This window comes from Sinomonas sp. RB5 (genome assembly GCF_054063535.1).
Genome location: NZ_JBSSGJ010000001.1, coordinates 503,427 through 554,947 on the forward strand (window position 1 = coordinate 503,427; position 51,521 = coordinate 554,947).

Here is a 51,521-nt window from a genome sequence, read left to right on the forward strand (position 1 = left end):
ACGTGATGGACTCAACATGGATATGCGATGGCTCACCGACGTGGACTGGAAGGACCTCCTCGTCCCGCACACCGCGCTGCTGGAGATCTTCCTCCGGGGCAGCCTGGTCTACCTCTGCCTCTACGTGCTCCTGCGGCTGGTGCTACGACGCCAGAGGGGCGGCGTGGGGGTCACCGACCTGCTGGTGATCGTCCTCATCGCGGACGCAGCGCAGAACGCGATGGCCGGACAGTACACCTCGCTCCCGGACGGGCTGCTCCTCGTGGCGGTCATCATCGGCTGGGCCGCGGTCCTGGACTGGCTCGGATACCGGTTCCCCCTGGTGCAGAAGTTCCTTTCCCCGCCCCCGCTGGTGCTCTACAGCAAGGGGAAGCTGAACCGCCGCGCCATGCGCTCCGAGAACATCACCGTGGACGAAATCATGCAGGAGGTCCGCCTCCAGGGCATGACGAGCCTGGAGGAAGTGGAGCTGGTCGCGCTCGAGGGCGACGGTCAGATGAGCATCATCCTCAAGGACCAGCGTGCGCGCCGCCAGGGCAAGGACCTGGCGTGAACCGGGAGAACAGGGTCGGGGAGGAACGCAGATGGACGTGAAGGCAGCGATTGAAATCGCGGGCCAATGGGTGGACGTTGCAGGGGTGGCGACGGTGGTCCTCGGAGCCCTCGTGTCCATTCCCTTGGCCATTCGCCGGCAACGGGATGACCGCCTTACCTTCTACCGCTCCTATCGGCAGCTGCTGGGTCGCTCGATCCTCCTGGGCCTCGAGCTCCTGGTCGCGGCGGATATCATCCGGACGGTCGCGGTCACTCCCACTCTGCAGAGCGTCGCCGTCCTGGCCGTGATCGTGGTGATCCGGACCTTCCTCAGCTTCTCCCTGGAACTGGAGATCACGGGCCGCTGGCCGTGGCAGAAGGAGCAGACGCCCGCGTCGAGCGACACCCGTACGGTGGGGGCCTGACCTATCGCTGCAGTGGGACCGCCTAGTGCTGGGTCAACCCCTTGGCCCGGAAGTTGGCCGCCGTCACCGAGCGCAGGATCTCGGAGAGGGTGCTGATCTGGTGCAGCGCGCGGTCCTGCAGCTGCTGGAGCCTGGTCGCGTCGACAGGCAGCCCCTCGTCGATGAGGAGGAGGAGCGCCTTCCACAGGAGGCACTTTCCGGTCGCGGCGGTGAGGAGCGACTCGAGCTGGAGCTGCCCGGCCCGTCCCGAGGCCGCATGGGTGGGATTGAGCGGGTCGATCTTCGCGGCCTGCTCCGCCGCCCAGCCCGCCGCCTTCCGGTGGGCCGGAGGCTCCAGCCCGAGGGCCTGCACCATCCGGCCGAGCTCCTCCGCGTCCTCGCTGACCTCCTTCGCCAGCCTGTCCAGGGCAGACGCGTAGAAAGTGCCCTCCCACGCCTTCGCGGCATCCTCGAAGAGCCGTGTGCCCGAGGTGCCGGCGATGAGATGGCTGTGCAGGTATTTGGCGAGCACGTCGTCGTCGACCTGCCGCAGGTGGGGAGAGTCGGTCATGGGTCCTCCTGGCGCGATGGGCTGGCGTCCCACCCTTACCCGCCCCAGAAGGGCCCAAGCAGGGCCGGCTTCGTGGTCAGCCGCTCCAGATGTCTCCCGCCAGGAGCCTGTCAGCCTCGGCCTGGGCCTCGGCGTCGCCGAGCCCGGCCTGTCTCAGTTCGCGCAGCAGGCGCGTCCGCTGGTCGTGCGGTGCAGGAGTGAAGCCGGCCGGGCGCGCTGGGAAGTCGTGCTCGTGCTCGGGCCAACGGGCGGCGTTGCTGATGTGGAGGGCGGTGCTGGGCTGTCTGTTGCGGGGAAGCATGGCGGTCTTCCTTGGTCCGGGGGTGGCGCTGCCCGCGGTTCTCTGCTCGTTTGCGCGAGGGCGGCCCCGGCTGCTCGAGGCCATTGCGCTCATTCCATTCTCCCTCCAAAGCCCATCTTTGGAATGGGAATTTCCGAAGATCATCAGGGGGACGTTCGGCCCTGAGCCGCTCGATGGTTTGGGGAGACGCTGGACCCCAAGTACCCGGGGGCTGAGACAGAGTCGATGGTCGAAATGGACGGGGGCCGTATGCGCCCGGAACTGGGTCTGCCGGATGACCTCCGGCTGAAGGTCTTCATCGTCGAGGACCACGCCCTCACACGCGAGACCCTCGGAGACGTGCTCGAGGACCAGGGCTTCGAGGTCGTGGGGCGCTGCCCGGCTGCGGCGGCGACCGTGCGGGCCGTCGCCGCCGCGGCCCCGGACGTGTGCCTGCTCTCCTTGGGCCTCGTCGGAGAGAGCATGATCGAGGTTTGCCGGGCGATCACGGAGGCGGCGCCCATGATCGCGTGCGTCATGCTCTCGCTCCGGGACCGCCCCGGTGAGATCACCGCCTCCTTCAGGGCCGGAGCCTGCGGCTACGTCCTGGCCAGCCTCGCCGGGGACCGCCTGGCGTGGGCGCTGCGGGACGCCGTCCGGTGGCGGCGCAGCAGGAGGACGTCCAATCTGTCCTGAGCTGCGCCGCCACCTTTGCTCAGCCGGCGGCGTTCACCCTTCCGGTGGAGGCGCTCCAGGTCAGGCTGCCGCTCTCGAAGTCCTCCGCGCGCCCCACCGGGACGGAGTACTCGTCGGAGGTCGGGTAGCCGAGCCAGCTCCGCTCCCAGCCCATCGAGGCCCACGTCGCCCGGATCGCGCCGAGCACCGAGTGCGCTCCGGTCCATGGGGTCCAGTAGATCGAGGCTCCCTTGGAGAAGTGGTTGTAGCGGCCCGAGCCGTCCGGGGTGCCCTTCTCGTCGGTGATCGGGTAGCCCAGCGGGCCGTGCTCCCAGCCCGATGCTGCCCATTCGGCCCGGATCGCCCCGCGGATCGAGTGCGCCCCCGTGGTCGGCGACCAGAAGATCGAGGCGCCGCCGGAGCCGTTGAAGTGGTTGTACCTGCCGACGCCGTCGGGGGTCTTGCTCTCGTCCGTGGTCGGGTAGCCCAAGGGGCCGCGCTCCCAGCCCTTCTCTGCCCACTTGGCCCGGATCGCGCCCTGGATCGAGTGCGCGCCGGTCTTCGGCGACCAGTAGATGGAGGCGCCGCCGGAACCGTTGAAGTGGTTGTACCGGCCCACCCCGTCCGGGGTGCCCAGCTCATCGGTGGTCGGGTAGCCCAAGGGGCCCTTCTCCCACCCGCTCGCAGCCCACCGCGCCCGGATCGCACCGTGGACCTCATGGGCCCCGAGCGCCGAGGTCCAGTAGATCGACCCGCCGCTGGAACCGGAGAAGTGGTTGTACGCCCCGATGCCGTCCGGCGTCTTGGTCTCGTCCGTGGTCGGGAAGCCGAGGAAGCCCCTCGGGCCGCCCGCCGCGGCGTAGCGGGTGTAGATGGCCCCGTGCACCTCGTGCGCGCCGGTGGTCGGGGACCAGCAGATGATGCCGGAGGTGTAGTCCTGGCACGTGCCGGTGCCCACGCTGTACTCGGCGGTGAGGGCCTGGCCGAGCGGTGAGGCCCACCGGCCGGCGCCGATCTTCGCCGCGTAGGCGGCGACGGGATCGTCGATGCCGCTGCCGGTGAGCATGACCTCCTGGGCGCCGGAGCCGTCGTCGGCCGTGATGAGGTAGTAGGTGTCCGCGGTCCCGGCCTGCCCGAAGGCGGTGGGCGTGAAGGTCACGCTCTGGAAGACCGAGTCGCCCGGAGGAATGGTCAGGCCCTCGGAGACGGGGGTCGTGGTGGTGAACACGCCCTGCGGGGCCTTCGCCTTGGTGATCGTCATCGGGATGTTGCCGGTGTTCTGGATCTGGAACGAGCGCGTGGACGAGGTCCCGACAGCCACATCGCCGAAGTCGAGGGACGCGGGCACCTGCAGGTGGGACGCCCCCGAGATGGAGGTCGCCGCGATGGGCACGGTCACCCCGCCGAGGTTGCTCGTGACGGTGATGGAATCCGTGATCGACGCGGCCACGGTCGGCTTGAAGGCGATCGAGACCGGGACCGAGGCGAGCGGCTGGATCGTGGACCCGATCGCGGGCACCGTGGTCGGATCCGTGACGAGGCTCGCATCGGCGGGCAGGGTCACTCCGGTGACCGACACCGCCGTCGTGCCCGTGTTGACGATGTTGACGGTCTGCTGGCTGAGCGTGCCGGTCGGCACGTTGCTGAAGGCGAGCGACGTCGGCGTGGCGCCGAGGCCGTCCTTGGTACCGATCCCGTGGACCCCCAGCAGGACGGTCTCGCCGTCGGAGGTCTTCACGGTCAGGGTGCCGTCCGATTCGCCGGTGGCCGTGGGGGCGAACGTCACGGGGACGCCGAGGCTCGCGCCGGAGGCCAGGGCCTTCGGGAGGGCCACGGACCCGATCCCGAACGGGGCGCTCGTGGTGACCGAGCTGATCGTCACCGCGCGGGTTGCCGTGATGGTCACGGTCGTCGTGGAGCTCGCGCCGACCGCGACCTGGCCCAGGTCGCCGCTGGTCGACCCGACCGCCGCCTTGGTCGGGATGCCGAAGCCCAGCACGTGACCGTCCCGGGTGCCCACGTACACCTTCCCGGAGTTGGTGGCGGGCGAGGTGAACTTCGAGGCCGTGCCGATCGGGGCGCTGAAGACCTGCGCGAGCTTGCCCGTGCTGTCCGGGATGGCCCGGTACGCGCGCAGCTGGGCGTTGGTCCCGGTGTTGTTGTCCGTGTAGATGACCCAGACCAGGGCGGAGGAGCCGTCCGTGCCCGAGGACGTGACCACCGGCGAGCCGGACGTGTAGCCGAACGTGCCGGTGGAGGTGCCCACCGAGGCGAGCTTGACCCCGCCCGAGCTGTTGGGGACCAGCTTCGACGCCCGCAGGTAGCCCTTGTTCTCGACCTGGTAGACGTACCCGCCCTGCGTGGTGCCGAGGAACGCCGAGCGCCCCCACACCCCGTTGTAGGGCCCGGCCGTGTCCACGACCGCGTCGGTGCCGTTGACCCCTTGGGCCATGCCGCCCAGCGCGTCCCGGTCGAGCAGGTAGATGTGCCCGTCCTTGCCGGTCTGCACCATCAGGTGCGGGTGCGTGGAGGTGCCGTAGCCGTCCGGGATCGCGATCGGCGCCCCGGAGCCCAGGTCCGCATCATCCTGGTTCATCTTCACGTTCGCGGCGGGGCTGAAGAAGTCCTTCGCCGTCAGGTTGCCGTCCGTGCCGACCTGCAGCCGCACCACGGACTCCGCGAGGGTCGACGGCGGGGACGTCCCTGGGGACTTCTGTGGGGCGATCCCGTTGCCGGTCGAGAACAGGATCCGCCCCGGCCCGTCGGAGACCAGCCCGCCGCCGGACTGCCAGATGCCGCCCTCGGCATTGCTGATCCCCGTCTCGGTGGCCCACATCGTGGTCTGCTTGCCCGCCGTCGAGACCCCGACCACGTAGCCCACGAACGGGCTGTGGTCGCAGTGGCTCGCGAAGCCGGCGTACACCACCCCGCCCATGAGCAGCAGGCCTGGCCGCTGCATGGCCGTGAAGGCGTTGAAGGGCCGGGTCGGATCGTTGGTCGGGGCGCCGTCGATCATCACCGGGAAGCCGGCCCGCTCGGCGCCGGTGGTGACGTCGATCGAGTGCATGTACCAGTGGGGCAGCTGCGCGTTCCCGGCGTCGTTCGTCTTCGCGGTGAGGAACACGCTGTTCGTGGCCGCGTCGTAGACAGGGGTCGAGGTGATGCCGATGTTGGGCACCAGGTCCCCGCAGCCGATGGCGGCGGCGGGCCAGGCGGGGCCCACGGAGCGGGTCCACTTGACCGCGCCGGTCGTGGCGTCGAGGCCGTAGACGGCGTTGTTCTCCGTGGCCGCGACGACCGTCTGGCCGACCACGAGCGGCTGCGCGTACACCTGCCCGTCCACCGCGGCGGAGAACAGCTTGCCGAAGTTGGGGGAGGCCACCCCGGCGGGCGAGAGGGCGCTCTCATCGCTGTCCCACCCGGTGCGGAGGGTGTCGTGCGCAATGGTCCCGACGTCGGCCGAGGCTGCGGGGCCGGTCAGCAGTGCCGCACCGGCGAGGGCCCCGGCCAGGAGCGCTGCGAGTGCCCGCGGCGGCCTCCGGAGCACGTGGCGCAGGGCGCCGCGCATGCTGGGTCTTCCACTGGGCTCCATGAGCGGGTTCCCCCCCTACCCTGCCGCCGCTGGCCGGGTGCCGGCAGCGTGGTAGAAGGAGCGTAAAAATTGGGGCCCATGGGGCGCCCGAGTAATCCGTACCCGTCTTTTCAGGCTGCACTCAGGCTATTCCACGGGGATTCCCAGAAGGTGTACGTACCCCCGCCGGCGGCCGCCACTGGCCCAGTACCCACCCTTGCGGAGGTCCGTAAGCTGTGGCCATGGAAGGGGCACAGCCCTCCGGGGCGAGGCAGATCCTGACGCTGACGGTCAACCCGGCCCTGGACATCAGCACCGCGACGGCGAAGGTGGAGAGCAGCCACAAGCTCCGGTGCGGTGCCAGCCGGGTGGACCCGGGCGGGGGCGGCGTGAACGTGGCCCGGGTGATCCAGCGGCTCGGAGGGCGCAGCGTGGCCCTGTTCACCGCGGGCGGCCCCACCGGGGAGGCCTACCGCCGTCTCGTCGAGGCCGAGCGCGTCCCCAGCCTCGTGGTGCCCATCCGGGGCAGCACGCGCCAGAACTTCACCGTGGACGAGACCTCGACCGGCCGGCAGTACCGGTTCGTGCTGGAGGGCCCTGAACTCAGCGAGGCCGAGTGGGTCAGCTGCCTCGATCTCGTGGCGCACACGGTCCCACGGGGCGGGTACGTGGTGGCCAGCGGGAGCCTGCCGCCGGGGGTGCCGGACGACTTCTATGCCCGGGTGGCCCACCTCGCGCGGGAGAACGGTGCGCGCTGCCTCGTCGACGCCTCCGGCTCCGCCCTCGGCAGGGCCCTCAGTGAGGGCGTGTTCCTGGTCAAGCCCAGCCTGCGCGAGCTCGCGGAGCACGCGGGCGGGGCCCTCGAGAGCGAACAGGACCAGATGGACGCGGCCGCCGCGCTGGTCTCCGGAGGGTCAGCCGAGTACGTCGCCCTCACCCTGGGCGCGCGGGGCGCCGCCCTGGCGTCGAGCTCCGGCGTCCTGCGCCTGCGGGTCCCCAGCGTGCCGGTGGTCAGCACCGTCGGCGCCGGGGACAGCTTCATGGCAGCATTCGTCCTGCGGATGGCGCAGGGACGCCCCGCCGGGGAGGCCTTCAGGGCCGCCGTGGCTGCCGGGAGCGCGGCCGTGATGACCCCGGCCACCGAGCTGTGCCACCGCGCAGACGTGGAACGCCTCGAGGCCGAGCTGCGCTCGGCGTGACCGGCCGGGGCACCCCAGGAACCCGAGGCCGGGTTCCCGGGGTGTCGGGCGGAGGCTACTCCTCCAGGCCGGGCCTGAGGGCCCGCCGGACGAAGAACGCCGCCAGCGCCACCAGCACCAGGACGGCCGCGCCAATGCCCAGCCACAGCGCCATCGCGCCGCCGGAGGAGCCGGAGGCAGAAGAGCCCGACGCGGGGGCGGCCTGCGCAGGGGCCGACTGCGCGGCCCCCGTGCTCTGGGCCCCCGCGCTTTGGGCCCCCGAGGCCGCAGCCGCAGCGCCGCCAGCGGCCTTGGCCGTGAACGTGAAGGTGCCCTCGATGGGGTGGGAGTCCGCCGAGACCACGCGCCACACCACGGTGTACTTCCCGGCGGGGGCGCCGGACTTGAGGGGCTGGGTGACGCTGGTGTCCACGATCTTCGCCGGCCCGTCCGCCTGGTTGGTCCCGGTGGGGTCCTTGACGAGGATCTCGGTGCCCACCCCGATGGGCGTGTGGTCGAACGTCAGGACCACCGACGCCGGCAGGGTCGCCACAGTGGACCCGTCGGCCGGGTTGGTCGACTCGATGACGTCGTGCGCCTGGGCCGCTGGGGCCGGGAGGAGGGCGGCCGCGGCGACGAGGACGCTCGCGGCGGTGCGCAGGAGGCGGGCACGTGCAGTGGTGCGCATGGCTCGTCCCCCTTACTTCGCGGCCCGGCGGCGGCCGGCCAGGACGAGCCCGAGGGCGGCGGCACCGAGGACGGCGCCGAGCACGCCGAGCCCGAGGCCCCAGGCTGCGGTGGCGTCCGTGGTCTGGGAGGCCGGGGCAGCGGTCTGCGGTGATGCCGATGGGCTCGGGGCGGCGTCGTCGGCCGCGGTGGTGGTGAACGACGGCGCGGGGTGCTCCGGCTCCTCCTTGCCCGCCTCCGCCTTCTGGTCCCAGGTGACGACCTTTCCGTCGGTGTACGTCTGGGTCGCGGGCAGGACCACGGTGGTGCCGGCGGCGGGGAGCCGGCCGACGGAGAGGGAGAAGGCCTGGTACTCGTTGGGGCCGATCTCGTGGGCGGCGTCGGCCGTCCAGACCACCTCGGTGGGGGCCTTCGTGACGGTTGCGCCGGCCACGGTGACCGGCTTGGGCAGGGTGGTGGTGACCACCTGGGCGCTCCAGCCCTCGACCGGCCTGACCGAGACCGAGGTGAACGGGGTGTCAGTGGGGAGCTTGACCTCGACCTTCGTGGTCTTGGCGGTCGCGGACTCGTTGGGGATGTTGAAGGTGAGGTGCGAGAACCCGCCGGCGCCGGTGTCGTCCGGGCTGACGGAGACGTGGGCGTTGGCGGCCGCGGCGCCGGTGCCGATCAGTGCGGCGGTCGCTGCGGTGGTGGCCGCGGCCGTGAGGGCGCGGCGGAAGGAGCTCTTCATGGGTGTTCTAGGCCTTCGTCTTGGCCCGCCCGGGCGCGCTCGCGCCGGGGCGGAGGCGGGCAGGCATGGGCTGCCCGCCGGGTGTGCGGGTGTCCGGAGGCCGCCTCAGCAGGCGGCGGCGGACGCCGGTGGGCCGCGGAGGGCCGGAAGCCGCAGGCCGCGCCAGATCTTCGAAAGCGCCTTCGGGACGTAGGCCGGAAGAGCGGCGGCGGGCGCCCCCCCGCGGACCAGGAGCAGGCGTACGAGGGGACTCAGCCACGCCAGCAGCGCCCACAGGGCTGCCTCGCCCCTGGCGATCAGGAGGCCGACAGCGAGGGTCGCGAGCGCGTGCGCGGCGAGCATTTCCGGGCCGTACCCGTGGACGTGGCCGACCGGGCCGCCCGGCGAGGCCGCGCCGAGGACGTGGACGTGCCCGGCGGCAGGGGAGAGCTGCAGGGAGGCCGCGGACTCCGAGAGGCCGTCGAAGGCCGAGTGCAGGACCAACTGCCCGGTGCTCAGGAGCCCGAGCACCGTGGCGGGGGTGAGGCGCTTGCCCGAGAGCCACGCCGTGGGCAGCAGCGTCAGGGCCAGCAGCCCGAGCAGGATCAGCGGGTCCGGGAGGGCTCCGCCGGCCGCCGTGTGGGCGGCGACGGCGAGCAGGACGGTGGCGGCGGTGACCACGGCGGCGCGGGAGAGCCGGAATGCTGCGCGCACGCTCCCACCCGCCTTTCCTCGGCTCGCGCTAGGGACCCCTCAACTCTACGAGACGGCGCATTCCGCGGAAGAATCCGGACGCCCGGACGCCGCCGGACGCCGCCGAGGCCCGACCCCGGGACGATTGCCCCTACTTCGCAGCTCCCGTTGGCGGTCCACTTGAATCAGGAGGCAAGGAAGGGAGCAGGCAGATGGGGCGCAGCGGAACGGACGGCGTGCCGATTCGGGTCTACCTCCTCAGCGGCCGCGAATCGGCCCGGCATACGCGCAGGCGTCTGCTCGAGGCGCAGGGGATGGCCGTTGTGGGAGAGGCCGGCTCTGCGGACGAGGCCTGTGCCCAGATCCTCGCGCTGCGGCCGGACGTGGCGGTGCTGGATTCCCGCCTCGGCGACGGAACAGGCGGCGAGGTCTGCCTGCAGGTGCGCTCGGCGGACCCGGCGATCACCTGCGTGATCGTGGCCGGGGACCGGGACGCGAGGGCCCGCCGGGAGGCCGTCCTCGCCGGGGCGTGCGGCTGCCTGCCGGAGCAGATCTCCGGCGGGGACCTCGGCGCGGCGATCGGCCGCGCCGCCGCGGGGGAGCTCCTCTTCGATCCCGAGGACGAGGAGTGGGCCCTCGAGGGCGCGATCGAGGAGGCCGTCATGCGCCGGGGCATCGACCTGAGCCCCCAGGAATCCCGGGTGCTCGAGCTGCTGCACCGCGGGCTGACGAACCGGCAGATCGCCCACGAGATGGCGGTGGCCCAGAAGACCGCCCAGACCTGCGTCTCCTCGGCCCTGGCGAAGCTCGGCCGGGCACACCGGACCGAACCGCCCCAGCATGTGCCCCGGCCGGCCCACAGGGCAGGGCTCCGCCGGACCCTCACCGCCTCGTAGGGGGACCCAGAGGCGAGCCAGCGCGGAGGGTGCCTCGTCGGGCTTCCAGCGGACAAAAGGCCGTCCCCATGCCGCCGCCGGAGCGGTCTACCACTCCTTAGACAGACCTGTCGCACGGTTCCCCGCCTGGCGCCACCGGGGCACTTTCCTCGTGCTGTGGGAGGACGTGGCGCGGTTGTACATTGGGCGGATCGAACTCCGGCGCAGCTACCGCAAGTACAGCGCGCGCCTGGGCCGAGACTGACACGGACACGGCACAGTGCTGGCGCCAGGGTGGCAGGAGTCCACGGGGCCGTCCCTTCCTGCCCGCTTTGCGGCGCGCACGGCGGCGTTTCACACCGCGACACGCCGGCGGCGCGCTCCAGATGACGGCCAAAGTGGGCAGGAGCGGACGCACCCCGAGATCGCACGGGCAACAGGAGCGGACGGGCAGCCCCGCGGATCCCCTGTTGCGCGGGTGAATCCCCGCCGGTGAGCGCAGCGTGCCCCCGGGTGCGCGCGGTAGTCTGACCTCCGGCCCCGGCCAGCCCCGCGTCCCCGCCCCCCAAGGAGATCTCCGCATGGCGAACGGCAGCCCCGCCGCCCAGGAGCGCGCGCCCCTGCTGCGCCCCTGGCACTTCGTCCTCGCCTTCGGCGTGGTGAGCCTGCTGGCCGACATGGTCTACGAGGGCGCCCGCAGCATCATCGGCCCCTACCTGGGCACGCTCGGCGCCAGTGCCACCGTGGTGGGCCTGGTGGCCGGGGCGGGGGAGTTCATCGGCTACGGCCTGCGCGTGCTCTCCGGCCTGGCGGTGCGCCGCACCCAGCACTACTGGGCCTGGACCATCACCGGCTACGCCCTCACCGTCCTCAGCGTCCCGCTCATCGGGGCCACGGGCCTGATCGCCCCGGCGCTGCTGCTCTACGGCACCGAGCGTCTCGGCAAGGCGGTCCGCTCCCCGGCCAAGGACACCCTCCTCTCCCACGCCTCGACGAGAACCGGCCGCGGCAGCGCGTTCGGCGTCCACCAGGCGCTGGACCAGACGGGCGCCATGCTCGGGCCCCTGCTCCTGGCCGCCGTCCTGGCCTGGAACGAGGGCGACTACCGGCTCGCCTTCGGCGTGCTCGCCGTCCCCGGGGTGCTCGTCCTGGCGATGCTCGCCTGGCTGCGTACCCGCGTGCCGGACCCGGCCGTCTACGAGCACGACGGCGGTGCTCCCGCCCCCGCCCGCGGCCCGGACGCCAAGGGCATGGCCCGGGCGCACCTGCCGGCGAGGTTCTGGCAGTACACGGCCGCGGTGGCGGTCCTCTCCTGCGGCGTGGCGCCGTTCCCGCTCATGGCCTTCCACGCCCAGACCACGGGTCTCCTGAGCGATGCCCTCGTCCCGGTGGTCTTCGCCGTGGCGATGGCCGTGGACGGGCTCAGCGGGCTCGTGGTGGGGCGGCTCTACGACCGCCGCGGCCCGCTCGTGCTCCTCGCCGTCCCCGCCGCGGCCGCCGTCGCCGCGATCTCCTTCGGCGCCAGCGCCCCGCTGGTCTGGACGGGCGCCGCGGTGTGGGGGATCGTCAACGGCGTGCTGGACTCCACCGTCAAGGCCGTGGTCACCGAGCTCGTCCCCTCGCACTCCCGCGCCGTGGCCTTCGGCTGGCTCGCCCTCGTCCGCGGCCTCGGCCTGCTCGCCGCCGGCGGCATCCTCGGCGCCGCCTACGCGGCCAGCCCGGTCGCCGCGGTGACCGTGATCCTGGTCGCCAACGCCTTGGCCTTCGTGGGCCTGGCCCTCGTGCTGCGCCGGCTCCGGCGCGCCTGAGGGCCCACTTCGGCCGGCCCGGCGTCAGGGCTGCTCAGGCCTCGGGCCCCGTCTCGTGGTGGTTGGACTCGCGCCGGGACCAGTCCTCGGGGATCGCGGCCTCGAGCGCGTCGTCGACCGTGATGACGCCGAGGATGCGCCGGTCCTCGGCCAGTACCGGCATGGCCAGGAGGTTGAAGTCGGCCATGCGGGTGGTGACGTCGATGACGTCGTCCCCCGGTGAAGCGCAGACCACGTCCCGGTCGGCGACCTCTGACAGCGGGCGGGCGGCGTCGGCCTGGACGGCGTGGACGAGGCTGAGCGCGCCCTCGAGCGTCCCATCCGGGGCGAGGGTGTAGATCACGCTCAGGGCCTGGGGCTGGAGGAGCACCGCGCCGCGGACGGCCGTGAGGGCGTCGGCGATAGTGGAGGTGGCGGGCAGGGCGAGGAAGTCGGTGCCCATCAGGCCGCCGGCTGTGAGGTCGTGGTAGCCCAGGAGCCGGTGGACGCGGGAGTGCTGGGGTTCGGGCAGCAGGCCCAGGACGGGCGCGCGCCGCTCCTGGGGGAGGTCCATGACGGCGTCCGCGGCGTCGTCGGCCTGCATACGCCCCAGGACCTCGGCGACCTCCGCATCGGTGCGGCCCTTGAAGAGCTCCGACTGGCGGTCCTCGTCGAGCTCCTCGAAGACGTCTGCCTCGAGCTCGGGGTCCTCGTGGACCTGCGCGAGGAGCTCGTCCTGCTCGCTGCCCGTGGCCTCTTCGATGATGTCCGCGATCTGCGCCGGCTTCAGCTCCGGGATGCGGCCTGTGGCAGCCCGGACGCGGGCAGACTCGGCATGGCCGATCAGCGGTTCGAAGTCCATCCAGTCCCGCGGCGCGTGGGCAGCATGGCGGGGGCCCAGGCTGAGCCACCGCCGGCGGTGGACGTCCAGGCCGGTGGCGGCCCAGCCGTCCAGGACGGGGGCGAGCTGGACGTCGTAGGCCTTGACGAACGCCGCACGCGAGACGTCGATGAGCCGGTGGCCCAGCACGTCCTCCGAGAGGAGCACCTCGCCCTCCCGGCGGCGGAACTCGCGCACGCCGACCGTGCTGACCCCGAGCTCGATCCTCTCGGGCGCGAGGGCGGCGAGGTCGTGGGCCGAGACGAACACGCGGGTGTTCCCGACGGCGACGACGAGTCCCGTGACGAGGGGGTAGTCGTCGTGGCGGAGGCGGACGATGAGGTCGGCCAGGGTGCCCATGCGGTGCCCGTCGGAGTCGGCGACGGGCTGGCGCAGGAGGGCTGAGAGGGACAGGGCGGCGGTCGGTGCTGCGGTGGTCATCGAGTGCCTTTCGGTGCACAGGGGTCCGTCTGGAGGCGACTGTATGCCACCGGGGACGGGTCGGGGGAGGAGCGCCGGCTCACGCGCCGGCGAGGGCGAGCTGGACGACGCGGACGACCACGAGGATCATCGCCACGAGCAGGTACAGGCGCAGCACGCTCAGGCCGGCGCGGCGGGCCGCCGAGAGCTGCGGCCGCTCGAGCAGGGCCAGCGGCGGCATCCGCCACGTGGCCCGCTGGGACCGGTCCACGGGGGCGGCCGGGGGCGTCTTCCCGCTCGCCGCGGCGCGGAGGCGCACGACGGCGACCCCTGCTGCCGCGAGCAGGGCAAGGAGTGCCCCGCAGCCGAGGATCTCCAGGATCGTGGTCCCGTCGATGTCTGGGAACAGGACGGCGGCCGTGAGGACCACGGAGAGGATCACGAGGACGGCGATGACCGCCGACGTGAAGAGGTTCATGGCCCGCCCGTTGACCCACGGGCCCATGACCTGCCGGTCGTTGCACAGCAGGAGCAGGAACACGGTGGCCGAGGGCAGCAGGACCCCGGCGAGCACCTGCACGCCCACGGTCAACAGGCCCAGGGGACTTCCCGGGATGATGACGATCACGGCGGAGAGGACGATGATCCCGGCGAACGCAGCATAGAAGCCCTTGGCCTCGCTGGGCTTGCGGTGCAGGGAGTGCTTCAGGCCGAGGACGTCGCCGAGCGCGTAGGAGGTGGAGAGGCCCACGGCGGCGGCGCCGATGATCGAGGCGTCGATGAGCGCGAGCGCGAACAGGATCCCGGCGAGGTGGCCCACGTACTTGCCCAGGCCCTCCGCGACGCCACCGGCGTCGGTGAAGTGGCCGAACTCGGGATGGTGCGCGAAGGTGAACGCCGTGAAGGAGATGATGGCCGCGGCCCCCAGGACCACGATCACGATCCCGAGCCAGAGGTCCACCCGCTCGTACTTCATGTACCGGGGCGTGATCCGCTTGTCGATCACGTAGGACTGCTGGAAGAACAGCTGCCACGGGGCGATCGTGGTGCCCACGATCGCGATGATGAGCAGCGTGACGTCGGCGATGTCGGAGCCGGCCGGGATGCCGGGCACCACGAAGTCGTGGGCCATCTGCCCGTAGTCGGGGCTGCTCATCAGGAACACCGGGACCAGCAGCGCCGAGCCGATGACCAAAGCCATGCAGACCCGTTCGAAGCGCTGGAAGGACCCCGTGCTGGCAGCGCCAATGACGAACAGCGCGGCGACGGCCACCCCCGCCACCTTCGGCACGCCGAGGTAGTCGAGGCCGATCGAGATGCCGATGAACTCGGTGACGATGGTGAGGGCATTGAGGATGAACAGGTCGATCGCGCTGAACGCGCCCCAGAACTTCCCGAAGCGCTCGAGGATGAGCCGGGCGTGGCCCACACCGGTGACCACGCCGAGGCGGAGCACCATCTCCTGGTTCACGTACAGGACGGGGACCAGGAGCAGGAGCGTCCAGAGCAGGGACGTGCCGTAGTTCTGGCCGGCCTGGGTGTAGGTGCCGAACGCACCGGCGTCGTTGTCGCCGACCATCACGATCAGGCCGGGGCCGACGATCGCGAGGAGCGTCTTCAGCCGCCGCTTCCAGCTCGACTGGGCCGAGGAGTCGCCCAGCCGGATGGTGCCGAAGGCGCCCTGGATGTCGCCGACGTGGGCGGAGTCGAGGACCGCCGAGTCCTGGGGCGCGGGGAGGCCCGGCGTGGGGACCTTGGGCGTGGGGGCGTGGGGGATGGGGGTCTTGGGCATGGGAGGACCTGCTTCCTCCCGGCGGTGGCCGGGGATCGTGAAGCGGGCGCGCCCGGACACTCCGGGCCGGGCTGGGATCAGCGCGGCCGCGACGTGGGCGCGCGGCATTGGCGGAGGGGCTGAGCGCGGCTCAGCAGGTATGCGGGGAGGGACTACTGTCACCGCTGGACACGGTCGGCCACCTCCTCCGGACGCAGGTCGCGTGCCTTCAGGCGGCCAGCCAGAGAGGCCGGGCCCTTCCTCGTAAGACCTTTGGCACTTCGCGTCGTGACCCCGGGGAGGACCCGGAGAGCCAATCGGGGTTGCCCCTTAGCCCGGGGCAGCCTGTCCTGACCTGTGGCGTCTCTCGACGTTGGGGGTCGCTGGCTTGTGTCCGCGAAGGAGCCTCAGCTAACGAACGGCACCTTGCGCCCCGATGATACATGCCGAACCTTGGGGCGGCGTCCGGGCCAGCGCAGCCTCCCGGCGTGGGGGAGCGCTCAGCCGCGGCCGTGCTTCCGAAGGACCTTGACCTCGTCGTCTTCCTCTTGCTGCGACTGCGGACGCCCGGGCGTGTCGGGGCGGTGGAGGTCGATGAGTGCCCGCGCGAGGGCCCGCGCGCGGAGAGCGGCGCGCTGGTCTCCTTCGATGGAGGCGACCATGGCGCCCTTGGTGAGGATGTGGAAGGACCAGGCGAAGCCCACCGGGTCCTCGAGCCCGGCACCCTCGGCGAGGGCGGCGAGGCGTCCGCGGATGTTCGCGAGGTGCGCCATGGCGGCCTGACCGAGGGGATGCTCCGGGCCGAACTCGATCACGACGTGGAGGAAGGTGTTGACCTCGGCGGCGCCGCGGCTGAACCAGTCGTCGAGCACGTTGAAGGCCGCGAGAAGGGCGTCCTCAGGCGCGTGGGCATGGGTGATCGCATCCTCGATGGCATCGTGACGCACCTGGTACCAGCGGTCCATGTACGCCAGGACGAGGGCGTCCTTCGAGGGGAAGCACCGGTAGAACGTCGCCTTGGCGACCCCGGAGTGGGCGATGATCTCGTCGATCCCCACTGCGCGGACGCCGCCTCTGGCGAAGAGCCCATAGGCGGTCTCGAGGATCCGCTCCTTGGCCGGCTTCCGCACGGCACCTCTGCCCGCCTGCCCCGCATCTCCACCCATCATGGGCCCATCCTAGCCCTCTGGACAGACAGGTCTGTCTCGGTGCATACTCCTCGTGACGGAACAGACAGGTCTGTCTCGTTGAAGACTTCGAGGTAGCCAGCATCAATGCCGGGCACGGCCGCTGGGCGGTGCAGAGGAGGGTAGGTCGCTGTGAACGAGTCAGCTGTGATCGAGTCCAAGGGATCCCTGAGGCTCCTCGCCGGGGACCTGGCGGAGGACGCCGCCCAGGCGGGACGTGCGTCCGAGGGCGCTGCCGGCGAGGGTGCGGGGTCCGGTGTGGCGGGGGCGTTGGTGGTGGAGCATCTGGGTTTGGCGGATGCGCTGGCGCGGCGGCACCGGGTGCCCGGGCATGACTTCGAGGACATCCGGCAGGTGGCGCGGATGGGGCTGGTGATGGCGGCGCAGCGGTACCGGGAGGGTGCCGGGCACGGGTTCGTGCAGTTCGCGGTGCCCACGATTGCCGGGACGATCAAGCGCTATCTGCGGGACCAGTCCTGGGTGGTGCGCCCGCCGCGGTCGCTGCAGGAGCTGCGGCTGGGGGTCAAGGAGGCCCGTGGCCGGCTGGTGCAGGAGCTGGGCCGGGAGCCGTCCCTGGCGGAGCTGGGGGAGGCGACCGGGGCCAGCCCGGAGCAGGTCGCGGAGGCCCGCTCGGTGGATGCGGCGATGAGCCCGGCGGCGATCGAGCCGCTGGATTCCTCGGGCGAGGGCGAGGGGGAGCGCACGGCGCACCTGGTCCCGGTGGTCGAGGCGGGGTTCGAGCAGGTGGAGCTGCGCCAGATGGTCGCGTGCGCGCTGGAGGGTGCGAGCGAGCAGGACCGGCTGCTGGTGAAGCTGCGGTTCGTGGACGAGATGAGCCAGTCCGAGATCGCCGCGGAGCTGGGGGTGTCCCAGATGCAGGTCTCGCGCCTGCTGCGCCGGCTCCTGGACCGCATGCGCCGCAAGATGGCCGCCTGACCCCACCAACAGCAACCCACACCGAACGGACCCACATCCACAGACCACGACCGGAGACGCTGGACCCCACACAGCGGGGCAGCACACTGAATGGATGCGCCGTCGCCGGGGTATGAGGAGTAGGCAGTGGAGGTCAGAAATGCGACAGCTTGATAGGGACACCAAGTCCGGGGCCGGCCGGGTGCAGAGCGGCGGCCAGAGGGTTGTCGCCCATGACGGCAGCCGGGAAGTGCATGGCTACGCGGTCGGCGCAACGGACGGATACATCGAGGCTGTCTGGGCAGTCGTCGCCTCCGGGCGGCAGCGCAGGAGGGCATTCCCCGCTGGAGACGTGTTCATACCGTCCCACGCGCAGCAGTGGGCCGGGGTGCCGATCAGTGACGATGGGCTCCGCCTCGCGGCCCGCGCCGCCAAGGCCCATGCTGCCCAGGCACAGGCAGGGCGCCCGGAGCGGCGCGCCTCGGGCCATTCGCACTGGGCAACCCACTCCGACCACGCGGCGTAAGTCCTTTGGGCGGGACGAGTACGTCGCCGGAGGCACCAGAGGTCGCGAAGGTCTCCCGACCAGGCCTTCTGCGCCGGGTCGCTGACATCGCCGTGGCCTCGGACCCGGGGCTCGGGAGGCTCCAGCTCGGCCTGGCCGGGGCCGGCAACGTCGCGGTGTGCATGGTCGTCGGCTACGGGCTCGCCCTGCTGCTCCACGCGGGTGCCCAGGGGACCGTCGTGTTCATGCTGCTCAGCAGCGTGGTGGCGATGATCGGCACTAACGCACTCGTCGACCACCGCATCCGGGCCAACGCGATCACGGCCGCGTACTTCCCGCTGGCCATGGGCGCGGGCATCACGGCCGGCACGCTGCTCGCACCGAGCCAGCCGGCCTCGCTCGTCGGCTTCGTCGTCGTGATGTTCCTGGCCGTGTGGATGCGCCGGTTCGGGCTGGGCTACTTCTTCTACGGCTTCATGCTGTGGAACGGCTACTTCTTCGCGTCCTTCCTCAAGACCTCGCTGCCGGCACTCCCCGCGATGCTCGTGGCCATCATCGTCGCGACGGCGTTGGTACTGCTGCTGAGCTGCACCGTCTTCCGCCGGCATCCGCGCCGCACCCTCGCCGCCGTCTTCCGAAGCATGAGCGCCCGCCAGCGCGGCCTCGCACGGGCCTGTATCGCGCTGCTCGAGGCTGATCCGGGCAGCCCGGGGGCAGACCGCGCCTCGTTGGCGATCTTCCGCGCGCGAGCGAGGGCCACAGAGGCGGCGCTGATGAGCGACGGCTGGGCCGCTCACGCTCCGGCGCTCCCCGAGGGATGGACGGCGTCCACGCTGCGTGCGCGGCTGCTCGAACTGCAGCTCGGTCTCGACCGCCTCACTCTTGGAACCAGACAGCTCGCCGCGACCGACGCCGCCCCGGCGATCCGGGCCGCTGCCGTGGAGGCCTTGGGCGCGCTCGCCACCCCGAATCCCGCCCGCGCCCGTGAAGCCGCAGCGGCCCTCCCCGAGCTGGCCTCCGCCGCGCCCCTCAGCGTGCAGGCAGCGGCCGCCGACCTGCACCGCGGCATCAGCATTGTCACGTCGGTGCCGAACCGGCCGGTGCTGAGCCGCACCGTGCAGGAGAACGAGCCGGAGTTCGTGCCAGCGGCCGGGCTCGTCCTCGGGCAGCTGCCCGGAATCCCGAGCGTCGCGTCCGAGGTCGATCCCCGCGGCGCAGCCTGGAACCCGCTCACCCGGCTGCAGTTCGCCACCAGGCAGGCAGTGCAGGTCGCGGTCGCCGGAAGCCTCGCAATCCTCGTCGGAAGCCTCATCAGCGGGCAGCGCTACTACTGGGCGGTCATCGCCGCGTTCGTGTCCTTCGCGGGAACCGGCACCCGATTCGACACCACCCGCAAGTCGCTGCTGCGCGTGGCGGGAACCTTGGGCGGTCTCGTCGCCGGCGTCGTCGTCGCCCGCCTCACCAACGGGAACCTCTTCGCCGCACTCGCCGTGATCGTGGCGAGCATCTTCTGCGGCAACTACCTCATGCGCATCTCCTACGCATACATGATCTTCTTCCTCACGATCATGCTCAGCGAGCTGTACGCCCTCCTCGGCCAGTTCTCTGACGAGCTCCTGCTGCTGCGCCTCGACGAGACTGCCGCGGGGGCGGCGGTCGGCATCGCCGTCGCCCTCCTCGTGACGCCGGTCAGCACCCGCGACACCATCAAGGTGGTCCAGGGCTCTGTCCTCGCGACAGTCGCCGACCTGCTCGGCACGCTGCACGATCGCGCCCTCGACCCGGCCTCCGTCAGCGCCGATGCCGTCGACGAGCGAGTCATCGCCGCCGACAATCAGCTGCGCCGGCTCGTCCTGGTCGGCGAGCCGCTCACCCGGTACCAGATCTGGGAGAACCGGCCCCGAGCCATCCGGCGCCGCCTCACCCTCGTTGCGAACATCGTCGCGACGGCGCGTTCCCTCAGCGACGCCGCTTCCAAGCTGCGCCAGCCCGATGGCGAGCTCGCCGCCGAAATCGGGAAGGTGGCCGACCTCGCGCGGACGGCGGCCGGCGCCACTGGGGACGGCGCAGCACCCGCAGCCGTGCCAGTGCTCGCGGGAGAGCCGCTCGACCCCAGCGCCCGTGCCATCACCCAGAACCTGCCCACTCAGGCGCACGCCGCGCTCGACCGCCTGCAGGCCCTGCTCAGGGAGATCGCCTAGGACACTGCGTCCAGGTGCTCGGCGATGGCCCGCGCCCACCTCATAGGGTGGCACCGCGCCACCGGCCGTCGCTGGGGGGCTTCGGGCAGTGCATCCGTCAAGATTCCGTCAAGGTTTGCCCGGGCCGCGTCAGCGTCCCGCAAAGATCGGCCAGCCGGTGCCGCGCGGGGTGCTCTCATTCAAAGAGGGCCCCCTCGAGGGCCCGGGAAGGACACAGCGATGAGCGCGACCCAGGGCGGCATGCCCCTCATCGTGATTGACGACGACGGCGAGTTCCACCTCTTCCGGACTGAAGCCGAGCTGCTCCGTTCCGACGAGCGGCCCGGGAGCAGCCGGTGCATCATCGACCGCTCCGGCCAGTACTGCCATCTTCTCGCGGGCCCGGACGGCCTGCTCGCTGTGAGCCGGCCCCTCGGCCCCGCGGACCACTACTCGCTCCGGCAGCAGTTTCTCCGCCGGCAGCACGACCATCCCGAGGCCCACCGGCTCCTGCGGCGCTACCCCTCCACCCGCGAGGACGTCCTCGCCAGCATCTTCGAGGAGCTCGAACTCGAAGCCCCCTCGGACACGCAGGGCTGGACCGTCCAGGCCGGCGCGGTCGCCAGGCCCTGTGCGGGGCTCCATGCGGTCGACGAGCAGATGGCCCGCCGCACCGGAGCGGTGGTCGTGTCCGACCCGTACGGCCACCGCTACGTGCCCCACGCGCCGATGAACCGTGCCCTCGCCCGGCGCCTTGGGGGCCGGCCGCTCTACATCGAGATCGGAACGCAGTTGGCCGGGCCAGACGTCTGCGCCTGGCCCGGTCAATGATGGTGCGTTTACCGGCTGTCTACCGGCATAGCCACACCGCCCCCGAGGACCTTATCGTCCTGTATCGGTAAATCGTGGTTCCGTTCCGTGTGTGGCCGACCGGGCCGAGGCTCGTTCCGCCGTGATACCTCCCCGCGATGTCGTTGTAGCTGTCGACCGTCGTGCGGTCATAGGCGCAGCCGCGAGTAAGGCTCCCTCGAGCGGAGTTCCAACCGTTGTTGTAGACCCAGCCCTCGCCCCGGTAGGACCAACCCCACCACTCGCGCTTCTCGATCTTCAGATAGTTCGCGCATCCGTAGGTGCCACGGCAGTTGCGGCTGAGGTAAGCCCACCCCTGGGCGGTGGTCGGACTGATCCTATACGGCGCGTAGACCGAGTAAGTGAGTGCCGCGGCCTCCGCCGGGGCGGCGTTGAGCGCTCCTCCGGTGGCGATCAGGGCAACCAGGCCAAAGGTTGCACCGATTCCCTTCAGGAGCCTGGAAAACCGAGAGGTTCGAGTTCTCGGCCGTTCGTGCGGCTCCGCCGAGGCAGGGTTCGCCCGCGTGTCCTGGGCGGATTGATCGAGAATGTTTGCCATGACAACTCCTTAGTTGTTGTGGGCCAATGGTGCGTGGTCGATTCCTTATCGAGCTTTCAAGGAGTGCAGGGATCCGCTCTGCGAATCCACAGCTGGCGAAAGATGGAAATGAAATGGACACCCTTTTATGAGGAAGGATCAAGGGGTCGGCGCCAGTGGCCGCGAAAGCACTTTTTAATCTGTAAAGCGTGGCGCCTCGGTTTAGGCGCTTCAGACCCTTGCTTCCCCATACGTTGAGCCCGATGCGCGAGAGGAGCAGGAGAGGAGTGAGCAGGCCCTCGAATATTACCCAGTCGTCTGGATTTGCGGGGCCTCTGAATACCGTTCGGGGTCGGGTCTGCTGAAGCAGTGCGGGCGCCGGGATCCAAGGCTAGATTCTTGCCCATGGATCCTCAGATGCGGAAGCCGTGGGTTCCGTACCGTAGTCGTGCTGTTCCGAATTGGAGCGCTGTGATGAGGGCGTCATCGTGATCGGCCTCCTGGCCTGGGTCGCGGATTCCGGCATGGTGCAGGGCCTGATCATGGGCCTGACCTTCGCGTACCTGACCACCGTCCTGGTCCTGAACGCCGTGGCCAGGACCGAGACGGAGACCGTCAACGGCTGGAGCGCGATCCGCAGAGCCGGCCATCCCGGCAACGGACTGCTGGTTCGTGCGGCCCTGCAGAAGGCGCTCCCGGTGGTCAACGTGTTCGAAGAGGCCGCCTACTGGACGGCGACCACGGATGACCGGGGGAACCGTCTCAGTGGCGAGCATGCGTACCGCCTTCACTTCCCGGCAGGCCAGCTTCCACCGACTGACGCCTTCTGGTCGCTGACGGCGACCGACACGGTCGGCTATATGGTCAACGCCCCCACGGGACGGCCAAGCGTGAACGACCACTCCGGTCTCCTGGCGAACGCCGATGGCTCAGTCGACATTCTGCTCCAGCCGCATGAGCCATCCGGCGCGGCGCAGAACTGGGTAGCGACGCCCTCTGGTCGATTCAAGCTCATGCTCCGCGCCTACCTCCCCGGAACCGCCATCGTGGACGGCCGCTACGAGGTCCCGCCGGTCCTTCGGGTGGAGTCATGAATCGCCTGATCCTGAAATACGCCACGCCGGTGACGATCGCCATCCTCGCGATCTTCGCCTGGGTGACCTACCGGCGGATCGCGGCCGGCGGTCTTAGCTCCATTGTTCTGCTGGCTGCGACGGCTGTGGCCATCTGGGTGATCGGCACGTTCGTCTTCATCTACTTCTGGCCGCGGATCACGGTGGGCGGCTTCAAACGGACTCTTGTCCGGCGCGGGCTGGGCGGGGGGCCGATCCCGGTGAACACCCTTTATGCCGTGCCGGAGAGCCCGTCCCAGTCCGCTCTGTCCGGCAGCGTCATCGCGACCGGCACCGACAGCGTCCTCTACTGTGGCGGCTGGTTGGATGTCAGCGCCGGACCACAGGTGCTGCACGTGCCCGAGATGGAACAGCGCTATTACAGCGTGCAGTTCACCGACCCGACCAGCGGCGCCAACTTCGCCTACGTAGGGAAACGGACCACCGGAACGGCCGCCCGCGACTTCCTCCTCTGCGAACCCGCATGGCACGGCGATACGCCACCGGGCATGACCCGGATCGACGTGCCCCACAGTGCAGCCCTGATGATCGGCCGGGTCTTCGTCGCCAACGACGATGACCGTCACACGGCATACGAACTCGCGAAGCTGATCCAGCTCAAGCCAGCAGGGAGGCCAGGTGTCCACACCGCTCGATGAGGGCCCGTTCTTCCACGGCACGGTCGCTGACCTGAAGGTGGGTGACCTGCTCACGGCCGGCTACCGATCGAACTACCGTCCCGAGGTCGTGATGAACCACGTCTACTTCACAGCGCTCGCTGACGGAGCCGGGCTCGCAGCCGAGATCGCCGCGGAGCTCGCAGGGGGAGTTGCGATCCCACGGGTGTATGCCGTCGAGCCCACCGGAGCGTTCGAGGACGATCCGAACGTGACCGACAAGAAGTTCCCGGGCAACCCCACCCGGTCGTACCGGAGCAGCGATCCGCTGCGCATTGTCGGCGAGATTGCCGATTGGGCGCGGCTGACACCGGAGCAGCTGCAGGCGTGGCGAGAACGGCTATCGGTGCTCCGCACCGGCGAGCGGGGCGACATCATCAACTGAGGCTCGCGGGCCTGATGTGCGCCGTCACAGGGACAGATGGCCAGCCGTGGTCCGAGTTCCAGGCGCGGATGCCTAGCAGCTGATGTCCGCGAGGACGTTGCTCAGTGCGGCCTGGACGGTGCTCGCGTCTTGGTTGAGAGCACTGAGTGCCTGGGCCAACATGTCGTCGTCGGAAATGCCTTTCACAGCCGTGTCGAGACGGGTCTCAGCGGCCTTGAGCGCGTCGAGGTGGGCTTGGGTGGCATCGCCCGGAGCTGCGTTCAGGGCGGTGAGGGCCTTGACCATCTGGTCACGCGCGGTGCGGACATCCGCCACCGCCGCACCGGCTTGGAGGTCGTCCTTGAAGCTGGCGAGGGCGTCACCGAAGGCGTTGGCAGCGGTGCAGGCGGCGGTTGACGACGGGCTGGCCGTGGTGGTCGCCGACGGGCTCGAGGTGCCTACCGACGGGCTGGGCGTGGTGGTTGCCGACGGGCTCGGGGTGCCTACCGACGGGCTGGGCGTGGTGGTTGCCGGCGGGCCGGGCGTGCTGCTGCACCCTGCCAGCAGCAGCAGCAGCAGCAGCATCAGCGCCGCGCCGAGCGCGGCCAACCGGGCGCCGAGTCGATGGTTCCGCGACATAGGAGGCCCTTTCAGGTCTGGTGGCCTGGATCTGCAGAGGAAGGGATCAACCAGATCCGGAGGCTCCCGCGCCGCCCTGATGTCAGCGCGGCCGTTCGGGCAGTCTCACTGGCAATGGTGAGGCCGCGTGCACGGCGCTGAAAGGAGCCAAAGGGCCTGAACCCGCTGGCCGGGGTGTGACTCAAGTGGTCATTAGGGCAGCCGATATGCAGGAACAAAGCAGTGCCCCGGACCATGGGGGGTGGCCGGGGCACTGCGTCGTTCAGTCTAGGTCCGTTCCCTGAGTGTCAGCTCCGAGGAGCTGTCAGGCCGTCAGCAGTGGACGTCGGGGTAGTTCGCGAAACCCCAGCTCGTGGTGTCGGAAGAGTTGGGCCCGAAACTTGCGCCGAGGCTGATGCACTGCCCGCCCGCCGGTTGCGTCCTCGTGTAGTCCGGCCCGGCGTAGTAGGAGTAGTACCCGGCCGATACATCGTCCGGGGAATATGAAGGGTAGAGCCCGATGTCGTTGTAGCGATACATCTGGACGCCGTAGGTGGGGCCGTAGGCGTAGGCGATGGAGCAGTTCTTGCTCAGCGAGGAGTTCCAGTACACGTCGATGGAGCCGGTCTTCGTACCGGGCTTTCCGTACCGGTAGTCCTTGCTGAAGCTCGGCACCACGATGTCGTGCGAGCCGATGTAGGTGTAACCGCTGCCGCAGGGGCCTGCCGCGGAGGCAGGCCCCACGGCCATCAGGGATGTGCCCCCTGCGAGAGCGACTGCCGCGAGCAGCGTGAGGCTTCTGAGTTTCAGTCGGGGGCGCGTGAGCTTCATGACTTCTCCAGTGGGCGAGCTGGCTGGTGGCAGGCGAGCCGCTGCCGGGCATCGCCACTGTAAGCACAGCGAGTGGAGTAACCACATGGGGAGCCCTCCCCATCCGGAGGCAGGAGGCGGCCGGACGGTTCCCCGTTTCAGGCCCGGGGGCGGGCCCGAAGATCAGCCGCTGACGGCGGACCCGCGCTCGGCGCGCCCGGCGTCGTGCCCGGCCGGCGCCTCGGCCGATGCATCGTCCTGGCCACGGAGGTGGTGCGGCGTGGCGAAGAAGAGCGCGCACACCGCGGCGACCAGCACCACGGACGCGGGCAGGATGAGCGTCTGGCTCATCGCGTGGGTGAAGGCGTCGTGGAGGAACGGGGGCAGGACCGTGGAGTTCGACTTGCCCAGCTGGCCGCCCGCGCCCTTGCTCCCCGGCGGGAGGGCGGCCTGGATCTCGGCGCTGATGCGGCCGGTCATGAGCGCCGCGAGGGCTGCCGAGCCGATCACGGCCCCGACCTGCCGGGTCGTGTTGAACACCCCCGAGCCCGCGCCCGCGGCCCGCAGCGGCAGGTTCCGGTTCGCGGTGGTCGCGGTGGGGCCCCACATGAACGCGCTGCCGAGTCCCATCACGAAGGAGGGGATGAGCAGCAGGGGCCACGCGATGGTGGGCGAGATCATCACCGAGTAGAGCCACATCCCGGCCCCCACGAGGACGACGCCGGGCACCACGAGGTAGCGGGGGTGCACCCTGTCGGTGAGGCGGCCGGCGACCGGGGCGAGCACCATGGTCAGGACTGCCGAGGGCGTTCCCATCAGCGCCGACTCGAGCGGGGTCATCCCGCGCACGGCCTGGAAGAAGTAGACCACCGGGATGAACATCGCGGTGATGGAGAATCCCACGGCGGAGATCGCGGCGTTCGCGAGGGAGAAGTTCCTGTCCTTGAACAGCCCCAGCGGAAGCAGCGGCTCCTTCTTGTTCAGCGCCTGCCAGATGACGAACAGCACGAGGAAGGCAACGCCGGCGACCACGGAGGCCCACACCCAGCCGTTCCAGTCGTAGGTGTTGGACTCCTGCAGGCCGAAGACGAGGAAGAACATGCCGGCGGCCGAGAGCAGCACCCCGAGCCAGTCGAACGTGTGGCTGTGCGTCTCGAGCCGGGGCACCAGGGCCGCCGCCATCACGAAGGCCACCACCCCGACCGGGACGTTGATGAAGAAGATCCACTCCCACCCGAGGGTGTCCACGAGCAGCCCTCCCAGGACCGGGCCCACGAGCGTGGCGAAGCCCGCCGTCGCGCCCCACAGGGCCATGGCGCCCCCGCGCTTCTCCGGCGCGAAGGTACGGGTGATGACCGCCATGGTCTGCGGGGTCATGAGCGCCGCTCCGAGGCCCTGCACCGCGCGGGCGATGATCAGGTTCGCGATGCCGCTGCCCGGCAGGAGGTCGGACAGGCCGCACCACAGCGAGGCCAGCGTGAAGACCACGAGGCCGATCAGGTAGATGTTCTTCGGCCCGAACCGGTCGCCGAGCCGCCCCGTGACCAGCAGCGGGACCGCGTAGGTGAGCAGGTAGGCGCTGGTGACCCAGATGACGTTGTCCGTTGTCGTGGAGAGCCCGGCCTGGATCGAGGGGTTCGCGACCGAGACGATCGTGGTGTCGATCAGGATCATGAAGAAGCCGATGACCAGCGCCCACAGGGCCGGCCAGGGCCGGATCTCCTGGGGGTGGGTCTCGCGAGCAGGTGTCATTCTGGGCGTCCTTCCGCACGGGCCGTTGCCGATCCCTTCGGTCCCATCATCCCAAGGGAGGCGCATTACGCGAACCCGCACTGCGGCCCCTCCGGAAGCTCGGACGGCGTTCGGGGCGCCTAACCCTCGGCGCCCTCCCGCAGGGCGGCCCGGATGCGCGCGTTGCGGCGCAGCCCCAGCGCCGAGGCCGAGGTGAGGAGCAGCCCCAGGCCGAGGAGGAGGAGGGGCGCCGGGAGTCCTGAGGTGTCGGCGGAGGGTCCCGCCGCGCCGCCGGCCGGCTGGAGGGCCGCCGCGGCGGACGCCGAGGGCCCGGGGGAGCCGCTCAGGCTCGGGGTGGTCCGTGGCGCGGACGACGACGGTGCTGCCGCCGGCGGCGTCGCAGCGGAACCGCCGGGCTCGGGCAGGGCGGTCCCGGGGGCGGCCGGCGCCGAGGGGCCCGGCGCGGAGGGCGCCGGTGCCGGCCCCGCCGGGGCCGCGGGCTGAGGCGCAGCCGGCGCGGGAGCCACGGTGGGCGCGGCGCCCCCGGCGGGGGCGGGGCTCGGCGCCGGGGTTCCGCCGGACCCCGGCTGGGGTGCCGTGGAGGGGCTCGGTGCGGGAGACTGCTGGCTCGGCGGACAGACGAGGGTCAGCAGGCCCGGGCACCCGGCAGGCACAGCCAGCGGCCTGGCCAGCGAGCTCGGCGCGGGCAGCGCCCCGGCGGCCGGCGCCGTCAGGACAGCGGCGAGGACAGCCGCCATGGCTGCCGCCACCACCGCCGGACCTCGGCCCCGCAGATGTGAAGTGCCCACGGACAGCAGATCCTACCCAACGGTCCGCTAGCGCCTGAGCAGCCCCGGCAGCTGGTCCCGTACGACGAGGGCCATGAGCGCCCCGCCGGCCTCGTTCGCGTGCACGCCGTCGCTCGAGAGGCCCGGCAGCCAGGTGCCGTCCGGGGCGGTCACGGAGGTGGTGACGTCCAGCCACGGCACCGCGTGCACGGCCGCCCAGGAACGCAGGATCGCGTTCAGCTGCACGGTCGAGGCCGGGTGCGCCGCCGAGGGCGGCACCGAGACGAGGATGGGCCGCACGTGCCGGGCCAGCACGTCCCGGACCAAGAGCTCGACCCCGCCCGCGGCCGCGGCGGGCGGGGAGCCGTCGCGCAGGATGTCGTTGGTTCCGGCCTGGACCAGCACCACTCCGCCCCGGGCGGTGGCCTCGCCGACCCAGGCGCGCAGCTCCACGGACGTGCGCCCGGGGTGGGAGGAGAGGACACCGGGGGAGGTCCCGGGCACGAGGGAGTCGCCCACGGAGAGCCGGTACCACGAGTAGGGGAAGCCCGAGTGGGAGTCGCCCAGGACGCTCACCACGGTCGGCGCCGCGGGGACGGAGGAGGCGGGGACTGTCGCCGTCGAGGACCCGGGGGAGGGGACAGCGCTCGGCGAGGAGCCGGCGTCGTGCGTCCCCAGCGCCGAGCAGGAGGCGAGCAGCAGCAGAACGGGGATGAAAGTGAGGGACCGCGCGAGGGCGGACCTCATTCGGGGCCTTCCACGCCCTCGTCGTCGATGTGGATCTGGCGGCCCTGGGAGTCGTAGAGGGGCTTGGCCGGGGGCTTGCGGCCGGTCTCGCTCTCCCAGACGCCGAGCTGGCGGGTGAGGGCCGCGGCGAGCTCGAACACCTGCTCCGGGGGGATGCGGATGCGGCTCACCACGCGGCCGGGGATCACCTCGGCGTGGTCGCCGTCCTCGGTCTCGCCCACCTGCGGGGGCTGGGTGAGGGCCACGAAGTCCAGCACGAACACGTTGGGCGTGTGCCAGAGGTTGGCGAAGTCGGCGAAGCGGCCCTCGATGTTCTCCTCGGGCAGGGAGATCTGGAAGACCTTGGGCATCTCGGGCATCTCGGGCTCTGGCTCGGTCATGCACTCCATCATTGCGCGGCGAACGGGGCCCGCGAAGCGTTCGCGGACCCCGTTCGTTGCTGGCGTACCCCTGCGCCAGGGGCGCGCCGGGCGTCAGATGCTAGCTGTTCCAGTGGTAGTGGCCGCTGGCGTCGCGGCCCTTGCTGCCGCAGGTGTAGGTGCGGCCGTTGGAGGCCACGCCCTTCATCCAGAGCTGGCTGGGCGAGCAGAACCCGCCCGGGATGACGCGCCCGTTGACCACCACGGCGGTGCCGCCGCGGGGCGACCAGGTGATGTAGCCGTTCTGGAAGTTCTGCGCGCGGCCGCCGGCGTAGTTGTACTCGTCCGTGGTCGGGTAGCCGAGGTAGCCCAGCTCCCAGCCCTTGGCGGCGTAGGCGCTGCGGATGGCGCCCGCGTTCGGGTGCGCCCCGGTCCGCGAGGACCAGTAGATGGCGCCGCGGGCGTAGTCGCGGTGCGCGCCCGTGCTGGTGCGGACCTCGGGACCGCGCGCCGCACCGAGGAGGCGGGAGCCGCCCACGGCCTGGTACTTGGCGTCGATCGCGCTGTACCCGCCGGCCGAGGCCGTCTGCGGCGCGAGGCCGGTGGTGGTGAGTGCGAGGAGCAGGCCCAGCACGAGTGCTGCGATGCCGCCCTTGCCGAGGAGCCGTCTCCCCGTGGTCTGCCGAAGCGACGATGCTTCCATGGAGCCCCCAATGTTCGTCGAAAGGTGCGAAGTGGAGGCCCGGTCGGCCGGCCGGGTGCAGGGCCGGCGGACCGGGCTAACGTGGATTGTACATGTCCAACGGAGGGGTCCCGCGCGCCTGGGCGGGGCTGTCTCACCCTGCGGACGACGGCGCGTGGCGGCGCCGCGCTGCGGCCCTGCCGGCGGCGGTGACGAGGGTGTCGCGGAGCCAGGGGTGGCGCAGCTGGTTGGAGATCCGGTTCATGAGCCGTGAGCCGGCCACGGCGCGCTGGGACGGGCGGCGCCGCGCGGCGTCGTACCGCGCGAGGCCTTCGGCGACGCTCGGGGCGGCCACGAGGGCGTCGGCGAGGGCGAGCCCGTCCATCAGGGACTCCCCGCCGCCGCGGCCCAGGTGCGGGGCCATGGCATGGGCGGCGTCGCCCACGAGCACGAGGTTCCCGGCCACGTAGCTCCTCAGGGGGGCGAGGTCCTCGATGCGGCGCCGGTCCACCGCCTCGCGGGTGAGAGTGGCGAGCACCTCGTGGACCCGCGGGGTCCAGTCCCGGTAGAGCGCGCCGAGGACCTCGAGCGGATCGTCCCCGCGGGTGCCGGCGAGGTCGGCGCGGACGCCGGCGTACCAGTTGCTGCCGCCGCCCGGGAAGGGGGCGCGGCCGAAGATCAGCCCGGCGCCCCACGCCTCGAACCCCTCCCGGGTCTCGAGCGGGGCCACGCCGCGGAACGCCACCACGTGGGCGTCCCGGAGCCGGGCGGCGGGGAAGGCGCGGGCGCGCAGGGCCGAGTGGACGCCGTCGGCCGCCACCACCACGTCCGCGTCCGGCAGCGCGGCGGGGGAGGAGGCGGGGGAGGCCCACCGGACGGTGCCCTCGGGCAGCCCGGCGAGGAGGGTCTCGAGCAGGTCCATCCGCCCCACGCCGCGGGTGGTCCCCGGGAGGACCAGGCGGACCAGCACGCGCCCGTCGGGGCGGAGCAGCTCGCCCGAGCTGAGGCTGACGGTCTCGAGGGCGGACGCGACGCCGAGGCGCTCGAGCGCGGCCCACGCGGCCGGCCACAGGCCCAGAAGCGTGCCGGCGGTGGAGAGCTGCGGGTGGCGCTCGCGGACCTCCACGTCCCACCCGCCCGCGGTGAGCGACCGGGCCGCGGCGAGCCCCGCGATCCCGGCCCCGACGATCACGGCGGTGCCCCTCATGCCCCAAGGCTCCTACGGATGCTCTGCGCTGTCATGCGGTATCCGCTGGCGGTGGTCCTTCACAGGGCCTTAAGGCCCCATTCAGGCCCGGATTTCCGCGGAATCCGGGGCCCTCGAGCGGCGCCGCGTCATTTGACTTGCAATTGTTTTGGTTTCGTGCCGAGGACTGTCAGAGTGGTGCTGCACAGAGCGTCTGCCGGGGCTCTCCGTTGCCGCGGCAGAGGAAGAGGGGGGGCTGTGGAATGGGTTGGAAGAGCAAGTATCGGCGCCGGCAGTGGCTGCTGAGGAACGAGCGCCGGATCAACACGGCGCAGACCGTCCTGCTGGGGGTCGCCGTGGTGGCCGTGGTGCTGTTCATACTCCTGAACCTGCACCGGTAGCGCCGGGGCAGCGGGAGTCGTGCAGGCCACACAGCCGCACCCGGCGTGCCGCCGCGGGGGCGTGCCGCGGCGCCTTTAGCCTTGAATCCAGACGCTACGGACGGGCAAGGAGCAATGGGGGAGATGACGGCCAGGCATGTCATTGCCGCGGGGATCAGGCGCGGCGGCGGGGAGGGCCTGATGGCCTCGGTCGCGGAGGGCCTCTCGGCACTCGGCGAGGACGTCCTCGTGGTCGGTCCGCCGGAGCGCAGCCCCCTCGTGGCCCGCGCCTCCGCGCTCGGCCTGCCCGTCCACACGCTGGCCTCCGCCCACCCTGCCCAGTACGCGCTCGACCTGCTCCGGTGGCGCCGCGCTAACCCGGACGGCGTGCTGTGGTGCGAGGGGACGCTGGCCGCCCTCGCGACGGCGGGGATGCAGCGGCGGATCCTCGCTTTCGACACTGCGGCCCCGGGCCCCCTGAAGAGCGTCCGGAGGGCGGCGGCGCGCGCCCGCGCGCTCGCCACCATCGTCCCCTCCGCGGCCGACGCCGGGCGGCTGAGGGACGCACGCGTGCTCGCCCCCTCGGTCCCCGCCCTCGAGCTCGTCCGCCACGGGCGCGGCGCCGGCCCGCTGCGGATCGGCTTCATGGGGCCGGTCTCGGAGCGGGACGGGGTGCTGGTCCTCGCGGACACGCTCAGGGAGCTGAGGCGCTGGGCCCCCGAAGGGTACCGGCTCCGCATCACGGGGCCCACGCGCTACGCCGACGCCCGCGAGCGGGTGGTGGTGGAGGGCCGGCTCAGGTCCCTGGGCGCGATGGTCCAGAGCGTGCACAACATGCCGGCGGACGAGTTCCTCGGGTCCGTGGACCTGCTGGTCTGCCCGGCCGTCCAGCCCCGGGGCTTCTGCTTCCCGGCGGTGACCGCGATGGCCTCGGGCGTGCCCGTGGTGGTGAGCGACGCCGGGTCGCTGCCGGAGGTGGTGGGCCCGGACCACCCGTGGGTGGCGCGGGCGGGCGATCCCGGCCACCTCGCAGAGGTGATCACGCAGGCCGCCGCGGCGCTGCCGGCGTACGACGCCGTGGCTGCCGCCCGCCACCGCTGGGAGGCCGCCTATTCGCCCGAGGCGGGACGGAGGGCGCTCGGCGCGGTGCTCGGGAACCTCGGCCTCGGGCCCACGGGCAGCGGCGCCTCCGAGCCGACGGCGGCCGCAGGAGCCTAGTAAGCGCCGGTCTTGCCGAGCACGGCGCGGGCCGTGCGGAGCAGGATCACGAGGTCCTGGGCCAGGGACCAGTTCTCCACGTAGGAGAGGTCCAGTCGGATGGCTTCTTCCCAGCTCAGGTCGCTGCGGCCGGAGACCTGCCAGAGGCCCGTCACGCCGGGCTTGACGAGCAGGCGGCGGTGGGCGAAGTCGTCGTAACCGGCCACCTCGGCAGGCAGCGGCGGCCGCGGGCCCACGAGGCTCATCTCGCCGCGGAGCACATTGATGAGCTGCGGGAGCTCGTCGATGGAGAACCTGCGCAGGATGCGGCCAAGATGGGTGACCCGCGGATCATGCTTCATCTTGAACAGCAGACCGGCGCCCTCGTTGAGGCTGCGGAGCGCGGAGAGCCGGGCCTCGGCGTCCACCACCATGGAGCGGAACTTGAGCATCTTGAAGGAGACGCCGGCGCGGCCAATCCGGGTCTGACGGAAGAGCGCCGGTCCGGGGCTGTCCAGCTTCACGGCGGCGGCGACCGCCAGCATGGGCAGGCCGAGGACCGCGAGGAGGGCGACCGAGGCGACGATGTCCAGGGTGCGCTTGAGCGCGGCCTTGCCGCCCTCGAGCTTGGGGGTAGTGACGTGGATGAGGGGCAGGCCGCCCACCGGCTGCATGTGGATGCGCGGGCCGGCCACGTCCGTGAGCGCCGGCGCCAGGATCATGCCCACGTTGCGGGCGGCAAGCTCCCAGCCCAGTTTGCGGAGCTCCTCGGGTGCGAGTGCGGATCCAGAGATCGCCACGGTGTCCACGCCGGATTCCGCGACGGCGCTGAGGATGTCGGAGACGTCGTCCTGGTAGCCCAGCACGGGGATCTCGTGGCCCACACCCGTGAGCACCACCCCCGGGAACCCGGGCAGGTAGGCTGCTGCGGCCCGGTAGCCCGCTCCGGGGCTGCTGGCGAGCTGCCTGGCGAGGTGGCGCGCGCTGCTGGGGGCGCCGAGGACGAGGACACGGCGGAGGTTCCGGCCGCCGCTGCGCGACTGGACCAGGACGCTCCGGAGTACCCAGCGGGCGATCAGCAGGGAGACGATGCCGAGGGGGAGCGCCACAGCGACGTAGCCGCGGGCGGTGTCCAAGCCGAAGACGTAGGAGAGGATCGCGATCGCGCCGAAGAGCCACAGCGAGGAGGTGAGCACTCGCTTGTACTCCTCGGGGCCGTGGCCCAGGATCGTGTCCTCCCGCGTCCCTCCTGCAGCGAGGACCACCCACCAGGCCGCGATCACCACCACGGTCACCAGAGCGTAGGGCGCGTGCCAGGTGTGGCTGACCTGAATCGAGGTGTCGTCGGAGCCGAAGCGGAGCATCTGCGCACCGACAGAGGCCCACACGATGCAGGCGAGATCGGCCCAGCCCAGCAGATTGAGGTGCTTCTGGGAGCGCGGAACGGCGGCGGAGGTGGCGCGGGCTGCCGTCTCTCGGGCGGTCATTCCGCGAAGGCCTCGGCCAGATCACTCACCGGCACAAAGCGCTTGCCCAGGGCTGCGAAGTCCCAGCCGGCGTGCTCCCACTCGGCCGGGTCCAGGACGTTGCGGCCGTCGATGATCTTGCGACCCTCGGTGAGGGGGACGATGTCGGCGGGCTTGAGCTGGCGGAACTCGTTCCACTCGGTGAGGAGCAGCACGAGGTCCGCATCGGTCACTGCCGCGTCGAGGGAGTCGACGTAGCCCAGCCGCGGGAATCGCTTGGCGGCGTTGGCGTTGCCCTCGGGGTCATAGACGGCCACGTCGGCGCCGCTGTTGAAGAGGCGCACCGCGATGTCGAGGGCCGGGGAGTCGCGCACGTCGTCGCTGTCGGGCTTGAAGGCGACGCCGAGCACGGCGACCTTCTTCCCCAGCAGCGGGCCGAGCATGGTCTCGGCGAGGTGGACGACCCGGTCGCGGCGGCGCAGGTTGATCAGGTCCACCTCGGACAGGAACCGCATGGTGCGGTCGAGCCCGAGTTCGCTGGCCCTGGCCTGGAGTGCCCGGATGTCTTTGGGCAGGCAGCCGCCGCCGAAGCCCACGCCGGCGTTGAGGAAGCGCCGGCCGATCCGTGCGTCGTAGCCGATCGCGTCGGCGAGGGTGCGGATGTCGCCGCCCACGCTCTCGGTGATCTCGGCGAAGGCGTTGATGAAGGAGATCTTGGTGGCCAGGAAGGCGTTCGCGGCGACCTTGACGAGTTCGGCCGTCTCGAAGTCGGTGACGATGAGCGGGGTATCCGCGGCGAGCGCGTCGGCGTAGACGGCGCGGAGAAGATCCTCGTCCTCGGCGTTGTCCACCCCGAAGACGAGCCGGTCGGGTGAGAGCGTGTCTCGCACAGCGAACCCCTCCCGCAGGAACTCGGGGTTCCACGCGAGGCCGATTCGCAGGGCCCCGTCGGCGTGCCGGTCGATCAGCTCGCGCAGGCGGCGCGCCGTCCCCACCGGGACCGTAGACTTCCCGACGATCAGCGCATCCTTCGTGATGCTCTCGGCGAGAGACCGCACCGCCGCTTCGACGAACGTGAGGTCCGCGGCGTGCTCGCCGGCGCGCTGCGGGGTGCCGACCCCGATGAAGTGGACGTCGGCCCAGGCGCCCGCCTCCTCGAGGGAGGTGGTGAAGCGCAGCTGCCCGGTGGCCACGTGCTTGCGCAGGAGCGCGGGGAGCGCTGGCTCGTGGAACGGCAGCACGCCGTTCGCGAGGGCCTCGATCTTCGCCGGATCGATGTCCACGCCGAGCACCTCGAAGCCGAGCTCGGCCATGCAGGCGGCGTGCGTGGCTCCGAGGTAGCCGGTCCCGATGACGCTGATCCTCATGTTCCCCCCCCCTGAATCAGATCTGCGGTGCGTAGCCGCCCATTACTTGCGGAAGTCGTCCTGGTGCTCGCGGAACCACTCCACCGTGCTCCGGATGCCCTCGTCGAGGCCGATGCTGGCCTTCCAGCCCAGGGCGGTGAGCTTGCTGACATCCATGAGCTTGCGGGGCGTTCCGTCAGGCTTCGTGGCGTCCCACTCGATGGCGCCCTGGTAGCCGACGGCGTCGGCGACGGTGTGGGCGAGCTCCTTGATGGTGACGTCGGTTCCCACCCCCACGTTGACCTGCTCCGGGCCGTCATAGTTCTCGAGGAGGTAGAGGCACGCCTCTGCCATGTCGTCGACGTGCAGGAACTCCCGCAGGGGTGATCCCGTGCCCCAGTTGGTGACGCTCTCGGCGCCGCTGAGCCGCGCCTCCTCGTACCGGCGGATCAGTGCGGGCAGCACGTGCGAGCCCGTGGGCGAGAAGTTGTCGCCCGGGCCGTAGAGGTTGGTGGGCATGGCGGAGATCCACGGAAGGCCGTACTGGCGGCGAACGGCCTGGACCTGGAGGATGCCGGCGATCTTGGCGATCGCGTAGGCGTCGTTCGTTGGCTCCAGGTGCCCGGTGAGGAGGTACTCCTCCTTCAGAGGCTGCGGCGCGAGCTTCGGGTAGATGCAGGACGAGCCGAGGAAGAGCAGGCGCTCCACGCCGTGCTCGAGCGCCGCGTCCATGACGTTGGTCTGGATGCGCAGGTTCTCGCTGAGGAAGTCGACCGGGTAGGTGTTGTTGGCGAGGATCCCGCCCACCTTGGCTGCGGCGAGGGCAACATAGCGGGGCTTCTCGGCGGCGAAGAAGTCGAAGACGGTCCCGCGGTCCTTGAGGTCGAGTTCAGACGAGGCGCGCCCCACGAGGTTGGTGAACCCCTCGTCCTCGAGCCGGCGCCAGATCGCCGAGCCGACGAGGCCCCGGTGTCCGGCGACGTAGAAGGTCGCGGAGCGGTCGAGGGCGCTTGGAGCGTAGGGGGTCTCCGGCATCACACGAGGGCCTTCCAGCTGTCGAGGTTGACGCTGTCGATCCACTTGCCGCCGGCGTGCTTGAGGGCCTCGACGTCGGCGTCCACCATGAGGCGGGCGAGCTCGGGCGTCTTGACCGTCGGGGTCCAGCCGAGCTTCTGCTCGGCCTTGGAGTAGTCGCCGATGAGGGCGTCGACTTCGGTGGGGCGCAGGTAGCGCTCGTCGAAGCGGACGTGGTCCTCCCAGTTGAGGCCGGCGTGCTCGAAGGCGTACTGCAGGAAGTCGCGGACGGTGTAGCCGGCGCCGGTGGCGAGCACGAAGTCCTCGGGCTCGTCCGCCTGCAGCATGCGCCACATGCCCTCGACGTATTCGGCGGCGTAGCCCCAGTCGCGGACGGCGTCGAGGTTGCCCATGTACAGCTCCGACTGGACGCCGGCCTTGATCGCGGCCACCGCACGGGTGACCTTGCGGGTCACGAAGGTCTCGCCGCGCCGCGGGGACTCGTGGTTGAAGAGGATGCCGTTGACAGCGTACATGCCGTAGGCCTCGCGGTAGTTCCGCGTGACCCAGTAGCTGTAGACCTTGGCCGCCCCGTAGGGCGAGCGGGGGTAGAAGGGGGTCTCCTCGTCCTGGGGCGGCGGGGTCGCGCCGAACATCTCGGACGAGGACGCCTGGTAGAAGCGGGTCTGGATGCCCGCCATGCGCACGGCCTCGAGCAGCCGGATCGAGCCCATGCCGGTGGTGTCGCCGGTGTGCTCGGGCTCGTCGAAGGAGACGCGAACGTGCGACTGCGCGGCGAGGTTGTAGACCTCATCGGGGCGGATGTCCGCCAGTAGCGTGACAAGCCGGGCGCCGTCGGAGAGGTCGCCGTAGTGGAGGAAGATGCGGGCTTCGGGATCATGCGGGTCTACGTAGAGGTGGTCTACCCGGGCCGTGTTGAAGGTCGAGGCCCTGCGGATCAGGCCGTGCACCTCGTACCCCTTTGACAGGAGCAGTTCAGCCAGATACGAACCATCCTGTCCGGTGATACCTGTGATAAGCGCTGTCTTGGACACACCAAACCCCCAAATTAAGAACTCAAATCAACGAACACAGTCTACCAGCGGGCACGGATGACCCAGTGTTGGCGACGTCTACGCAATCAGCCGGGCGGTGCGGAGCAGTTGAGCCAGCCGCGCCCCTCCAGCGACGACTGGAAGGTGGTGAAGGGATACGGCGCGACGACCTTACGCGGGCCTCGGTCCGGCAGCGCGCCGGCCCACCAACTGAAAGTACTGCGAGACAATATCAGGTATTCACAGGAAAGCAAACTTCTGAAATCGTCGATCGTTGACGACGAGGCACCGTAAGACACCAAACCTTCGAAACGCATATTGGCTCTGCACCATTCCGGGTCGTCAGAGTAAATCACAATGTCTAAGTCCGAAAGAGTGGCCGAGGCATCCTCGGAGAGCATTTTTAGAGCCGAATTGTAATAATTGGGGGATAGAAGCATCGGGTTGCCGACATAGTCACCTCGTCGAATATGGACGCCCACCCGCCCCGCGACCACCGGTGGCATGAAGCCAGACATCGATCTTCTGACATCCGGCAAGACTTGATCAACGATCCTGTTTGCCTGCCAATAGCCGTACCACCAAGCCGCAGGCGCGTCCTCGGGCCGGTTAGGTATGCCGTGAACGTCCTCATGCCAGACGCGATGAGGCCCCACGAACGATCGCACGCGGTCGCCAATCGTTCCAAGGCGCCCCCGTGGATAAGGCATCACATCCAGCCACCGGACGAGCGGAAGCTTATGGTCGAAGAGCTCTGTTAGTTCGAGTCGTCGTTCACCAGAGCGGAGAGCGGAAGCATCAAAAGACACTGTACGGCCAGATTTGGCGAGCCAATTTGCATATGCGTATTGAAATAGTTGATTACCCAGGCCACCGAGAAGGCCTACGACGCTCATATCTCTCATGAAGATCCTTAGTAGATGTGCATCACAGTTCTCGTGTCGAGTAGGTGAAGCATCTGTAGTCTACGACCTAGGCGTATCGAAGAGCAGAACTGCAACCGCTTTGCCTAGTTCGGCTTCTGCATTTTAGCTCCCGCCGTCACTCGAGCGTGGATAAACTGCATCGCCGAGATATCGTGGCCGCGGTCAGATTCTCCACGGCAGCGGAAGATATACGTCGTCTTCAGCATCTCGTCGGTCAAACCGCACAGGTCGCTGTCAGAATACAGATCCACACGAGGTACGCCCACCGGCTCCACTCCGCGCCTAGCCATAGACTTACCAACAGCGATGTCATCGATGACATCGAAGTCCCAGTACGGGTCTTCGGCAGCATAAGACACAAGATCGCGACTCAGAAGTATCGATGTCCCTGTGACATAGGTGAGACCTTCTTTTTCCCAGGTTGTGCCGCCATAGTAGTCACGTGAAGGTATATTCTGGATGTAATCTAAAAGAAAGGGTAAGTTTATATAACTTGACGAATTCGTGCGCAGCAAAAAGTCAAATTCCTCTGTGGCGAGGACATGTCTGAACGCCGCGACGGTCTTGGCATTGGTCATTAGGTAAGTTTCAGGTACACGCGTGTTCAATCTATCGCCGAACCGCTCAACTGGTCTCGAGGCGGCCCAGCGTCCCAGGTGTCTGTAGAAAAGGCGCAGGGGCCTCCCCCCAGCAACTTTGGGAACAGCACGCGCGAGGAAGCGCGAGATTCCGCCGCTTTCGCCGTGTAGCCAGCGCACCGGCGCTGGAGGATTGGCGGCCCAAGTCGTTCTCTGACCATTATCTTGGATACTCTTCCAGGGTTCAGCATCAGACGCTAGGACGACAACCAAGAGCTTCTTCAAGTGACCTCGACCCCCAATAATTTCTTAGCTTTTGTCGTAATTTTATACCAAATTGTCGCACGCACCGCCCGAATAAGGTACTTGGAGATTATGGAACGCGGAATCCATACTTTCTAGCTAACAGCACCGGGGGCAGCAGGTTCCGGACCAGGTAGCATCCGCCGATGAATGCGGTGGGGATCATCACCGCTAGTGCGACCGTAAAAGGCGTCTCAGCGATTGAAATAACCCAAATCTCTAACCCCGACGCTGACGACATAACCATGGCGAAGAGCGCGGCAAGCAGATATTGGCGGAAGAGCTTGCCGAGAGCGAGGTACCCCTCCTTACCGGCCAGATGAAGTTGCCACAGGTGACGCGTCAAATAAGCCAGAACTAGCGCCGATGAAGCGATCCAGACCTCATGAAAGAAGAAGACCGAGAGCGCGGTTATCGCCTGCAGCACGATCAATATTAACTCAGTCGACCAGAGCCATCTGAACCGAGCGAGCGCGCCAATTGCGCTGGCGAGGAGGGTGGCCAATATCTGAATGCCCCCCGCGAGTGAAAGTGGGGCCGCTAGGAGAGCAGCCTCATGCCATTGCGAACCAAAAATGATCGGGAGTAGACTCGGGATTACGACCGCGCCACACGCACTAATGGGCAGTGCGAACCAGGCAACAATTGTGAACAAGTCCGTCCAGACAGTGCGCGCCCTTGTGGCATTATCGACATCGTGCCGAAACTCTGGAAAAACTGCAGAGATGATAGCGGATTGTAGCTGTTGCAAGGGAACCAGGGTGATGGCTTCGGCGCGGTTCCAATGGCCGAGAGTTGCAGGTGCGATAGCTCTTGCCATTGCAAATTTCACAATGTTGCCAGAAAAGTATGTAAGAACGCTAGTCGCGATGACCCTCCAGCTATAGCTTAGGTCCCCCTTCGTGTGCCCCAACCTTCCGAACCCTAGAAGGAGCCGGTCTGTCGACAAAAGGCAGCCTATGAGTGCCAGTAGCTGTGCAGTTATAGGTGACACCACCAATGAGGTGGAGGAATGCAAGGTCACTACCGCAAGCGCACCGAAAAGCATGCCACCGATGTTCGACACGAGAGTCACCACTGCTAGCTTTCGAAACTTTCCAAGCCTTGTCATAAGGCCGTTGGCTAGGCCCAGGAGCGGGCTGATAAAGCTGCTGATTGCCAACAACTCTAGAGGATGTACTGCGGATTGGCTTCCCCATATGGTTGCCCATAAGCCTGCAGTCAGATAGAGGAACATAGACCCCACGCAGCCGAGCATGAGTGCATACGTAACGAGGGACTTTACGCGCTGTGCTTCTATGACTTGCATGCGCGCAATCGACTGGCCCAACCCGCCCGAAGAAAGAAGCGAAACTAGTCCCACCACCGTAAGCCCGATTGCATATTGGCCAAAGCCTTCGGGCGAAACCGCCCGCGATGTGACCGCGGCATAGGCGAATTGGATAATTACGGTCGCGAGCTGGGAGGCGTAGGTCCATGCGGCCCCCGTGAATATGCGCAAACCGGACGAGCTCGGTCTGTTCGAAGGTTTGGAAGCTCGACGCACAGGTCGCTCTCCTTCTGAAGTCTCAAGCACGCTGTTTCTCTTCACCTCACGCGCCGGCCCAAAGTTCTGAATGCTACGTTTCGTTTATGGGTGTAGCGTCGAGATCCCACGCGTCCCTAGCCTCAAGAGGACTTATTCTCGGCGACCTGTAGTTCAACATACTCACTAACTGATCGTCTTGACGGAAGTGTTGATGCGCAAACTGCTGTGCTCGCACCGCGGCCTCTATACGTTCGGAGGGACTCGTTGATTCCAGCTTGTTGAGAATGTCGTCCACAAGTTGCTCGATGGTTCGCCCGAGGATAAGAAAGCCATCTGAGGCGGCGCCGAACATAGAATCATAGCCGCGGTGCAACGTAGTGGCGTGAATCGATCCCGATGCCAAAGATATTGGTAGGCGGTTGGAGAAATAGGAGGGTTCTTCGGCATAGTGATCCCAATTGGCGCTAATCCATCCAAGCTTGATGGCGCTATCTTGTGAAGCCCAATCGACCGGCCCCATTGCACCGGGGCCGGTCCATCCCTTCCCGAACACCGCTACACGCTCGCCTAATCGCCGCTGAAGAACCTCGACAAACCTGATTCGATCTTTCCAATTGGGATGACCCCTCAGGCGCGGAGAATTCTTGTTGGCGATCACAACGACATCGTAGGGTCTCGATACCGAGGCGCTCACCTGCTCGCGCCCGTACCGATCAGGATCGAACGCGCTCGGCACCCATCGCACGTCCGGCGCCCCGTGGCGTTCGAAATTTCTGACGAACTGGCCGGAGCCGACCGTGAACGTCACATCTGATGCACGGCCCGCTGCGCGGGCTGGCGGAGGAAGTGGGTGTAGCCAACGGCTGTAGGGGTCGCCTTCGTGATAAACGAAATCGAACTTCGCGGCATTGCGCATCTGCCGGAAGTGTTCGTGAGTGAGTCCGGTCGTTCCCAAATGCTGCATAAATACAACGTCTGGCTGAAACTCGCGTACTCGTTGAACGAGAGACTGTCGGTGCTGTTCGGGATCGCCGCCGCTCCGAATCCTGAGCTGAAGACTGTAAACCGATACTTCGCGTAAGAGTCCAGCATCTCTTAGGTTTGCGAGAGGACGGCGAAAGCCCAACTGCCGGAATGATCCAGATTCATTCGGAACGTAGAGTACACGAGCGTTACGCATTTTGCTGGCTGTTTCCCTGGTCTGATGTTCGATCCGTCATCCTCCGCACGCCTCGTTCTCGAAGCATATGCCAATGTTGAGCGCAGGCTTCATCTTCAAAGCGTTTTCCGACCACCCTGGCCGGGTTTCCGACGGCGATGCTGTTGGCTGGGATGCTACGGCTCACCACTGCGCCTGCCCCAATCACGGCTCCATCGCCTATTTCGACCCCGGACAAAATTGTTGAACCGAAACCGATCCAGACGTCAGAGCCGATCAGCACAGGCATGCTAAGTCGGTCCGGTGAGCTGCCGACCCAACGCGTCTCCTTTATCGGTGTGCCGACAACCGACACTTCATGATCGTGGCGGCCGACAATGGCCGCTGAATTCGCAATCAGGACCGAGTCGCCGATGACCCCATCGACTTCAATTCGTACGTAGGAGCCTATGCTGCATTCCGAACCGATCGTCAAACTGCGGGGAGCCCACAGGCGAGAGTGATTTCCAAAGGTGAAGCCTTCCCCGACGTGCACGTTCTGCCCGAGTGTGCGCTGGCGCCGTCGCACGGTTTTGAGCGCGGTCAACATAGATCTCATCAAGTCCTCCTTTCAATTGGACCAGGAAAGCTTAGTGTTCCGTGGTTGAAGCCCTGTAGAGTTCCGCATACTCGCGGGCCCCACGGGAAGCCCGCAGATCGAGTTCAGGACCAGATGGGTTAGTCTCCGAGACGGATGCCCAGTCCCTGACCGCACCGGCCCAAGCCTCTCGGGTATCAGCGACCGTCCTGACGTTGGTGATAGCACTTGCCCATCGCATCCCGGGGACATCGTTCACCAAAGCTGGCACCCCAGCGGCGATCGCCTCGGCAAGCGCGACAGGCATGCCTTCTCTTCTGCTCGGCATTACAAAGTAATCCACGTCTAGAAGGTGCTTGTCTGGACTTTCCGTGCCGCGATATAGCAGCACGCCCTGTGCGTCAAGTCGATCCAGCAAACTACGCTCTTCATGGCTCGCATGGGCTTCGTCGCCAATGTGGATCAGTCGATGGTTTGCCTGCATAACGGCGCTGATTGCCAACTCATGATTCTTAATGCTTGAGCAATTTCCAACGATGATCGCTGTCGGCGCTCCCTCGACTCGCCGGCGCCCAGTGCGCTCAGCTCTTAGTGCGTAAAATCTCTCATCCACCCAGTTGTGTATAACGATGGATCTACGACCCATGCGCCTCTCGTTGTCGGCTACGTCTTCGGATGGAGAAACCACTGCGTACATTAGGCGGTCGCCAAGGCGTGCCTGTAATGTCCTACGGACACGCCAAGCTCCTCTTGCGTCAAATACGTTATGTACGGTTCTAATCATCTTCGCCCGCCCACCTGTCGCCCAGAGCGTGGTGAGCACCGTTCGGAGATAGTTGCCCTCAGTATGGATGTGGACGACGTCTGGACGTGACGACTCAACGACGCGTCTAAATTCTTTAGCAGCCTTCCAGCTAGCGCCGATTTTATCCACTTCGTACGTCTCATAGCCGGCCTCGATCAAGGCTCGAGCGAACGGATGTCCTGAGCCTTGCCCGACCACTATGCCTTCGATGTTCTGCTCTCTGAAGGCATCTGCTGCGGTGACCAGCATTCTCTCCATTCCGCTTGGACGAAGCGATCCTAGAAGATGGAGAACTCTCAGAGTCAACGTTGACGCTCCTCAATATAGTTCTTTGTCTTGGGGAACCACGCAGCCCGATGTAGTGAGTCAGCTTCTAAAGCGCCGTGCCCTAATAAGCTGTCCCTGCATTGAGCGATCGCCCATCCCCAAAATATACATACATACCACGGCCAAGAGTAGGCCCATCCATACAAAGTAAGGCCTATGATGATCGCCCAAGCTAATTGGGATGTAGTTGCACCGCGCGTACGAACCAGGACCGCTGCCAAGAAGAGCAGCAGAAGAACAAGACCGGTTACCCCAGCTCGGAGGAATACAGTTACGTACCAGTTGTGGGGAGCGAACTCCACCCATCTTCCTTCGCCTTCAAATCTGCCAAAACCGGCCCCCATCGGCTGGCCGAATGAAATCGTCCAGAATCCGAGAGCTACATTTTGGTCAACTAGTGCGGTCCAGCTAGTTACACGAGCGTCATAAGTGCCTGAATTAGATGCCGCTGCATCGAGGCGGTCGAGAATGCCGGCCACGACGCTTGATGTGGTGACCGCAATCAAGGTCGCAGTGGCGACAAGCGCGAACAAAACGATCGTCAGTTTGAGCTTCTTACGAGAAGTGATGAAAGCGACAAGCATTACCCCAGCAGCAACCGCCCAGACTGTTCGCTGCTCAGAGGCCAGAACGATGGTGAAAAAAGCCATAGAGCTTAGGAGGTGAACCCGATTCCTAGTAGCACGAAACGCCCACAACAGCGATACGGCACAAAAAAGCAGGGTCAAAGCTTGTCCGGACACCAGGCAACGGGTGGTCTGTTCCATGCCAGTGCCTGGGTCAACATAGGTGTCTGTAGATCCGAGCCCGTAGAGAGACATGTGGTAAAGAGCTACTAAGACCAAGCCCCAACCGATAAGAAGACTTGCCTGGATTAGTAGGCGGCGCTCCTGGTCCTTGCTCCACTTGAGCGACATCGCCCAGAGCATAGCGCTTATCGTATAAAAGAATGGCCTGGATTCATTAGTCGCATTACCGAGGCGATTGACGTCGATGCCCGAAAGAAAAGAAAATAAGATCGACAATGCGAAGGCGAACCATAGTAATGAACTGAGCTTCAGCCGCGCATGTATCCGACCGATTCCAGGAAAAGCTACAACGAGAAATATCAGCGAGGCTACGTCTTGTAAGTAGACACTATTCCCTGCGAGTGTCGCGAGCGGTTGTGGTGATGGTAACTCCCAGGCTGTGAGTACGGTAACGCCGCAGAGCACCGCTCCGAGCTCGGGGTGCCGATAGAGGAGGTATGTAAACACTATCATCGCGTTAGCGGCGAGAACCGCGACAAAGAATGTTGTCATCAGTGCTGTATCCACATCCTTGCCGCCCTACTGATCGCGCGGAGCCACCAGATGATGTAAGTCCTCAAGATGTACACCGGCCAAATACGTGGATGTGTTAGTCTGATCACTCGCCGGAGGGAGCCGAAATTTCCGCCGCCCTTCGCGCCGACGAACTCGTGCCATGCAGCCTTCGGATTCGGATTTACAGGCCTTTCTCCACGAGCACATGTCCCTACAGTGGTCGACGTAAGGATGACTGGGACGCCCAACTGCTTGCAGCGAACACCATAATCTATGTCTGCAAATGCGTGCGAGTAGGTACCGTCAATGCCGCCTATATCTCGTGCTATACGGATAGGCACGAGAACTACGTTTCCGTTGAAGCTGTAGACCGCCTGGTGCCCTCCGTTTGGTTGTACCAATTCGAACTTTAGCGGATGGCTTCCCTTGCGAGCGAGCCCGGAATAGCTGATCGCACCGGTCTCCGGCTCACGTGTGGCGCCGACAAGCACCGCGTCGGGATGGCTCTTGGACGTTTGTTCAAGTAGGGCGAACGCGTGGCGGTCAAGGATCACGTCGTCGTTCAGCCAGAGGATGAAACTGTCCGACCGATCAGGCGACCGGCGCAGTGCCACCTCTTCTGCTTGGGCCATGCCCTGGGCCCAGTATGCGCTCCCATCTCCGGGAAGAATCGTGATGTCAGCAGGTAGGGACTTAAGTGCGTCGGCGGTGCCGTCGGTAGAACCATCATCGAAGACAATGAATGAGGCCTCGACATCACTATCTCTTGCCGAGATGAGAGCATGGTCGACGGATCGTAGCGTTAACTCCCGCCGATTATGGCACGCAATGATCACAGCACACTTCATTGTCGGCCTCCGTCTAGGGCGCTCTGAATACCTCTCAAAAAATTCGCAGCCATGTGCTCTATTGTGTATAGCTTGGCAGACATTGCGCATCCGTCGCGAAGTGCATCAAGGGTCGGTCGATGTCCTAGCGTCGCGGATATTGCTTCGGCGTATAGTGCACGATCGTCATCCGTTATAACAGCGTTTTGGTTTGGCACAAGATACTCAAATTCGGGGGCGTGCCAAGGCCATTTGGTCGAGATGATAGGCGTCTGAGCGGCGAAGCTATCTACAGCGGCTAGGCCCACACGGCCGGGCATCAACATAACCTCTGAGCACGCGAGCGCAAGCGCCTTCCTTTCACCCGAGGACCGTTCGAGATATGAGCTCCATCGGTTCCTCTGCACAAAACGCTCGACTTGCTCACGTTCTTCCCCGTCACCCATTAAAAGGAGTCTGAAGTCAGGGTCCCGAGAATGCACGTCTTCCGCGGCGCTGAGAAGAAATGGCAGGCGTTTAGACTCGGAAAGAGCCCCCAGATAGATCGCAGTCTTACCACGCAAGTCGTAGAGTTCCGCAAATCCCCGGAGTTCTGCCGCCCCCAATGCCTGAATATCCCTACATAGACCGGATGTGTCGACAGAATTGCGGACGACCGTCACTTTATCTGGTGGAAACCCTAGGTCTTTGACGGCTTCTAGTCCACCGGAGGTGTAGGCGAAGAACCAATCCGCGCGCACTGTGAGCCATTTCTGCAAAGCCATCGAGACCCGATCAGATGGCCGCGTGTAGTCCATGCCATGCCCCCAGAGACCTACCAGTGGACGCCGAGTCCGTGGCGTTCCTAAGAGGAAGTAAGCATCGAGATTCCTCCGGGCTTGTTCCATGATCACAAGGTCAGCACCCGATATGGCTTGGCGTATGCGCCTTAGTACTAACCGTCTTCCAGTTACCCCGAGCTCAACTTGCTCGAGCCTCAAGGATGCTGAGATAGAGACGGCATCGCTTCGTCTGGCTTGCTGGCGATTCGGGAAGCCGTGTGCGATGCGAATATCAATACCGACGTCCGAGCCCTGACTGACCAGCAACTCGAAAAAGCGGGCACGGTATGCAGGAATATATTCTTGAAGGATTACGACTTTGTTCACTGCTTGCCGCCTTCAAGTACGTCCTCGTACACTGCGCGCGTACGCTGGAGCCACACGTCGGGAGAAAATTCGCGTTCGTAGATTTTCCTTGGCTCCCCTGCCGTCGAGCCGGTCAACGTAGAGATTTTGTCTAGACAGTGAGGGAGTTGGTCCCACGTGTCGAAGACGGCCCCCCCGCCAAACGTTTTTATACAGTCCGCAGCGCTGTTGCCAGATTTTGCCACGACCGGAATGTTACACCCCATTGCTTCGGCGAAGACCAACGGCAGGCCTTCGGCCCATTCGCTCGGGAAAACCAATCCCTTTGATCGAGTAAGAACACTTGCCACATCCTGGGGCGCTAACTTTCCATGGAATCTGACACGGTCGTTGCTTGCTTCGGCCAGGAAAGTGGCAAGGGGTCCGGTACCGTACACGTTTAATATGCGGTCTTCTGGCCAGTGCTCAATCAACTTATGTATCCCCTTTTCGGGGGACAGCCGGCCGATATATACCCATTCATCGTGACTTTTGTGCCGATAGTCCGGCGTGATATCAACAAAGTTGGGTATTACAACCGATTTTCGGCTCTCTTGCCAGTACCGATCATAGATACTTGAGGCACGCGGTGAGAGAAAAATAACGCGATCCGCTCGGGCGAAAAGGGGATCACTATTTATGCCGTTCCTGTTTCGAACTGCTAGAGGGATTGTCGCCGGTCGAGAGTTTCGGTAACAGGAGTGCACGATGGCCTGGAGGGCCGAACTGTCGGGGCAAGCCGTGCAGGTCTTCCCGTCTCGGAATAGGGTCGAGGCGGCGCATAGAGGACGAAAGTTATGAATTGTCGTCACCAGGGGACCGTCCCACTTATTTAGCCAATTCGTGCCCCAGTTTGGAAATAGATTGTGCACGTGGACGATGTCAGGCTGGAAGTCCTGAAGGTGTTCGATGGGGGAGGCGCCCAGCCCAGTTGCTACTTTTATCGCGGATCTTAGCCGGTAAGCCTTTTCCTGTGCAAGATCGTCGGTTTTCAGGGCTATCAGGTTTACGTCTAGGCCGGCGGCTTCAAGCGCTACTACCTGAGCATCCACAACGTGATTTTCGCCGCTGGGTTGGTCTGAGGAGTAGTAGCTATGGATTAGGGCGACTCTCATTCGTCTGGAATGGTTTCGTCGTTCCGGTCATGATCAATTCGTTGGTCGCCTTGTACGACCGCACGAAGGAACCGCAGATTGCCGAAGAGGTATCGCCTCCATAGACGTCTTGGTTCCGTGGCAAGGCGGAAGAGCCACTCCAGTCCCGCTGAGCTAACCCAGTCAGGGGCTTGGCGTTGTGCGCCAGCTGCGAAATCGAAAGCCGCGCCCACCGCGACCGCCACAACTGGCAGCTCATTAGCAAGGCGGGACGCTTCAAAATCCTGTTTCGGGGTTCCAAGTCCGATCCAAACGATTTGTGCCCCCGATGATGAAATATTTGCGTCCTGCTCGCGAAGCTCATTGATTGTAAGTGGGCGGAACGGCGGACTGTAGCTGCCCACGATCGAAACGCCTGGAAACCTAGCTTTCAAGTTCCGTTCGAGATCTTTGAGGACCGTCGGGGTTGAGCCCAGCAGATAGTGCCGTACGTTGAAAGCTCTCCCGTAATCAAAGACGTCGAGAAATAAGCTCGGTCCTCTTACTTGCTTTACGTTAGGGCAATGCCCCCGAAGTTGAGAAACCCAGCCGATGGGTTTTCCATCCGGATAATTGACTGCGGGTTCTTGGAGGATCCTTGAGTATTCTTCTGACCTGCTCGCTAGTGCAACGGTATATGCGTTCGCAAGGTGTACGTGTCGTCCCCGGTTCTCGCGTGTCATGTCGATGATCTGCATCGCGGCTGTCTTCTTGTCACATGCAACGAATTCGAGGCCGCCGATCCATTGAGTGCGTTTCGCTGTAGCGCCAACGACGCTGTGCTCCGGATGCAGTGCCATAATCCCCCCAAATCTACGGTTCAAGCTTGGTCGCTAAGCAAGCAGGCCTACCGTTCCTTGGGTATGATACTTGGTCGTTGGCGGTATCCCCACGTCAGCCACAAGCCTGCTAGGCGTGCACGCCTGGCGGGGCGACGTAAGCTGGCGATTGGCCCGCGCGTTCGCTGAGGGGACTGGGTCTCCTCACTGAGGCAACTGGGTCTCCACCTGAGCGCGCTCGAGAAGCCTGCTGCCGGTGTGCTCCTGGCTGCCGGCGAGGGGAGCCCGTACGAGGGACTCTGACTCAGAATCGTACTGTCGTCCTCGATGACGTGTTCAGTGCTTCCGAGAGACTGCAAGGCGTTCTTGTGCTGCTAGCGTGGCCTTCACGGCATACCGCTGCCCTACAGGGGACCACGGACCTGATCAGTTGTGGTGCAGTTCCGGCCACGGACGCCGGTTCACCGTCGCGATCCGCACCGGTGTCCAATCGCCGAAGGCGAGGATGGACTGGGTGGCGGGCACGTCGCCGTCGGCGAGCGAGGCCCGCTCGGTGAGGAACCGGTGTAGGCGTTGGTGGGCCTGCGAGGCGGTGCGGATACCGGCGTCGGTGGTGCCGTCCGTGCCACGTAGCTCGTGGTGCCAGTCGACCACCGTGTACCCGGCGGACCCCGCGCCCCGGGAGAGGACCGATCACCACACTGACGTCCGGCGACACCGCTCGGACGTTGAACGGCTGACGCCCCGTGTCATGGAACGCCACCTTGTCGCCGAGGGCAAGGAGCCTGAAACCCATCGCCCGGCCTCCCGTCAGTGTGGTTCGCCTCGGAACAAGGCTAGGACGTGGCGGCCCGCGGCGGACACGTCTAGCCGGCGCCTGGAGCGGCTGCCGCGGTAGCTGAAGTGGCGCCCGGAAGGCATCCACCCTGCCTTGTCGGCATCCGGTTCTTCGGTAAGCACCGCTGCCAGACACGCCTCCCGATGGGCTACGATTCAGGCGGATCGGTCTTGTCGACTCTTCTTTGGGGGAATCCGTGCGCTCTAGCCGCGTGCAGTCACGTAGCCTTGTCGCTGGTCGGCGGCTTGATCTGGACGTTGTGCGCGGATGCGCGATCCTCCTGGCCATGGGCTGGCACCTCGGCGGCACGCCGAATGGTGTCGCTGTCTTTGACATGCTCATGTGGCCGGCGAGGACCTTCGGCTGGGCTGGAGTGGATCTGTTCTTCGTCCTAAGCGGTTTCCTTATGGGTTCGATCGTGTTCCGGGAATGGCAGCAGACAGGGCGTTTCGATTCGAAGCGTTTCCTTATCCGGCGTGCGCTGAAGCTTTGGCCGGTCTTTTATCTGTTCCTGTTCGCCCAGCTGCTATTCGGTGACCATCCGTGGCAGAGCTACTTCTTCCAGAATTTCTTCCATCTGCAGAACTACCTCGGCTCCTCGCAGGACCACTTGTGGTCCCTCGCAGTGGAGGAGCACTTCTACCTCGTGCTGGCGGTGGTTGCGCCCTTCGCCTTCCGCCGCCGCATCCCGCTCCGGATCATGATGATGATCCTCGGCTCAGCGATGGTGGTGCCGTTAGCGCTTCGAATAGTCGGAGCCTCTGCCGGCGACACGCCCGTGCATCTGCAGACCTATAGCCATTACCGGGTGGACGGGCTCGCAGCCGGCTTGCTTCTTGGCCTCGTCGCGACGTTCTACCCACGCATCATGGACAAGCTCACCCGCATTAGATGGGTGTGGGCAGTGGGCATGTTGGCGGCGATCGTGTGGTTATCGTTGTTCACGAAGCAGAGCTTTCTTGGGAGCACTCTCGGCTTCACGGTGACGATGCTCGGCTCCGTATGCTTCCTCCTGCTGCTCTACCGTGCGAGTTGGGTACCCCGCTTGGCCACAGTGCTTCGGCCGATTGGCTCGCTCGGCGTCTACTCGTACTCGCTATACATCTGGCACATCGCCGCTGCGCGTCTCGCTGGGATCGTGCTCGGAAAGCTGGGGATTGGACTCGCCCCGATTGCGCAGACGGCCATGAGCTACGCGGCGGCGATTTGCGTGGCCTTCGTCGTCACCCGGCTTGTGGAGTGGCCGTCACTGAGGGTGCGGAACCGGTTCTTCCCAAGCCAGCGTCCGGTAGGGCCGCAGCCTCAGAAGCTTCAGGCTGGCTGAGACTGGGCTGCAGGCGCCTGGGAGTGTGGTGCCGCGTCCGCAGCGTCGGCTAGGGTGTGTCTCTTTATCGGCGTAGCCAGATGATGCAGGCGTAGAGAGCGGGTTCAGGGGCGGTAGGTCTGGGCGAGCTTGTCGTATCGGGTCGCAATCCCGCGCCATTGCATGAACAGGCTGACTGCTCGAGGGCGGCCCGGCCCTTGTAGGCCTTGGCGTCGAAGGCCGGGGCCGGCCGCCGCCCGGAAGCCCTTGCGTCTGCGGTCGACCTTCTGGTCCTTCGGTTCGGCGATGACGGCCTTGATCCCGCGCCCGCGCAGGTTGGACCGGTTCGCCTTGGAGGAGTAGGCCTTGTCCGCCAGGACCGCCTCGGGCCGGGAGCGGGCGCGCCCCGGTCCGAGACGGGGGACTGTGATGGCGGTTCTGGCCATCCTGGAGAGGGGCCGGATCGGGCAGACCTACCTCATCGGGGCCGACGGTGAGAAGGACAACAGGAGCGTCGTGGAGCTGATCCTGAAGGAGATGGGCCAGGCCCCCGACGCGTACGAGAAGGTGGTCGACCGTCCGGGCCATGATCTTCGGTACGCGATCGACTCCACGAAGCTGCGCACCGAGCTGGGCTGGCGCCCCCGCTACGGCGACTTCGAGGCCGGGCTGGCGGCCACGGTCCAGTGGTACCGCGACCACGAGGCCTGGTGGCGGCCGCAGAAGTCCGCCACCGAGGCCAGGTACCAGGAGCAGGGCCAGTGACCGCGCCGGGGGACGGCATCGAGTTCTCCAGGCAGCTCGCCGCGCACGGGACGCCGATCCCGGGCGTGGTGCTGTTCGACCTCCCGGTCCACGGGGACAGCCGGGGCTGGTTCAAGGAGAACTGGCAGCGGGAGAAGATGGCCGCCCTCGGGCTGCCCGACTTCGCCCCGGTGCAGAACAACATCTCCTTCAACGCCAAGGCCGGCACCACCCGCGGGATCCACGCCGAGCCATGGGACAAGTTCATCTCCGTGGCCACCGGGCGGGTCTTCGGCGCGTGGGTCGACCTGCGCGAAGGCCCGAGCTTCGGGACCGTCTTCACTGCCGAGCTCGACCCGTCCAGGGCCATCTTCGTCCCGCGCGGGGCCGGCAACGCCTTCCAGACCCTCGAGGACGCCACCGCCTACACCTATCTCGTCAACGACCACTGGTCCGCCGCCGCGCAGGGGGAGTACACCTTCC

51 protein-coding genes, 2 pseudogenes and 1 riboswitch are annotated in these 51,521 nt (G+C 67.3%); of the genes and pseudogenes, 18 read left to right on the forward strand and 35 right to left on the reverse strand.

What is annotated here, in order from left to right; translation table 11 throughout:
- Positions 1-16 precede the first annotated feature (16 nt).
- The gene (locus ACVWWH_RS02400) at positions 17-553 is read left to right on the forward strand and encodes a DUF421 domain-containing protein (protein ID WP_457315469.1); all 537 of its coding nucleotides are present in this window, start codon (positions 17-19) and stop codon (positions 551-553) included.
- Positions 554-584: 31 nt separating this feature from the next.
- Entirely contained in the window at positions 585-959 is a 375-nt protein-coding gene (locus ACVWWH_RS02405; protein ID WP_457315470.1) for a DUF1622 domain-containing protein, read from the forward strand.
- A 22-nt stretch (positions 960-981) separates the two neighbouring features.
- Here the strand turns inward: ACVWWH_RS02405 and ACVWWH_RS02410 are convergent, their stop codons facing one another.
- A complete protein-coding gene (locus ACVWWH_RS02410; protein WP_066499316.1) occupies positions 982-1,509 on the reverse strand; it encodes a hypothetical protein in 528 nt (175 codons plus the stop codon).
- Between the two features lie 76 nt (positions 1,510-1,585).
- Entirely contained in the window at positions 1,586-1,810 is a 225-nt protein-coding gene (locus ACVWWH_RS02415; RefSeq protein ID WP_457315471.1) for a hypothetical protein, read from the reverse strand.
- 249 nt (positions 1,811-2,059) lie between these two features.
- Here ACVWWH_RS02415 and ACVWWH_RS02420 point away from each other — a divergent pair, with 249 nt between their 5' ends.
- Complete coding sequence (locus tag ACVWWH_RS02420) at positions 2,060-2,485, forward strand: response regulator (protein ID WP_457315472.1); 426 nt, start codon at positions 2,060-2,062, stop codon at positions 2,483-2,485.
- Positions 2,486-2,504: 19 nt separating this feature from the next.
- Here the strand turns inward: ACVWWH_RS02420 and ACVWWH_RS02425 are convergent, their stop codons facing one another.
- The gene (locus tag ACVWWH_RS02425; protein WP_457315473.1) at positions 2,505-6,032 is read right to left on the reverse strand and encodes an Ig-like domain-containing protein; all 3,528 of its coding nucleotides are present in this window, start codon (positions 6,030-6,032) and stop codon (positions 2,505-2,507) included.
- Positions 6,033-6,277: 245 nt separating this feature from the next.
- On the opposite strand from ACVWWH_RS02425, the gene ACVWWH_RS02430 reads away from it, so the two are divergent.
- Complete coding sequence (locus tag ACVWWH_RS02430) at positions 6,278-7,234, forward strand: 1-phosphofructokinase family hexose kinase (RefSeq protein ID WP_457315474.1); 957 nt, start codon at positions 6,278-6,280, stop codon at positions 7,232-7,234.
- Between the two features lie 55 nt (positions 7,235-7,289).
- Here ACVWWH_RS02430 and ACVWWH_RS02435 read toward each other — a convergent pair whose 3' ends face one another.
- The 3 genes from ACVWWH_RS02435 to ACVWWH_RS02445 all read right to left on the reverse strand — a co-directional run bounded on the left by ACVWWH_RS02435 (position 7,290) and on the right by ACVWWH_RS02445 (position 9,323).
- Positions 7,290-7,901 carry a copper resistance CopC family protein gene (locus ACVWWH_RS02435; protein WP_066499305.1) on the reverse strand — a complete coding sequence of 204 codons (612 nt, stop codon included), beginning with the start codon at positions 7,899-7,901 and terminating at the stop codon, positions 7,290-7,292.
- 12 nt (positions 7,902-7,913) lie between these two features.
- Positions 7,914-8,630, reverse strand: coding sequence for a YcnI family copper-binding membrane protein (locus ACVWWH_RS02440; RefSeq protein WP_457315475.1), 717 nt, complete (start codon positions 8,628-8,630; stop codon positions 7,914-7,916).
- A gap of 105 nt (positions 8,631-8,735) precedes the next feature.
- The gene (locus tag ACVWWH_RS02445) at positions 8,736-9,323 is read right to left on the reverse strand and encodes a hypothetical protein (RefSeq protein WP_457315476.1); all 588 of its coding nucleotides are present in this window, start codon (positions 9,321-9,323) and stop codon (positions 8,736-8,738) included.
- Between the two features lie 191 nt (positions 9,324-9,514).
- Here ACVWWH_RS02445 and ACVWWH_RS02450 point away from each other — a divergent pair, with 191 nt between their 5' ends.
- Together ACVWWH_RS02450 and ACVWWH_RS02455 are read left to right on the forward strand one after the other, a co-directional pair.
- Complete coding sequence (locus ACVWWH_RS02450; protein ID WP_457315477.1) at positions 9,515-10,198, forward strand: response regulator transcription factor; 684 nt, start codon at positions 9,515-9,517, stop codon at positions 10,196-10,198.
- 560 nt (positions 10,199-10,758) lie between these two features.
- Positions 10,759-11,985, forward strand: coding sequence for an MFS transporter (locus ACVWWH_RS02455; protein WP_457315478.1), 1,227 nt, complete (start codon positions 10,759-10,761; stop codon positions 11,983-11,985).
- A 34-nt stretch (positions 11,986-12,019) separates the two neighbouring features.
- Here ACVWWH_RS02455 and ACVWWH_RS02460 read toward each other — a convergent pair whose 3' ends face one another.
- The 3 genes from ACVWWH_RS02460 to ACVWWH_RS02470 form a co-directional block, all read right to left on the reverse strand.
- Positions 12,020-13,285, reverse strand: coding sequence for a magnesium transporter MgtE N-terminal domain-containing protein (locus ACVWWH_RS02460; protein ID WP_457315479.1), 1,266 nt, complete (start codon positions 13,283-13,285; stop codon positions 12,020-12,022).
- A gap of 79 nt (positions 13,286-13,364) precedes the next feature.
- Complete coding sequence (locus ACVWWH_RS02465; RefSeq protein WP_457315480.1) at positions 13,365-15,056, reverse strand: NRAMP family divalent metal transporter; 1,692 nt, start codon at positions 15,054-15,056, stop codon at positions 13,365-13,367.
- A gap of 230 nt (positions 15,057-15,286) precedes the next feature.
- Positions 15,287-15,461, reverse strand: a riboswitch (M-box (ykoK) riboswitch).
- A 74-nt stretch (positions 15,462-15,535) separates the two neighbouring features.
- Entirely contained in the window at positions 15,536-16,204 is a 669-nt protein-coding gene (locus ACVWWH_RS02470) for a TetR/AcrR family transcriptional regulator (RefSeq protein WP_084249551.1), read from the reverse strand.
- 150 nt (positions 16,205-16,354) lie between these two features.
- On the opposite strand from ACVWWH_RS02470, the gene ACVWWH_RS02475 reads away from it, so the two are divergent.
- The 4 genes from ACVWWH_RS02475 (at position 16,355) to ACVWWH_RS02490 (ending at position 20,653) form a co-directional block, all read left to right on the forward strand.
- The gene (locus tag ACVWWH_RS02475) at positions 16,355-17,158 is read left to right on the forward strand and encodes a sigma-70 family RNA polymerase sigma factor (RefSeq protein ID WP_457315481.1); all 804 of its coding nucleotides are present in this window, start codon (positions 16,355-16,357) and stop codon (positions 17,156-17,158) included.
- A gap of 139 nt (positions 17,159-17,297) precedes the next feature.
- Entirely contained in the window at positions 17,298-17,663 is a 366-nt protein-coding gene (locus tag ACVWWH_RS02480) for a hypothetical protein (RefSeq protein WP_457315482.1), read from the forward strand.
- A 92-nt stretch (positions 17,664-17,755) separates the two neighbouring features.
- Positions 17,756-19,843: an FUSC family protein gene (locus ACVWWH_RS02485; RefSeq protein ID WP_457315483.1), complete on the forward strand. Its 2,088-nt coding sequence runs from the start codon at positions 17,756-17,758 to the stop codon at positions 19,841-19,843.
- A 219-nt stretch (positions 19,844-20,062) separates the two neighbouring features.
- Positions 20,063-20,653, forward strand: coding sequence for a hypothetical protein (locus ACVWWH_RS02490; protein ID WP_457315484.1), 591 nt, complete (start codon positions 20,063-20,065; stop codon positions 20,651-20,653).
- 19 nt (positions 20,654-20,672) lie between these two features.
- Here ACVWWH_RS02490 and ACVWWH_RS02495 read toward each other — a convergent pair whose 3' ends face one another.
- Positions 20,673-21,230 carry a hypothetical protein gene (locus ACVWWH_RS02495; RefSeq protein WP_457315485.1) on the reverse strand — a complete coding sequence of 186 codons (558 nt, stop codon included), beginning with the start codon at positions 21,228-21,230 and terminating at the stop codon, positions 20,673-20,675.
- Positions 21,231-21,697: 467 nt separating this feature from the next.
- On the opposite strand from ACVWWH_RS02495, the gene ACVWWH_RS02500 reads away from it, so the two are divergent.
- From ACVWWH_RS02500 to arr, 3 genes are read left to right on the forward strand one after another with little or no spacing between them, the layout of a single operon-like run.
- On the forward strand, positions 21,698-22,303 hold the full coding sequence (locus ACVWWH_RS02500; protein ID WP_457315486.1) for a DUF1214 domain-containing protein: 606 nt from the start codon (positions 21,698-21,700) through the stop codon (positions 22,301-22,303).
- Positions 22,300-22,980: a DUF1254 domain-containing protein gene (locus ACVWWH_RS02505; protein ID WP_457315487.1), complete on the forward strand. Its 681-nt coding sequence runs from the start codon at positions 22,300-22,302 to the stop codon at positions 22,978-22,980. Before ACVWWH_RS02500 ends, ACVWWH_RS02505 begins: the two co-directional genes overlap by 4 nt.
- The gene (gene arr / locus ACVWWH_RS02510; RefSeq protein ID WP_457315488.1) at positions 22,961-23,383 is read left to right on the forward strand and encodes an NAD(+)--rifampin ADP-ribosyltransferase; all 423 of its coding nucleotides are present in this window, start codon (positions 22,961-22,963) and stop codon (positions 23,381-23,383) included. The genes ACVWWH_RS02505 and arr overlap by 20 nt, the downstream gene beginning before the upstream one ends.
- A gap of 72 nt (positions 23,384-23,455) precedes the next feature.
- Here the strand turns inward: arr and ACVWWH_RS02515 are convergent, their stop codons facing one another.
- From ACVWWH_RS02515 to ACVWWH_RS02550, 8 genes are all read right to left on the reverse strand, one after another.
- Positions 23,456-24,001: a hypothetical protein gene (locus ACVWWH_RS02515; RefSeq protein WP_457315489.1), complete on the reverse strand. Its 546-nt coding sequence runs from the start codon at positions 23,999-24,001 to the stop codon at positions 23,456-23,458.
- Between the two features lie 312 nt (positions 24,002-24,313).
- Positions 24,314-24,730, reverse strand: a complete 417-nt coding sequence (locus tag ACVWWH_RS02520) for a hypothetical protein (protein ID WP_457315490.1) — start codon at positions 24,728-24,730, stop codon at positions 24,314-24,316.
- Positions 24,731-24,973: 243 nt separating this feature from the next.
- Entirely contained in the window at positions 24,974-26,542 is a 1,569-nt protein-coding gene (locus ACVWWH_RS02525; RefSeq protein WP_457315491.1) for an MFS transporter, read from the reverse strand.
- Positions 26,543-26,661: 119 nt separating this feature from the next.
- On the reverse strand, positions 26,662-27,330 hold the full coding sequence (locus tag ACVWWH_RS02530) for a hypothetical protein (RefSeq protein ID WP_457315492.1): 669 nt from the start codon (positions 27,328-27,330) through the stop codon (positions 26,662-26,664).
- Positions 27,331-27,357: 27 nt separating this feature from the next.
- Positions 27,358-28,056, reverse strand: a complete 699-nt coding sequence (locus tag ACVWWH_RS02535) for an SGNH/GDSL hydrolase family protein (RefSeq protein WP_457315493.1) — start codon at positions 28,054-28,056, stop codon at positions 27,358-27,360.
- Positions 28,053-28,436: a DUF3467 domain-containing protein gene (locus tag ACVWWH_RS02540; protein WP_084249550.1), complete on the reverse strand. Its 384-nt coding sequence runs from the start codon at positions 28,434-28,436 to the stop codon at positions 28,053-28,055. The genes ACVWWH_RS02535 and ACVWWH_RS02540 overlap by 4 nt, the downstream gene beginning before the upstream one ends.
- Before the next feature lie 100 nt (positions 28,437-28,536).
- Entirely contained in the window at positions 28,537-29,118 is a 582-nt protein-coding gene (locus ACVWWH_RS02545) for an LGFP repeat-containing protein (RefSeq protein ID WP_457315494.1), read from the reverse strand.
- Positions 29,119-29,251: 133 nt separating this feature from the next.
- The gene (locus ACVWWH_RS02550; protein WP_457315495.1) at positions 29,252-30,304 is read right to left on the reverse strand and encodes an FAD-dependent monooxygenase; all 1,053 of its coding nucleotides are present in this window, start codon (positions 30,302-30,304) and stop codon (positions 29,252-29,254) included.
- A 242-nt stretch (positions 30,305-30,546) separates the two neighbouring features.
- On the opposite strand from ACVWWH_RS02550, the gene ACVWWH_RS02555 reads away from it, so the two are divergent.
- Both ACVWWH_RS02555 and ACVWWH_RS02560 read left to right on the forward strand, forming a co-directional pair.
- Positions 30,547-30,684 (forward strand): hypothetical protein, encoded by a 138-nt coding sequence (locus ACVWWH_RS02555; RefSeq protein ID WP_157089134.1) that lies wholly within the window; start codon positions 30,547-30,549, stop codon positions 30,682-30,684.
- A 123-nt stretch (positions 30,685-30,807) separates the two neighbouring features.
- The gene (locus tag ACVWWH_RS02560) at positions 30,808-31,881 is read left to right on the forward strand and encodes a glycosyltransferase (protein ID WP_457315496.1); all 1,074 of its coding nucleotides are present in this window, start codon (positions 30,808-30,810) and stop codon (positions 31,879-31,881) included.
- On the opposite strand, the gene ACVWWH_RS02565 is transcribed toward ACVWWH_RS02560, so the two are convergent.
- The 16 genes from ACVWWH_RS02565 to ACVWWH_RS02640 form a co-directional block, all read right to left on the reverse strand.
- Positions 31,878-33,347 carry a sugar transferase gene (locus ACVWWH_RS02565; RefSeq protein WP_457315497.1) on the reverse strand — a complete coding sequence of 490 codons (1,470 nt, stop codon included), beginning with the start codon at positions 33,345-33,347 and terminating at the stop codon, positions 31,878-31,880. The genes ACVWWH_RS02560 and ACVWWH_RS02565 overlap by 4 nt on opposite strands.
- Positions 33,344-34,693, reverse strand: a complete 1,350-nt coding sequence (locus ACVWWH_RS02570; RefSeq protein ID WP_457315498.1) for a UDP-glucose dehydrogenase family protein — start codon at positions 34,691-34,693, stop codon at positions 33,344-33,346. The genes ACVWWH_RS02565 and ACVWWH_RS02570 overlap by 4 nt, the downstream gene beginning before the upstream one ends.
- A 42-nt stretch (positions 34,694-34,735) precedes the next feature.
- The gene (locus ACVWWH_RS02575; protein WP_457315499.1) at positions 34,736-35,707 is read right to left on the reverse strand and encodes a GDP-L-fucose synthase family protein; all 972 of its coding nucleotides are present in this window, start codon (positions 35,705-35,707) and stop codon (positions 34,736-34,738) included.
- Positions 35,707-36,741: a GDP-mannose 4,6-dehydratase gene (gmd, locus tag ACVWWH_RS02580; RefSeq protein ID WP_457315500.1), complete on the reverse strand. Its 1,035-nt coding sequence runs from the start codon at positions 36,739-36,741 to the stop codon at positions 35,707-35,709. Before gmd ends, ACVWWH_RS02575 begins: the two co-directional genes overlap by 1 nt.
- Positions 36,742-36,827: 86 nt before the next feature.
- On the reverse strand, positions 36,828-37,646 hold the full coding sequence (locus tag ACVWWH_RS02585; RefSeq protein ID WP_457315501.1) for an alpha-1,2-fucosyltransferase: 819 nt from the start codon (positions 37,644-37,646) through the stop codon (positions 36,828-36,830).
- A gap of 104 nt (positions 37,647-37,750) precedes the next feature.
- Complete coding sequence (locus ACVWWH_RS02590) at positions 37,751-38,245, reverse strand: hypothetical protein (protein WP_457315502.1); 495 nt, start codon at positions 38,243-38,245, stop codon at positions 37,751-37,753.
- 373 nt (positions 38,246-38,618) lie between these two features.
- The gene (locus ACVWWH_RS02595; protein WP_457315503.1) at positions 38,619-40,139 is read right to left on the reverse strand and encodes an oligosaccharide flippase family protein; all 1,521 of its coding nucleotides are present in this window, start codon (positions 40,137-40,139) and stop codon (positions 38,619-38,621) included.
- A gap of 28 nt (positions 40,140-40,167) precedes the next feature.
- The gene (locus ACVWWH_RS02600; RefSeq protein WP_457315504.1) at positions 40,168-40,992 is read right to left on the reverse strand and encodes a hypothetical protein; all 825 of its coding nucleotides are present in this window, start codon (positions 40,990-40,992) and stop codon (positions 40,168-40,170) included.
- A 256-nt stretch (positions 40,993-41,248) separates the two neighbouring features.
- Positions 41,249-41,833, reverse strand: coding sequence for an acyltransferase (locus ACVWWH_RS02605; RefSeq protein WP_457315505.1), 585 nt, complete (start codon positions 41,831-41,833; stop codon positions 41,249-41,251).
- Between the two features lie 31 nt (positions 41,834-41,864).
- Positions 41,865-42,875, reverse strand: coding sequence for a glycosyltransferase family 4 protein (locus ACVWWH_RS02610; RefSeq protein WP_457315524.1), 1,011 nt, complete (start codon positions 42,873-42,875; stop codon positions 41,865-41,867).
- A gap of 44 nt (positions 42,876-42,919) precedes the next feature.
- Complete coding sequence (locus ACVWWH_RS02615) at positions 42,920-44,260, reverse strand: hypothetical protein (protein ID WP_457315506.1); 1,341 nt, start codon at positions 44,258-44,260, stop codon at positions 42,920-42,922.
- Positions 44,245-45,096 carry a glycosyltransferase family 2 protein gene (locus tag ACVWWH_RS02620; RefSeq protein WP_457315507.1) on the reverse strand — a complete coding sequence of 284 codons (852 nt, stop codon included), beginning with the start codon at positions 45,094-45,096 and terminating at the stop codon, positions 44,245-44,247. Before ACVWWH_RS02620 ends, ACVWWH_RS02615 begins: the two co-directional genes overlap by 16 nt.
- Positions 45,093-46,223 carry a glycosyltransferase family 4 protein gene (locus ACVWWH_RS02625; RefSeq protein ID WP_457315508.1) on the reverse strand — a complete coding sequence of 377 codons (1,131 nt, stop codon included), beginning with the start codon at positions 46,221-46,223 and terminating at the stop codon, positions 45,093-45,095. Before ACVWWH_RS02625 ends, ACVWWH_RS02620 begins: the two co-directional genes overlap by 4 nt.
- Positions 46,220-47,293, reverse strand: coding sequence for a glycosyltransferase family 4 protein (locus tag ACVWWH_RS02630; RefSeq protein WP_457315509.1), 1,074 nt, complete (start codon positions 47,291-47,293; stop codon positions 46,220-46,222). Before ACVWWH_RS02630 ends, ACVWWH_RS02625 begins: the two co-directional genes overlap by 4 nt.
- A 59-nt stretch (positions 47,294-47,352) precedes the next feature.
- Positions 47,353-48,174 (reverse strand): WecB/TagA/CpsF family glycosyltransferase, encoded by an 822-nt coding sequence (locus tag ACVWWH_RS02635; protein WP_457315510.1) that lies wholly within the window; start codon positions 48,172-48,174, stop codon positions 47,353-47,355.
- Positions 48,175-48,579: 405 nt separating this feature from the next.
- The gene (locus ACVWWH_RS02640; protein WP_457315511.1) at positions 48,580-48,807 is read right to left on the reverse strand and encodes a hypothetical protein; all 228 of its coding nucleotides are present in this window, start codon (positions 48,805-48,807) and stop codon (positions 48,580-48,582) included.
- 443 nt (positions 48,808-49,250) lie between these two features.
- On the opposite strand from ACVWWH_RS02640, the gene ACVWWH_RS02645 reads away from it, so the two are divergent.
- Positions 49,251-50,315: an acyltransferase family protein gene (locus ACVWWH_RS02645; protein ID WP_457315525.1), complete on the forward strand. Its 1,065-nt coding sequence runs from the start codon at positions 49,251-49,253 to the stop codon at positions 50,313-50,315.
- A 104-nt stretch (positions 50,316-50,419) separates the two neighbouring features.
- On the opposite strand, the pseudogene ACVWWH_RS02650 reads toward ACVWWH_RS02645, so the two are convergent.
- A pseudogene (locus ACVWWH_RS02650) lies at positions 50,420-50,713 on the reverse strand (transposase); the annotation flags it as partial.
- A 13-nt stretch (positions 50,714-50,726) separates the two neighbouring features.
- Between ACVWWH_RS02650 and ACVWWH_RS02655 the strand changes: the two are divergent.
- Positions 50,727-51,059, forward strand: a pseudogene (locus ACVWWH_RS02655) (dTDP-glucose 4,6-dehydratase); the annotation flags it as partial.
- A partial coding sequence (locus ACVWWH_RS02660) for a dTDP-4-dehydrorhamnose 3,5-epimerase family protein (RefSeq protein WP_457315512.1) occupies positions 51,056-51,521 on the forward strand: 466 nt, incomplete at its 3' end. The pseudogene ACVWWH_RS02655 and the gene ACVWWH_RS02660, both read left to right, overlap by 4 nt.

What these genes read in the sequence shown, in the direction of transcription:
- ACVWWH_RS02400 (WP_457315469.1), top strand. Translation starts at nt 17, where the DNA reads ATGGATATGCGATGGCTCACCGACGTGGACTGGAAGGACCTCCTCGTC.
- ACVWWH_RS02405 (WP_457315470.1), top strand. Translation starts at nt 585, where the DNA reads ATGGACGTGAAGGCAGCGATTGAAATCGCGGGCCAATGGGTGGACGTT.
- ACVWWH_RS02410 (WP_066499316.1), bottom strand. Translation starts at nt 1,509, where the DNA reads ATGACCGACTCTCCCCACCTGCGGCAGGTCGACGACGACGTGCTCGCC.
- ACVWWH_RS02415 (WP_457315471.1), bottom strand. Translation starts at nt 1,810, where the DNA reads ATGCTTCCCCGCAACAGACAGCCCAGCACCGCCCTCCACATCAGCAAC.
- ACVWWH_RS02420 (WP_457315472.1), top strand. Translation starts at nt 2,060, where the DNA reads ATGCGCCCGGAACTGGGTCTGCCGGATGACCTCCGGCTGAAGGTCTTC.
- ACVWWH_RS02425 (WP_457315473.1), bottom strand. Translation starts at nt 6,032, where the DNA reads ATGCGCGGCGCCCTGCGCCACGTGCTCCGGAGGCCGCCGCGGGCACTC.
- ACVWWH_RS02430 (WP_457315474.1), top strand. Translation starts at nt 6,278, where the DNA reads ATGGAAGGGGCACAGCCCTCCGGGGCGAGGCAGATCCTGACGCTGACG.
- ACVWWH_RS02435 (WP_066499305.1), bottom strand. Translation starts at nt 7,901, where the DNA reads ATGCGCACCACTGCACGTGCCCGCCTCCTGCGCACCGCCGCGAGCGTC.
- ACVWWH_RS02440 (WP_457315475.1), bottom strand. Translation starts at nt 8,630, where the DNA reads ATGAAGAGCTCCTTCCGCCGCGCCCTCACGGCCGCGGCCACCACCGCA.
- ACVWWH_RS02450 (WP_457315477.1), top strand. Translation starts at nt 9,515, where the DNA reads ATGGGGCGCAGCGGAACGGACGGCGTGCCGATTCGGGTCTACCTCCTC.
- ACVWWH_RS02455 (WP_457315478.1), top strand. Translation starts at nt 10,759, where the DNA reads ATGGCGAACGGCAGCCCCGCCGCCCAGGAGCGCGCGCCCCTGCTGCGC.
- ACVWWH_RS02460 (WP_457315479.1), bottom strand. Translation starts at nt 13,285, where the DNA reads ATGACCACCGCAGCACCGACCGCCGCCCTGTCCCTCTCAGCCCTCCTG.
- ACVWWH_RS02465 (WP_457315480.1), bottom strand. Translation starts at nt 15,056, where the DNA reads ATGCCCAAGACCCCCATCCCCCACGCCCCCACGCCCAAGGTCCCCACG.
- ACVWWH_RS02470 (WP_084249551.1), bottom strand. Translation starts at nt 16,204, where the DNA reads ATGATGGGTGGAGATGCGGGGCAGGCGGGCAGAGGTGCCGTGCGGAAG.
- ACVWWH_RS02480 (WP_457315482.1), top strand. Translation starts at nt 17,298, where the DNA reads ATGCGACAGCTTGATAGGGACACCAAGTCCGGGGCCGGCCGGGTGCAG.
- ACVWWH_RS02490 (WP_457315484.1), top strand. Translation starts at nt 20,063, where the DNA reads ATGAGCGCGACCCAGGGCGGCATGCCCCTCATCGTGATTGACGACGAC.
- ACVWWH_RS02495 (WP_457315485.1), bottom strand. Translation starts at nt 21,230, where the DNA reads ATGGCAAACATTCTCGATCAATCCGCCCAGGACACGCGGGCGAACCCT.
- ACVWWH_RS02505 (WP_457315487.1), top strand. Translation starts at nt 22,300, where the DNA reads ATGAATCGCCTGATCCTGAAATACGCCACGCCGGTGACGATCGCCATC.
- ACVWWH_RS02515 (WP_457315489.1), bottom strand. Translation starts at nt 24,001, where the DNA reads ATGTCGCGGAACCATCGACTCGGCGCCCGGTTGGCCGCGCTCGGCGCG.
- ACVWWH_RS02520 (WP_457315490.1), bottom strand. Translation starts at nt 24,730, where the DNA reads ATGGCCGTGGGGCCTGCCTCCGCGGCAGGCCCCTGCGGCAGCGGTTAC.
- ACVWWH_RS02525 (WP_457315491.1), bottom strand. Translation starts at nt 26,542, where the DNA reads ATGACACCTGCTCGCGAGACCCACCCCCAGGAGATCCGGCCCTGGCCG.
- ACVWWH_RS02535 (WP_457315493.1), bottom strand. Translation starts at nt 28,056, where the DNA reads ATGAGGTCCGCCCTCGCGCGGTCCCTCACTTTCATCCCCGTTCTGCTG.
- ACVWWH_RS02540 (WP_084249550.1), bottom strand. Translation starts at nt 28,436, where the DNA reads ATGACCGAGCCAGAGCCCGAGATGCCCGAGATGCCCAAGGTCTTCCAG.
- ACVWWH_RS02545 (WP_457315494.1), bottom strand. Translation starts at nt 29,118, where the DNA reads ATGGAAGCATCGTCGCTTCGGCAGACCACGGGGAGACGGCTCCTCGGC.
- ACVWWH_RS02550 (WP_457315495.1), bottom strand. Translation starts at nt 30,304, where the DNA reads ATGAGGGGCACCGCCGTGATCGTCGGGGCCGGGATCGCGGGGCTCGCC.
- ACVWWH_RS02555 (WP_157089134.1), top strand. Translation starts at nt 30,547, where the DNA reads ATGGGTTGGAAGAGCAAGTATCGGCGCCGGCAGTGGCTGCTGAGGAAC.
- ACVWWH_RS02560 (WP_457315496.1), top strand. Translation starts at nt 30,808, where the DNA reads ATGACGGCCAGGCATGTCATTGCCGCGGGGATCAGGCGCGGCGGCGGG.
- ACVWWH_RS02565 (WP_457315497.1), bottom strand. Translation starts at nt 33,347, where the DNA reads ATGACCGCCCGAGAGACGGCAGCCCGCGCCACCTCCGCCGCCGTTCCG.
- ACVWWH_RS02570 (WP_457315498.1), bottom strand. Translation starts at nt 34,693, where the DNA reads ATGAGGATCAGCGTCATCGGGACCGGCTACCTCGGAGCCACGCACGCC.
- ACVWWH_RS02575 (WP_457315499.1), bottom strand. Translation starts at nt 35,707, where the DNA reads ATGCCGGAGACCCCCTACGCTCCAAGCGCCCTCGACCGCTCCGCGACC.
- ACVWWH_RS02585 (WP_457315501.1), bottom strand. Translation starts at nt 37,646, where the DNA reads ATGAGAGATATGAGCGTCGTAGGCCTTCTCGGTGGCCTGGGTAATCAA.
- ACVWWH_RS02590 (WP_457315502.1), bottom strand. Translation starts at nt 38,245, where the DNA reads ATGACCAATGCCAAGACCGTCGCGGCGTTCAGACATGTCCTCGCCACA.
- ACVWWH_RS02600 (WP_457315504.1), bottom strand. Translation starts at nt 40,992, where the DNA reads ATGCGCAATGCCGCGAAGTTCGATTTCGTTTATCACGAAGGCGACCCC.
- ACVWWH_RS02605 (WP_457315505.1), bottom strand. Translation starts at nt 41,833, where the DNA reads ATGAGATCTATGTTGACCGCGCTCAAAACCGTGCGACGGCGCCAGCGC.
- ACVWWH_RS02610 (WP_457315524.1), bottom strand. Translation starts at nt 42,875, where the DNA reads ATGGAGAGAATGCTGGTCACCGCAGCAGATGCCTTCAGAGAGCAGAAC.
- ACVWWH_RS02620 (WP_457315507.1), bottom strand. Translation starts at nt 45,096, where the DNA reads ATGAAGTGTGCTGTGATCATTGCGTGCCATAATCGGCGGGAGTTAACG.
- ACVWWH_RS02635 (WP_457315510.1), bottom strand. Translation starts at nt 48,174, where the DNA reads ATGGCACTGCATCCGGAGCACAGCGTCGTTGGCGCTACAGCGAAACGC.